Raw genomic sequence first — 52520 nt, 5'->3', positions numbered from 1 at the left:
TCGGGTGACGCCGAAAGCCTCGCGCAATGCGATCGAACAAACGCCTGAAGGGTTGAGGATTTACGTCACGACCGCGCCCGAAGGCGGCAAGGCCAATGCGGATGTGCGCAAGCTGCTGGCCAAGGCGCTCGGCGTGGCGCCCTCCAGCCTGTCCCTGATCCGCGGGCAGGCCGCCCGCGAAAAGGTCTTTCGCCTCGAAGAGTGATGGGTGCGTCAGGCGCTGCGCGGCCCGATCCGGTTGGCATGGCCCATCTTGCGGCCCGGGCGGGTCTCGGTCTTGCCATATAGATGCAGCGCGACCGCGTTGTCCGCCGCGAGTGCGGGGACGCGGTCCATGTCGTCACCGATAAGGTTCTCCATAACCACATCCGCATGGCGGCTCCCATCGCCCAGCGGCCAGCCGGTGACGGCGCGGATATGCTGCTCGAACTGGTCCACGGCGCAGCCATTCTGCGTCCAGTGACCGGAGTTATGAACACGTGGGGCGATCTCGTTGACCACGAGGCCAGCGCTGGTGACGAACAGCTCGACGCCCAGCACGCCGAGGTAATCCAGCTCGTTCAGGATCCGGCCAGCCATCAGCACGGCGTCGGTGCGCAGGCGGGCAGGGATCGGCGCCGGCACGGTGGTGCGGCGCAGGATGCCGCCCTCGTGCAGGTTCTGGCCCGGATCGAAACAGGACACTTCGCCCGAGAGCCCGCGCGCGGCGATGACCGATATCTCCGTCGAGAAATCGACAAAACCTTCAAGCACGGCCGGGGCGCCCTTCATCGCGTCGAAAGCCTCTTCCGCCTGCTCGGGGACGGTGATGCGCACCTGACCCTTGCCGTCATAGCCGAGCCGGCGGGTTTTCAGGATCGCGGGGCAACCGATGGTTTTAAGTGCCTCGGTCAGGTCCTCAAGGCTTTCGACATTGGCATAGGGCGCGGTTTGCAGGCCCAGGCCGGAGAGGAAGTCCTTCTCGGTTAGCCGGTCCTGGCTGACCGAGAGCGCCTTGCGGTTGGGGCGCAACGGCTTGATCGCCTCGATCCGGTCGAGCGCCTCGGCGGGGACATTCTCGAATTCAAAGGTCACGACGTCGACGCTACGGGCAAAGGCCTCCAACGCCTCCGTGTCCTCGTAGGCGGCATGGGTGCAGGCAGCCGCGACATCGGCGGCAGGGGCCGCGCCGGGCTCGAAGATATGGGTCTTGTAGCCGAGCCGGGCGGCGGCAACCGAGAGCATGCGGCCAAGCTGACCGCCGCCAAGAATGCCGATGGTGGCGCCGGCGGGCAGGTGCTCAATCATCGACCGGTTCCTCCGGGATCGAGGCCGAGAGCGCGGCGCGCCAGGCGTCCAGCCGCTCGGCCAGTTCCGGATCCTCGTTGGACAGGATCGCTGCAGCCATCAGCCCGCCATTGGCCGCCCCCGCCGCGCCGATGGCCATGGTGGCAACCGGGAAGCCTTTTGGCATCTGAACGATGGAATAGAGCGAGTCGACGCCCGACAGCGCGCGGGTCTGCACCGGCACGCCGATCACGGGTACGCGCGTCTTGGACGCGACCATACCTGGCAGGTGGGCCGCCCCGCCGGCACCCGCGATAATCGCTTTCAGCCCGCGCTCCGCCGCGCTCTTGCCGTAGGCCCAGAGACGGTCGGGTGTTCGGTGGGCCGAGACGATGCGGGCCTCGTAGGGCACGTTCAATTCATCGAGAATTTTCGCGGCTTCCTTCATGGTCGGCCAGTCGGACTGGCTGCCCATGATGATTCCCACCTTCGGCTCCGGCATCATACTCTCCTGCTGAACGGAGCGCGCACCATATCAGCCGCTAGGGCCGTTGCAATCGCCTGTGTTGCCTCAGGCGATGATGTCGGGGGTTATCTGGTCTTCCAGCACCGCGATCCGGTCTTTCAGGGACAGTTTCTGCTTCTTGAGCCGACGAATGGTAAGGGGATCGGCAGTGCCGGTCCCTTCCAGTGCCGTGATCGCATCGTCAAGGTCGCGATGCTCCCGGATCAGAACCCGGAGCTTCACGTGTTTGACCTCAAGTGGATCCATTTCGGTGGGTGCGTTCATGCCGGCCTTGCGTCAACTTTGCGCGATAACAGAACGAACATAGTGCCTTGGGGGGCGTTCCGCCAAGCGCAACCTTGCGCCCCGAGGCACCTGATCCCATATTCTTCCTCGGGTGCCCGGTTTCGGGGCTCGAAAACCGCATGGTCGCTTCATGAAAGGACGTGCCCCATGACAAAGACCTCTTTGGGTTCCCATCCCTTCCTTTTGGGATTCGAACAGCTGGAACGGCTCGTCGAACGGACGGCCAAGGCCGGAAATGACGGCTATCCCCCCTATAATATCGAACAATCCGGGCAGCGGTCCTATCGGATCACGCTTGCCGTGGCCGGCTTTGCCGAAGAAGACCTGTCGATCACTGTCGAGGACCGCCAGCTCGTGGTCCGCGGGCGGCAGGCCGAGGAGGCCGGGGAACGCGTCTTTCTCTATCGCGGAATCGCCGCGCGGCAATTCCAGCGTAGCTTCGTTCTAGCCGACGGGGTGGAAGTGGCCGGCGCGACGATGGAAAACGGGCTGCTGCATGTGGATCTCAAGCAGGTGCAGCCAGATACGGTCGTGCAGACGATCGAAATCAACCGAACGTAAGGAGGGGCAAATGGACTACAAGCTTCCTTTCGACAGCGAAGAACATGGCGGGCAGCCAATTGTCTATGTGCGTCCGGTCGAGGTTGCGGATCTTCCCGAGGAAGTCCGCGAACAGGTTGGCGACGAAGATGTTCTTTACTCGGTGCATGACACCAACGGACAGCGGCTTGCGCTGGTGAAGGGCCGGCGGCTCGCCTTTGAGCTTGCGCGCCAGAACGACATGATGCCGGTCAACGTCCACTGAACGCGCGCGGGTGGTCCGGTCAGCCTTGCGGCTCTTCCGACAGCGGGCGCGAGTGCGGCCGCGGAGAAGTCGTGACGGCAAGCTGCGCCTCGGGCCTGGTCAGGAGAAAGACGACCGTGTCTTCGACCGGCTCCGGCAAATCGTTCAGTCTCACCCGGCCGGGGCCTTCCAGCTCCGGCAGGTCCCTGAGGTTGACGACGGGTACTGTGGCGGCGATCGGCAATTGATCCAGTTTCACAACTGAAGCGTCCGCGAGATCGGGGTCGCGGACATGCACCCGTTCCTTGAGAAGGTCCGAGCGTCCGGTCATTTCGAGATATGTTTCGTGCAACGGCTGGACGAAAGCGTAGAGCCGGTAGTTGATCCGTGAGCGTTGCTGCGGCCCGCCGAAGGTATAGACGGCGGTTGCTATCAGGATCGGCAGGGCCAGGTAACGCAGAAGCACCCAGATGCCGGTTGTCCAGAAACTCGAATAATCGCTTTTGGTCATGTCTACCCACGCAGAAAAGAACTCGTAACGCTTCCACTTGCGGTCCCAAGCGGGCGCAAGTGGAGGCAGAAATCGGGTATTTTGTTGAAAACTTCATTGATCCCGGCCAGCGCCCGCGAATGCCATGTTCCGGCTGGTTCCGGCCGGCTAGCGCGGTTCCAAAAGCGAACGCCCGCCACGGAGGGTGGCGGGCGTTGTTTCTTGTCTTGATCGAGGCCGTGGGCAGGATCAGCTACCGGCGATGAGGCCCATGCTCTCGAGCTTCAGCAGAACCTGCTGGGCGCAGTAATCGACATCGACCGTCTCGGTGTCGAGGCTCAGCTCGGGGTTCGTGGGCACGTCATAGGGATCCGAAATGCCGGTGAATTCCTTGATCTTGCCCTCACGCGCGAGCTTGTAGAGGCCCTTGCGGTCCCGCTTCTCGCATTCCTCGATGGAGGTTGCGACATGGACCTCGACGAAGGCACCGTATTCCTCGATGTCCTCGCGCACGGCGCGGCGCGTCGTGGCGTAGGGTGCGATCGGGGCACAGATGGCGATGCCGCCATTCTTGGTGATCTCGGAGGCGACATAGCCGATGCGGCGGATGTTGAGGTCGCGGTGCTCCTTGGAGAAGCCCAGCTCGCTCGACAGGTTCTTCCGCACGATGTCACCATCCAGAAGCGTCGTCGGGCGGCCGCCCATCTCCATCAGCTTGACCATCAGCGCGTTGGCAATCGTGGATTTGCCGGAGCCGGAGAAACCGGTGAAGAACACGGTGAAGCCTTGCTTGGAGCGCGGCGGCTTGGTGCGGCGCAGTTCCTTGACCACGTCCTTGAAGGAGAACCAGTCCGGGATCTCCAGTCCCTCGGCCAGGCGGCGGCGCAGTTCGGTGCCGGAGATGTTGAGGATGGTGACCTTGTCCTTGTCGGCGATCTCGTCAATCGGCTCGTACTGGGCACGCTCCTGCACAAAGACCATATGCTTGAACGGCACCATCTCGATGCCCATCTCGGCCTCGTGCTCGCGGAACAGGTCCTGCGCGTCGTAAGGACCATAGAAATCCTCGCCGGCGGAGTTCTTGCCCGGACCGGCATGGTCGCGGCCAACGATGAAATGCGTCACGCCGTGGTTCTTGCGGATCAGGCCGTGCCAGACCGCCTCGCGCGGGCCGGCCATGCGCATGGCCAGCGGCAGCAGGCTCATGGTCGTGGTGGCGGCCGGGTACTTGTCCAGAACGGCCTCGTAGCAGCGCACACGGGTGAAGTGGTCCACGTCGCCCGGCTTGGTCATGCCGACGACGGGGTGGATCAGCAGGTTGGCCTGGCATTCCTTGGCGGCGCGGAAGGTCAGCTCCTGGTGGGCGCGGTGCAGCGGGTTGCGCGTCTGGAAGGCGACGATCTTGCGCCAGCCGAGCTTGCGGAAATAGGCGCGCAATTCGTTGGGCGTGTCGCGGCGGGCGCGGAAGTCGTAATGCACGGGCTGCTGGATGCCGGTGATCGGGCCACCGAGATAGACGGGGCCGGCGACATTGTGCAGGTAGTTGACGGCGGGGTGCGCCTGGTCATCGGCACCGAAGACCTTCTCGGCCTCTCGCGCCTTGTTCGGCACGTATTTGTCGGAGATCGACAGGATGGCAAGGATCACGCCTTCCTGGTCGCGCAGCGCGATATCCTGGCCCGGCTCGATCTTGTCGGCAAAGCTCTGGGAGACGTCGAGCGTGATCGGCATCGGCCAGAGCGAGCCATCGGCGAGGCGCATGTTCTCGACGACGCCGTTATAATCCTCTTCGGAGAGAAAGCCCTTGAGCGGGCTGAAACCGCCATTCATCAGCAGTTCGAGGTCGCAGATCTGACGCGGGGTCAGATCCCAGGAGACGAGATCCGCCGCCTCGACCTTGAGCTTCTGGGCGCTCTCGTAGGAAACGTAAAGCTCGGATATGGGAGCCAGGTTGTTCTGCATAGGGTTTGTCCTGTGTTGGAAGGGGTTGAGACCGCTGGACGTACCGGTCAGTTCTGCGTGCAGAGCGTCGTACTCTGCGAATTTGCGGGAGAGGAATTTGTCGCGCAGGCGTAATTGCTCGGCGGCCCCGCGCGAGGTGATGGAATAGGAAAAACGCTGTCGCTTGTCGGGCCCTGCGCGTTCGCCGATCGTGACCAGTCCGGCCTCCACCGCAGCGCGTAGAAGCGCATTCAGGCGCCCGAGAGAAATCCCGAGTGCCGTGGCGGTACTGCGCTGCGAAGCCTCCGGCGCCAGGTCAAGCTGGCGCAACATCCGAAAGAGCAGGTCCTCTTCTTCCGGCGAAATGGATTTTTCTTCAGCGAAATGCATTTGCGACTCAATATGTGTTCACGCGTGAACACATTGCATGTTTCACGTTCTCGGAAAAGGAAAAAAGTTCCGGTATCTGTGAAAGTGGTTAATCGCACCCATACGATCACGGCACGAAAAAAACGACCGGCAACCCAGGGCGGCCGGTCGTGCTATCCAGTCTTTTTCTATGCTTGAGAAAAGCGTCGCGCGTGATCAGTCCTGTTCGGACAGGAACCGTTCTGCTTCCAGCGCCGCCATGCAGCCCATCCCGGCCGAGGTTACGGCCTGGCGATACAGGTGGTCCGTAAGATCGCCCGCGGCAAAGACCCCCGGAATCGACGTCGCCGTGGAATCCGGTTTCGTCACCACGTAGCCGCCCATATGCGTCTCCAGCTGGTCCTTGACCAGTTCCGAGGCCGGGGCATGACCAATGGCAACAAAGACGCCAGCGGCCGGAATGGTGCTCTCTTCGCCGGTCTTGACGTTCTTGACCCGCAACCCCTCGACGCTGAGCGGGTTCTCGGAGCCGACAATCTCCTCGGGGGTGGTGTCCCAGGCCAGTTCGACCTTTGGGTTCTTGAACAGACGATCCTGCAGGATTTTCTCCGCACGGAGGGAATCGCGGCGATGCACCAGCGTCACCTTGGAGGCGAAATTGGTCAGGAACAGCGCTTCTTCCACGGCCGTATTGCCGCCGCCGATCACGATGACCTCCTTGCCGCGATAGAAGAAACCGTCGCAGGTAGCGCAGGCCGAGACGCCGAAACCCTGGAATTTCTGCTCGCCCGGCATGCCGATCCATTTCGCCTGCGCCCCTGTCGCAAGGATCAAAGCGTCGGCGGAATACGTCGTGCCGCTGTCGCCAATCGCGGTAAAGGGACGCTGCGACAGGTCGATGGAATTGATGTGATCGCCAATGATCTCGGTGCCGACAGCGCGGGCATGCTCTTCCATTTGCACCATGAGATCAGGCCCCTGGACCTCGACCAGGCCGGGCCAGTTCTCCACTTCGGTCGTGATGGTCAACTGCCCGCCCGGTTGAATGCCCTGAACAAGAATGGGGTCCAGCATGGCGCGGCTGGCATAGACCGCGGCCGTGTATCCGGCCGGGCCGGAGCCGATGATAAGAACTTTGGTATGGCGAGTGCTGGACATTCTGGTCTCCAATGAGCAAAAAGCGGTGCCGAAACGGCGTCCCGCTGGATATAAGCAGGCTTTGCCGATACCGGAAGCCCCGGCTTTTCTGCACCTTCCGTAGAGCTATGCACCCAGAACAAACCGGACAAATGTTGCGCAGTTGCGAAACATTGTTGCGCTTTTGGGGTGGTCTGGCTACAGTTCGCGAAATTCAGGAGGGCTGCATGCCGGGTTCCAAACTTGATCCGATCGACCGCCACATCCTCGCCGAGCTGCAGGCTGACGGTCGAATGACCAATGTCGAGCTGGCCCGGCGAGTGGGAATTTCGGCGCCGCCCTGCCTGCGACGGGTCCGCACGCTCGAGGAATCCGGTTTCATTCGCGGCTATCACGCCGACGTCGACCCGCGCGAACTGGGTTTCGAGGTCCAGGTCTTTGCCATGGTCGGCCTGAGCAGCCAGGCAGAGGCGGACCTTTCGGCCTTTGAGCAGAAATGCCGGGAATGGCCGCTTGTGCGCGAATGCCACATGCTCAATGGCGAAATCGACTTCATCCTGAAATGCGTCTCGCCAGACCTGTCGACCTTCCAGAGCTTCCTGACCGAGGAGCTGACAGCGGCCGCCAATGTCGCGAGTGTCAAGACATCGCTGGTCATCCGCGGCGCCAAGAACGAACCGGCCGTTCCATTTGAGGTCCTGGAAGAGCGGCTTAGCCAGATCCCCTGATCGTCCATGGTGAATGACAACCGAAACGCGCGCGCCCCACGCTCTGGGCGTGTGCAAGTGACGTCCCCATCTTCTACGCTCTGGTCGCGGGCTGTTTCCTTGAGGACGCGGCTCTGCGCGTGATCGGGCGTTCCGGCCTGCCGCCGTTGCAGGTGGCGGGTATCGCCCTTGAACCGGTGCCGCAGGGATCCGCGTGCTGAGCGGGTCCGCGGCCTTAACCTATTTGTCCGACCTGCCGGCATGCTGCCACAAACGGGCCTCGTTTTCTCGCTAACGTTGAGTGAGATAGGCAGGGAGACGCCCCGTGACTTCTGATGTAGCGCAAGCCAATATCGGCCGCAGATTGGCCGTTCCGATGATCGGCCTTGGAGCTGCCTGCTGCAGTTCGGTCGAGTTCGTGAAGCTCAACTGGCCGGATCTGGTGGCATTGCCTGGTGCGGTTGGATCCATCTGTGCGATGTTGGGGGTTCTGTTGCTTTTTCGCAGTCAGCTTCGCGCGGCGAAGGCTGTGCGGGCAAACCGTGCTGGCTGCATTCGGATCTCGCCCTATGTGCCGGAAATGGCGGATGGCACCAACGGAGCCGAGACGCTCAAGATCGTCCTGACACCGTCTCCCAAACTCGTCGTTTCCACAGCTGTTCCAGACGACGGATCGCAATCCGCAGAGACCCGTGAACAGGAAACGGCAGAAAACGCTCCCTGCAAGCTCCCCTTCGCTAAGGGGAGGCGGGTCGTCTCGCGCCCGCTGGCGGCGGCACAGCGCTTTGGCTCCGAATGGGCGCAGGACGTGAAGCTGTCCGGTCGCGCACAGGAACGCCTGGAAGCGGATCCCTTCGTTCGGCGGCTGGCCCGGTTGGGCTAGAACTTCACCTTCACGCCCGGCAGGTTCAACGTCTTGACCAGGTCCCGCACCTCTTGGCGGGCGGCGATATTGGACAGGTTCAGCCGATCCGTGCCGATGTCTCGCAGGTCCAGCAAGGTCAGGCCGCGCGGGAAGAGTTCCCGGAAGATCACCCTTTCGCTGAAGCCCGGCGCGACACGAAAGCCGATCCGTTTCGAGAGCTTTCCGAGCGCTTCGCCGACCTTGCGCTTGTTGTGCATCTGCTGCGAGCCCAGCCGGTTGCGGGTCACGATCCAGTCGATCGGGGGCAGGCCCGCCTGCGCACGTGTCTGGCGCGCCGACCAGACCATTTCCGAATAGACCGACGGCCCGAGAATGGCGCCATCTTCCGGTCGGGTCCGTGCCAGGAGGTCAAAATCGACAAAGGAATCGTTGAGCGGCGTGATCAGCGTATCGGCCATGGCATGGGCCATCTGGCTAAGACGCGTATGGGAACCGGGGCAGTCGATCAGGATGAAATCGGATTCCGGCTCCAGCGATTGCACGGCAAGCGCCAGCCGGTGGTCGTTGATATTCGTCCCTTGGGGCACGTCTTCCGGCGCGATCTCGGGCAGGTTGACATAGTCGGGGATCGCCAGCGCGTGGCCTTTTCTTGCACAGAAGGCGCGGCGATTCTCGATATAGCGTCCCAGGCTCTGCTGGCGCAGGTCGAGATCCATCGTGCCGACGCGATGCCCCATCCGCGCGAGGGCGGTGGCCACGTGCATGGAGGTCGTGGACTTGCCCGACCCGCCCTTTTCATTTCCCACGACGATGATATGCGCCACGTTGCCTCCTGCGGTCTCCGCTCTGCTTTGCAGACCTGCATTGCCACGTATGAGCCAACATTCCCGCGACAGGCCGGTCAGAAGCCGGAGCCTGTGGCTCTAATGCCGGATCGGGGGAAGGAAAAGAGCAAAAACCGCCTGGTTCAGAATGCCCAGCGAACGAGGTAATCCAGCAGCGAAAGCAGCAGGTAGGTGGGAATTGACAGCACGCAGGCGAGCCACAGGGCGCTGCGAAAAGTCGGGCGGGGCGGCGGCGCTTCGATGCCGCGAACGGGGGCAGGCTTCTGTCTCATGCGGGCATTAACCATACGTTAGGTTTGCATATGGTTAATGCTGATCATGGAGCCTCGATGGATCGAAATATCCTGCCCGTGTCTGCCCGAGGGCGTGCCCGTTCCGATGCAGCAGCATCCGACCTACGGGGCCGCATGCGCAACTCTTGGCTCCAGCTTGCGGTACTTCGAAATGCGCAATCATACCGGACAGTTGCTTGGCGCCGCGCAGGTTCTCGAACGCCCAGTTCCCCTGCTTGGACGGGCGGCGCTGCTCTCGCGTGGGCCGGTCTGGGCCGAACTCGTACCGCCATCGGTCCGACGCGGCGGTGTCCTGTCCTTGCTGGAGCGTCTCAAGCAGGACCATCGCATCGTCGCGGCCACGCCGGAACCTTGCGATGGTGCAGACCCGCTGGATGGCAGCGGTTGGTTGAAGGCCGTGACGCCCTGCCATCTGGCGCGGCTGGAATTGAGTGGCGACGCAGCCGAGATGCGCGCCCGGCAGCACGGCAAATGGCGCAACCGGCTGGTCAGGGCAGAGGGGGCGGGCCTGGAGGTTCGCCAGGCACCGATGCCGGAGAATCCGGGCCACTGGTTGCTGATGAGGGAGGCCGAACAGGCCTGTGCTCGCCGCTATCGTCGGTTGCCGCCGACCTTCACCGCGGCCTGGGTGCAGCAAGGCGGAAAGAAATCCGCACGTCTCTTCACAGCGGAAAGGGATGGCGAGACCGTGGCAGCCATGCTTTTCCTTCTGCATGGTCAAAGCGCGACCTATCATGTCGGCTGGTCCGGTCCCGAAGGGCGGCGGGTCGGGGCGCATAACCTTCTGTTGTGGAATGCACAAAACTGGCTGGCAGCGCGTGGCATGCGCCAGTTGGACCTCGACCTTATCGACACTCGGAACACGCCCGGTATTGCCCGGTTCAAGCTTGGTAGCGGGGCCGATGTCGTCGCCCTTGGCGCGACCCGGCTATCCGCGCCAGGGAGCCGTTTCTTTGCGGTGCGCTCCCGGAAAGCCGGGAACGGCGCTCTCTCATTTGGTCAGGAAGCGCGCCCTTGACCTAGGTGCGTTGCAGCCCGGCGGCCTTCCTTTTTCAGCCGGCCTGGCGGAGATAGGCGACCAGTATATCCCGGGCCGCCTGCAGGTCGCGGCTATCGACCATCTCGGTAACCGTGTGGATATAGCGTGTGCCAACCACGATCCCCACCGCCCGGGCGCCGGCTGCAGCCTGCTGGGCGGCGGCGCCGTCCTGACCGCCGGCCCGCAGCATCGTGCGTTGGAACGGGATATTCTCCGCGCGGGCAAGCGCGTCAAACTCCGCCACAAGCGCCTTGTCGGCAATGAAGGACGTGTCGCGGACATGCAGGCCGAAGCCCTTGCCTTGCTCCGTTGTACGATCCTGCTCGGGAACGCCGGGCGTGTCGCAGGCCAGCGTCGTGTCGATGCCCAGGCCGATATCGGGCTGGATGCGGAAAGCGGCCGTGCGCGCTCCGCGCAGGCCAACCTCTTCCTGGCAGGTGAAGGCGACGTGGATCTCGGCTTCGTTGGCTGTCTCGGCCAGCCCCCGGATCGCTTCGATCCCGAGCCAGCAGGCGACGCGGTTGTCGAGCGCCTTGGAGACGAATTTATTGCCCATCTCCAGAAACGGCTCGTCCATCACCACCATGTCGCCGACCTTGACCTTCTCGGCAGCAGCCTCGCCCAGCCCGGTATCGACGATGAATTCATGCACTTCCGGCACTTTCTTGCGGTCTTCGAGCTTGGTGATGTGCACGCCCGGCCCGGCCGGGTTCATCACGCCCTTCAGGTCGCCGTCGTCGGTGCAGACGAGCACGCGGCGGGCAAAGAGCGTGCGCGGGTCGAAGCCGCCGACAGGCTGGAGATAGAGGAAGCCCTCCTTGGAGATGTGGCTGACAAGAAAGCCGATTTCGTCCATGTGGCAGAGCAACATGATCTTCAGCGGCGTCTTCGCGCCTCCGCGCGCATCGCGACGGCAGAGAAGGGAGCCCATCGGGTCCGTTTCGACATGATCGAAAAGCCCTTCGATCTCCTTGAGGATCAGGTCGCGGACACGCTCTTCATGGCCGGGCACGCCGGGGGTTTCGCAGAGGCGCTTGAGAAGATCTGTATTCATGTCGGCTCCAGAGGAAATGTCGGTTTGTCGATACCGGAATAGGTGGCAGGGCGGCGTTCTGCAACACGGGCAGGGGGCGGAAGGCCGAGCCGGGCGCTTGCCGCCGGCCGGTGGCCGAGCGGCGGTGGCGCCGCTTGCGCGGCGTGGGCCTGCGGCGGGGGCAAGGCGGGAAGGACGAGAACGAAAAACGCCGCCCCCGAGGGAGCGGCGTTCTGCACTGTCCGTGATCTGTGGCTTTTAGAAGCCCAGACCTTCGTATTTCTTCTTGAACTTGGAAACCCGGCCGCCGGCATCCATCAGCTTGGCCGAGCCGCCGGTCCATGCAGGGTGCACGGAGGGGTCGATGTCCAGCGCCAGTTGGTCGCCTTCCTTGCCCCAGGTCGATTTCATCTGAACCACGGTGCCATCGGTCATCTTGACGTCGATGAGGTGGTACTCGGGATGAATATCTTTTTTCATCATCCGTCTCCTTACGACTTGGGCTTGTAGTTGGAAACTTCCGCGATACGGGCCGACTTGCCCCGGCGCGAACGCAGGTAGTAGAGCTTGGCGCGGCGCACGCGACCACGGCGCACGACGGTGATGCTCTCGATATTCGTCGAATGCAGCGGGAACACACGCTCCACGCCTTCGCCGAAGGAAATCTTGCGAACGGTGAACGAACCGGCAACGCCGCTGCCGTTCTTGCGCGAAATGCAGACGCCTTCGTAGTTCTGCACCCGGCTCCGCGAGCCTTCGGTCACCTTGTAGCCGACGCGAATGGTGTCGCCAGCCTTGAAGTCGGGAATTTCGTTCCCGAGGGAGGCGATCTGTTCCGCCTCCAGTTCTGCGATCAGATCCATCTGAAACGCTCCTCTACTGCTTGCGGTTGGCCCGCAAAGTGTTTGCCGCGCCCCGGAGCTCCTGGTCTTCATCGGGTCCGCTGTCGCGCCCGCCGGAGGTCAGGTCATCAATTCCTTGGTCGGTTTTACCGTGCTGCCGGCGGGATGGGGCCGAAGAAGGCCCGCCCGTTCGATCCGGCCGCAATGGCGAAACCATCCGAGTCGGTTTCCCGATCAGATGGCGCTGTTTAGGCAAGGGCGTGCCTTATTGCAAGCCCGTTGCGATGGTCGTCACTCCATGAGTTGCCGCAGCACGGTTTCGCCGATCAGCATCTGCGGAGTCGTGTTGGTGAATTTGGGAATGTCGTCCAGTACCGGCCCCGCCTTGGCCATGGCCGCATCGAGATCAGAGGGCTCGTTGAAGGTCATCGTGGCGATTGCGTAGAAAGGCGGCGGCACGTCCTGACCGCCGGCCAGTCCCCTGCTCACGGAGACAGCGGTCATGTGTTCGCCGAAGTACTTCTTCACAAGGGGCATATGGGTGCCGAGGTAATAGTCGAAATCGAAATTCGTTTCGTCCGTGATCGGATAGATCACCTGAAGCGTCAATGGCATGTTTGCCTCCCTTTTATTCGGGAAGCATAGCACGAAAATCGTTGGCCCGTCGCCTCAATCCTTCCGGTGCCGGGCCTGCCAGGCCTCCCAGAGATCGGGCCGCCGCTCCCGCGTCAGCGCCTTGGCCTGTTCGCGCCGCCATTCCTCGATCCGCGCATGATGGCCGGAGAGCAAAACCTCCGGCACTGCGCGCCCATTCCAATCGTTCGGGCGGGTGAATTGTGGATGTTCCAGCAAGCCGTCCGAAAAGCTCTCCTCCTCGGTCGAGGCCTGGTTGCCCAGAACGCCGGGAAGCAGCCGCACGGTGGCGTCGATCATCGCTTGCGCGGCAATCTCGCCGCCGGTCAGGACGAAATCTCCGAGCGAAACCTCCTCGACCTCGTAGGCATCCAGAACCCGCTGATCCACCCCTTCGAAACGACCGCAGAGCATCGTGATGCCCTCGGCCCCGGCCCAGCGGCGGGCGGTGGCCTGATCGAAACGGCGTCCGCGCGGGCTCAGGTAGACAATCGGCCAGCGGGCGCGATCGCGCGGTGTGTCGCGGGCGGCCTCGTCCAGCGCCTTGGCCACGACATCGGGGCGCAATACCATACCTGCGCCGCCGCCCGTGGGCGTGTCGTCCACGTTGCGGTGCCGGCCTTGGCCAAAGGGGCGCAGGTCGATCTTTTCCAGCGCCCAGAGGCCGTCCTGCAATGCCTTTCCGGTCAGACTCTCGCCCAGAACGCCGGGAAAGGCGCCGGGAAACAGCGTGATGATCTTGGCGCACCACGCACCTTGCAGGCGCGGGTTGGGGTCCATCAGGTCGCGCGGCACAAGGCTCGCGCGGATCGACAGGCGTCCGTGGGATTTGGGCCCGTCAGTCATGGCTCTCACTCATATCCATTCATCATCCGTTCGAGATCTTCTTGCCGCTGTGCCAGCGACACCAGCGCCTCCGACAAGTCGGGTTCGGCCGCCGCTATCTGCTCCGAGATCTCCAGCATCCGCGACACCTCGGGCAAGTCCCCGAGCAGATGGGGGGCTTCATCCAGCACGGCCTCGGCCCGCGCAAGGAAATGTGCCAGGGTCACGACATCGGCCGCCTCGACGATCAGGTCGAATACCTGCGCCATGCAGTGTTGCCCGCGCACCGCCTCGGCGAATTCCGTGTCGAAGACGAGCACAAGCGCCGCGTGCCGGTCCCGTCGGGCGCGGGTTCGCTGCGTACGTTGAAGCAGGTCCGCGAACAGGAGCGAGGGGCTCACGGTTTCCGGCAGCGGCAGGATTATCCGGGCCAGATCGGCTTGCGCGGCACCCTCGGCGGGCAGGGCATCGAGTCGTCCGAACATTGCCGCGATTTCTTCGACCGCTTCGGGCAGCGGGATCTGTTCGCGTTCGTCCAGAAGCACCTCCGCGTCGTCGGCAAACTCGTTCAGCTTCTTGAGCGCCTGTTCGACGATGGCCTCTGCCTCGGCTTCCGCACGGGGGCGCCAGAGGATGCGGCCAAGCGCGATACCGCCCAGCCCCAGCACGATCCAGCCCATGAGCGGCGCGGTTGCCTCGATGCCGAGCAAGGCGCGCAGGAGATGGCCGAACCCGAGACAGGCCGAAGAAAGGGCGAAATGCACCATCAGGGTGGGCAGGACCATCGCCGGTCCGTCGCGGAACGGCTCGAACTTCATCACGGCGACCCAGAGGAAGAACAGAGCGGTAAAGGCCAGCACCGCGATATAGGGCGCGCCGGTCATCCCGGCGCCGATGGGGGCGGCATGGAAGAGCGCGCCGGCGATCCCCAGCCCCCAGTATTTCATTCGAAGAGGCCCTCGGGCGGATCGGCAACGATCCGGCCTGACGCGATATCGACCGTGGGCACGGCCTCGCGGGTAAAGGGCAGCAGAACGGTTGTCTTCAGCCCCGGACCGTGGATCTCCAGCATGTCGCCAGCGCCGAATTCCTGCACCGCGCGCACCGTTCCCAGCAGGTTGCCGCCGGTATCGCGCACTTCCAACCCGATCAGGTCGGCATGGTAAAATTCGTCCTCGGGCAATTCCGGCATCCGGTTCCGGTCGGCCATCAGGCGGACACCCTTGAGCGCGTCCGCCTGTTCCTTCGTCGCGATCCCGTTCAGGCGAACGGCAAGTCCGTTCTTGACCGGGCGGGCGATCTGCACCGTGAAGGCGCGCGCGCCGTCCTCGGTGAAAAGCTCCCCATAGGAAGCGATATCCTCGGGAATGGCGCAGAAGCTCTTGAGCCGTACCTCTCCCTTGACGCCGAATGCGCCCGCGATGGCGCCGACACAAACACGATCAGCCATCTCGCATCACTCCCTCGCACAGACCGCGCGCACCGATCCGGCCACCGGCATCGAGGCAACGGTCGTCCATGACGATCCGATGCGCCTCGATCCCGCACCAAAGGCCAACGCCGAAAAGCGTGCCCCAGATGGCCAGCCGGATCATGCTCGCAGAGCCTTGACGTGCCGATTACTCGGCAGTGGCTTCCTCGGCGGGAGCCGCGGTTTCGGCAGCAGCGGCCTCGGCAGCTTCGGCGGCCTTGGCGGCTTTCTCTTCAGCGCGCTCGACGGCCTTCTTGCCCGGCTTCGCCTTGTTGGGGTTGTCGCGCTCGGCCTTCTCGCGCACGCCGGCGGCTTCGAGGAATCGCACGATGCGGTCGGTCGGCTGGGCGCCCTGGTCGAGCCAGTACTGAACGCGCTCCATGTCCATCTTCACGCGATCCTCGGAATCCTTCGGCAGGAGCGGGTTGTAGGTGCCCAGCTTCTCGATGAAGCGGCCATCGCGCGCCATGCGCGAGTCGGCGGCGACGATGGAGTAATAGGGGCGCTTCTTGGAGCCGCCACGGGCGAGACGGATTTTCATGGCCATTGTTGTTTTCTCCTTTGAATGGCGTTGATTTGGTCGGTTAACCGACCGTCATTCCTGGTGTTTCTTGTGATGACGGATGACTTCCTGAATAATGAAGTTCAGGAAAGCCTTGGCAAAATCGGGGTCCAGGTCGGCCTCTTTCGCCAGATCTTCGAGCCGTTCGATCTGCGCGGCCTCGCGCGAAGGATCGGACGGGGGAAGGTCGTGTTCGGCCTTGAGCCTGCCCACGGCCTGGGTGTGGGCGAAGCGCTCGGCCAGCGTGTAGACGAGGATCGCATCGAGACGGTCGATGCTGTTGCGGTGCTCCTTGAGCAGCTCCGCGGCCTTTGCAACGGCATCAGTCAATGGCGTATCCTTTCGGCTTGAAGAGCGGGTCGTAATAGGAGCGGATTTCCATCTCGATCCCGTCGAGCAACTGGCCGTTCTTCAGGCGTTGCGGCGATGGATGGCGATAGACGACGTCATTGCCATCGACCGAAGTCGCCTCGTTGTCCTTCACGGCGCCGAGTCGCTCGGCCAGCCGGATGGAGTCGAGATCCTTTGGGTCGAGATAAGAAACGGCGGTTTCCCAGCCAGCCTTCTCGTAGAAATACTTCCGCGCCAGATGCGCGGCTTCTAGGGCGTAGCCATGCCCGCCCACTTCCGGCCAGTTGAACCAGGCGATCTCGCGCTCGGGCCATTTCGGCGGGAACCATCCACCGGCCATTCCGAGCGTCTCGTCGGTCTCGCGCAGGTGGATCATCCACATGCCGAAGCCGCGGATCTCCCAATGGCCGATCTCGGCGGCATACAGCATCCAGATCTCGTAGGCATTGAGCGGGCCGCCCATGAAGCGCGAGCGATAGGAGGAAAAGGTCGAACGGAAGTTCGGGTAATCCCCTGGTTCCGGCGCGCGCAGGATGAGGCGTTCGGATTCAAGAACAGGAATGTCGCGATGTCCCATCAGGCACCTCCCTTCACGTGACGGTAGACATGGAGTTCGGCCGGGGCCTCGCCCGGCGGCAAGGCGGCGTTCTCGTCGCGGACGGCGCCAAGACGGCGGGCGACAGCGGCGGAGCGATGGTTACCCGCGTCGATATAAGAGACGCAGCTTTGCCATCCGAGGGTTGCGAAGGCCCAGTCGCGGATGACGTCCAGCGCTTCGGTGACGTAGCCCATGCCCTCGTCCGCGTCGCGCCAGATGCACCAGCCGAGCTCCGGTTCGGGCCAGGGCATCGGCTGCCACGGCCCGCCATGGCCGATAGCGGTGCCGTCGCTCTTGCGCTCGAAGATGAAGGTGCCGAAGCCGCGCAGCATCCACATGCCGGCGGCGTGCCCGAAGACACGCGACAGCGCCATCGGATCGGTGATCGGACCGCCGATGAACGCCGCGCGGGGCGATGCCAGGAAATCGGCGAAGGCGTCGTAATCCGCGATCTGCGGGCCGCGCAGACGAAGCCGTTCCGTTTCGATCAAGGGCACGGAGAACGCGGTCATGCATAGGCCTCCACGTTGCCGTCGGAATCCGGGGCGGGGTGGCGGAAGGCGACGAAATTGTCTCCCATGGCCGGCGGGTGCGCCTGCGGGTCGCGCACCGCGCCAAGGCGAATGGAGACGGCAATGGAGCGGGCATTCTCCGGCGCGCTGTAGCTGACGAGCGTTTCCAGCCCGGCGCTTTCATAGGCGAAGTTGCGCAGGGCAAACGCGGCCTCGGTTGCGAATCCTTTGCCTTCATTTCCGTCGAAAAGGAACCAGCCAAGAACGGGCTCGGGGAAGCGGTACCCGGAGGTGATCGCCACCTGCCCGATCAGCCGCCGCTTGTGCTCGATCATCAGGCCGCCGTAGCCGAAAAGCGACCAATGGGCGATGTCATTGGTGAACCACTGCCATGCGGTCTCGATGGAATGCGGGCCGTGGATGTGCCGGGCACGGTCCGACGCAAGAAAGGCCGCATAGGGTTCGAAATCCTCGATCCGGTAGGGACGAAGGGTCAGCCGCCGTGTCTTCAGCGTCGGCGCGGCCGGCTTGCGGGGTTTAGCAATCTTGCGGCGTGCGGGCGAAGGTACGACGGTGCCCGAAAGCTCTTCGGGGGAGGGGTGGCGCCAGGCGTCATGCCCGTCCAGGGACGCGGGCGCGTGGACGGTCGGATCGATCCGGGCGCCGAGCTTGCGGGCCATGCGCACGGCATGGGAGTTTTCGGCATGGATATAGGTCACAGCCGAGGTCCAGCCGAGCGCGGAATAGGCATGCGCGCGGGCCGCGGCCACGGATTCCAGCCCATAGCCGTTGCCGACCGCGTCGCGGGTCCAGAGCTGGCCGGTCAGTTCCGGCTCGGGATAGGAATCCGGCCAATGCGGGCCGACCAGCCCAATCGCGCCGGGCTGTCCCTTCAGCTCGACCACGAAACGGCCATAGCCGTTCTTTTCCCAATGTCCGAGGATACGCTGATACCGCCTCCGCGCGCCATCGGCCTGCATCACCGGGCCATGGGTGGCACGCCAGTTGGACGCGTAATAGGCGATATAGGCCGCGGCGTCTTCGGGTGTGGGGCGGCGCAGGATGAGCCGGTCCGTCTCGAGCCGCTCGATCATGCCGCCCGCCTCCAGTTGCCCCGGCGAACGGGGTGGCGGAAGGTCAGCGCCTCGGTCGGGCCGTCGGCGAACGGGTCCGCAATCGCGCCCGTGGTCCGGGCGAGCGCGACGGCGCGGCGGTCCTCCGGCCGGATATGGCTGACGATCTCGGACCAGCCGATCACCCGCTCGGCGAAGTGATGCGCCCGGCGCAGCGCCTCGGGGGCAAGGCTGTCGGCATCGGCGGTGTCGAGGAACAGAAAGCCCAACTCCGGCTGCTCCCAACCGGTCGCCTTCCAGGGCCCTGCCAGGCCGATCGGTTCGTCGCATCCCTTGGGCACTGCCGCGAAAAGGCCAAGCCCGCACAGGTCCCAATGGCAGACGATGGCCACGACCTGTTCCAGCGCGCGTTCGCCTGCCAGCGGCGCGGTTGCCACATGCGTCTGCCCGGCCTTCAGGCGCGCAAAGACCGTGCCGATATCCGAACGGGTCGGACGGCGAAGGAACAGGCGCTCTGTTTCGAGGACGGGCGTGCGCATGGGATTACTTCTTCTTTCCGAAGCCGGTGAGACCGGCGGGCAGGCTGCCGCCGCCAAGCCCCGGCAGACCGCCGCCGAAGCCACCGGTGTTCATCCCGCCAAGCGCCTTGGCGGCCTTGTCCATGTCGGCCTGGGAGACATTGCCGAGCTGCTTGGCGAGGTCTTCCTCGCTCGCGCCCTTGCCGAACATCGAGCCCATGGCCTGTTTGAGCAGGCCCTTCTTGCCCATCTTCTTCATCATGTCTGCCATCTGGCGGTGCTGCTTCAGCAGCTTGTTCAGCTCGCTGACCTCCAGCCCGGCGCCCTTGGCGATCCGCTTCTTGCGGCTGGCCTGCAGGATCTGCGGCGCGGCGCGCTCCTTCTTGGTCATCGACTGGATGAGCGCGATCTGCCGGCGCAGGATAGAGTCGTCGAATCCCGCCTCGGCCACCTGGTTCTTCATCTTGGCCATGCCGGGCATCATGCCCATGACGCCCTCGACGCCGCCCATCTTGAGCATCTGTTCGAGCTGGCTGCGCAGGTCGTTCATGTTGAACTGACCCTTCTGGAAGCGCCGCATCATGCGCTCGGCCTGCTCGATCTCGAGCGTCTCCTGCGCCTTCTCCACCAGCGAAACGATATCGCCCATGCCGAGGATCCGGCCCGCGATCCGCTCCGGGTGGAACTCCTCCAGCGCGTCCATCTTCTCGCCGAGACCGACGAACTTGATCGGCTGGCCGGTCACAAAACGCATGGAGAGCGCCGCACCGCCGCGCCCGTCACCATCCATTCGGGTAAGGACCACGCCGGAAATGCCGATCCGCTGGTCGAAATTTTCCGCCGTGTGCACGGCGTCCTGACCGGTCAGGCCGTCGACCACCAGCAGCGTCTCGCGCGGGGAGGTCACGTCACGGACCGACTCGACCTCTGCCATCAGCGTATCGTCGATCGACAACCGGCCAGCGGTGTCGAGCATGTAGACGTCATAGCCGCCGAACGTCGCTTGCTGCTTGGCGCGCTTGGCGATCTCGACCGGGCTCTGCCCCTTGACGATGGGCAGCGTGTCAACGCCGACCTGACGGCCGAGGATCTCCAGCTGCTCCATGGCGGCCGGGCGGTTCACGTCGAGCGAGGCCATCAGAACCCGCTTGCCGTTCTTCTCGGTCAGCCGCTTGGCGAGCTTGGCGGTGGTCGTGGTCTTGCCCGAACCCTGCAGGCCGACCATCAGGATCGGCGCGGGCGGGTTGTCGACCTTCAGATCGCCGGGCGTCTCATCGTTGCCGGCCAGGAAATGGACCAGCTCGTCATGGACGATCTTGACGACCTGCTGGCCCGGCGTGACCGATTTCGTCACCGACTGGCCTGTGGCCTTCTTCTGCACCGCCTTGATGAACTCGCGCGCAACCGGCAGCGAGACGTCCGCCTCGAGCAGGGCCACGCGCACTTCGCGCAGTGCGGTCTTGACGTCGTCCTCCGACAGGGCACCCTGTTTGGTCAGCCGGTCGAAGACACCTGAGAGGCGCTCTGAAAGATTCTCGAACATGCCTCGGCCCTCCTACGGCCATTCCAGTCAACATACCGTCCCCATATGGGAAACCGGTGCCCAAACGACAATCGCACCAGTGGGCGCAACGCGCTGACTGGTGGCGATCCTCCATAAAAGGAGGACCGGAAGCTTGCACTTCCGGGTGTTGCGCCGGTCCTTACGGCAGACAGGCCTCCGGAGTCAAGGCGATGAAACGAAGAACGCCTCGCCGGAAACCCGGACGAGGCGCCTTCACCTTTCGCGGTCATCGGCTGATCAGCCTGAACCGCAGATCCCTTCTAGAGACCCAATAGTTTCAACTTTCCTAAAATACCTCTGCCGGAGGCACCGCGCGGTCACTGGCCGGGGATTTCCGTCAGCCTCAGGCGGCCAGGGTGGCGACCTGCTCCTTCGCGGCCTTGATCGTGCCCTCGACATCAAAGGCAAGCCTGTCGGCGCGCACCAACTCGACATCGGTCATGCCCATGAAGCCGAGCACATGGCGAAGATAGGGAGTTGCAAAGTCGATAGCAGAGTTCGCTTCGGTACCACCGGAGGCCATCGCGATAATCACACGCTTGCCGGTGAGCAGGCCCTCGGGCCCAGCCTCGGAGTATTTGAACGTTTCTCCGGCGCGGGCGACCAGGTCGATCCAGGCCTTGAGCGATGCCGGCAGGCCAAAATTGTAGACCGGCAGGCCGATCACGATCACGTCCGCTTGCCGAAGTTCGTCGATCAGCGTGTTGGACAGCGCCAGCATCTCGCGCTGCGCCTCCGAGACCTCGTCTTCGGTGGCGCCCTTGGTGACGGTCACGAAACCCTCGTCGATTTGCGGCAGCGGCGCAGTGGCGAGGTCACGGGCGATAATCCTGGCGCCGTCGAATTTTTCGGTGATCTGGGTCGTCAGGTCGCGGCTGACAGAGGCCGTCAGGCGGGCGGAGCTATCGATCTTGAGGATGGTCGGGGCAGTCATTTCGAGTTCCTTGGATAAGTGGAATGGCTTGCCCCTGAAGATGCGGATGTTCGGTTGTGTGGTCAATTTTGGTAATTTTAAGGCATGATGTGCACACATGCACATTGAAAATGGAAGTTTCCGTCAGTGCGCCGGAAGCCCCTTGCGTTGGCAGCTTCCGGGTGGCTCCGGTCAGGCGGGGCCGCTGTCCGGAATAAATATTTGACATGGGACAGGGCGGGGAGTACCCGGCGATCATCCCGCACGAGCGTTCCCGAACGCCCCTTTGACCTTGTTTCGCTCTTCGAACAATTTCCGAGTTGCTGTCGAAGCATCGCCATTGGCGGGAAGGGGTTTGGGTTTCGACCAATGCCCCGCCGGGAGGAGATAGGGCCGACCCAAGATTTTCGGGGCCGGTGAAACGAGACATTGCTCTATCGCGACGGCGACCGCCGACATCTTGCCGACGATCCCGCCGCTTCCTGCAAACAGGTGCGGCTGAAATGAAAGCAAAGACAGATCGTTCGGACGAAACCCCCGGGTTCGCCGAATTGTTCACCCCCAAACTCGTGACCGTGCTGCGCGAAGGCTACGGGCTGGCGCATCTGCGCGCCGATGCGATTGCAGGCCTGACCGTGGCCATCGTCGCGCTTCCGCTCTCCATGGCCATCGCCATCGCCTCCGGGGCGAGCCCGGCGCAAGGGCTCTATACGGCGATTGTCGGCGGTTTCCTTGTCTCTCTCTTCGGCGGCTCCCGCTTCCAGATCGGTGGCCCCGCCGGCGCGTTTATCGTGCTCGTGGCCGCCACGGTCGTGCAGCACGGGATGGACGGGCTGATACTGGCGACCTTCCTGTCCGGGCTGTTCCTTGCGCTGGCCGGCCTGCTCCGCTTCGGCACATTCATCAAGTTCATCCCCTTCCCGGTGACGGTCGGCTTCACCGCGGGGATCGCGGTGATCATCTTCGCCAGCCAGATCAGCGGCCTGTTCGGCCTGTCGCTCGAACACGAGCCGGGCGAGTTGTTGGAGAAACTTCCCGCCCTCTGGTCGGTCCGTGCCAGCATCACCCCCGCGGCGGTCCTGATCTCGACAGTCACGATCGCTATCATTGTCGGGGTCGGACGCTATCGCCCGCATTGGCCGGGCATGCTGATCGCCGTTGCCATCGCTTCGTTGATCACAACGGTCCTCGCGCTGCCGGTCGAGACGATCGGCTCCAGGTTCGGCGGCATCCCGTCCACCCTGCCGAGGCCGCAGATGCCGGACATCTCGGTCGAAAAACTCATCGCAGTCCTGCCCTCGGCGATTTCCTTCACCCTGCTCGGCTCCATCGAGTCCCTTCTATCGGCGGTGGTTGCCGACGGGATGACGGGACGACGGCACCGCTCCAATTGCGAGTTGCTGGCGCAAGGCGCGGCGAATGTCGGCTCGGCGCTGTTTGGCGGCATCTGCGTCACCGGCACCATCGCGCGGACGGCGACCAATGTGCGCTCCGGGGCACATGGCCCGGTCTCCGGCATTCTGCATTCGGTTTTCCTGCTGCTCTTCATGCTGCTGGCGGCACCTCTCGCGGCCTACATCCCGCTTGCGGCATTGGCCGGGGTTCTCGCCGTGGTGTCGTGGAAGATGATCGAGAAACCCGCCATCGCCATCCTGCTCCGCTCCGGTTGGGGCGAGGCCGCGGTGCTCGGCGCGACCTTCTTCCTCACGATCTTCCGCGACCTGACCGAAGCCATCGTTGTTGGCTTCGCCCTCGGCTCCGTTCTGTTCATCCAGCGGATGAGCCAGAAGACGGAGATTGCCACCCACCATCCGCTGGTCGGTGGCGACCTTCCTGATTCCGTGCGTCCCCGCGGCGCCTATGACGAAAATCTCGCCGCGGACCCCGATGTTGTCATCTATCGCATCCGCGGCGCGCTGTTTTTCGGAGCCACCGCCTCGATCGGCATGGTCCTCGACCGGATCAACGACCATCACAAGGCGTTGGTCATCGACTTCTCGGATGTGCCCATGCTCGATTCCACCGGCGCGAACATGATCGTGGAACTGGCGCACAAGGCGAACAAGCGTGGCGTGACCCTGTGGCTGACCGGAACGGATCGCGCCATGCTGCGGATCTTCCTGACTCACGGGCTGGACCGGTCCAGCGTCCGCTACGCGCGGCGTGTGGAGGATGCGATGCGGATAATCGGGGCGCGTGGTTCCGAGGGCGACACCCCGGAAGTTGGTTCCAGCGCGTCTTCACCGGCCCATTAGGCCTGCATCGGCTTGGCATTCCTGCAGGGGCGATGTGCGCCAACGAAGCGCCCCAGAGGTGTTTTTGTGCGACGGACTCCGCTGGCCTTTGCCAGGCAAACAGGAAGGACAGGATGCGAAAAGCTCAGATGCAGGGCGTTCATCATATCACGCTGACGGGTGCAGACCGGCAGAGCTCGATCTATTTCCGGGACCCGATGGGGCTTCTGGTCGAACTGGCCTGCTATCGGTCGAGCCGCCCGTGGGCTGCACCCATGCCGATGTGATGATCGAGGCGCACCGCATCCGGGTGGCGCGGGGCGATTACACCATCCTGGAAGTTCAACTTGCAGATGCAATCGAACTTCTGGTGGGGCGGCGTCTGCAAACGTTGTCGGAAAGCCGCGCTGCGGGCGATCCGTATCGCCGCGGATGAGAGCGGGCTGGCAAAGCGGGCGGAGGCCGCTCTAGGCTACGCCCAACATGATGGAAAAGCTGAAACAACGGGTTGAGAAACTCTATACCGGCACCTCGCCGGCCTCGGTGCGGCTTCGCTATGGTCTGATACTGTTCGACCTTGCCACGGTGATCTACTTCATCGTCGTGACGCCCTTGCCGCACACGGCTCTGATCCATTTCATCAACGAGATCCTCGCACTGTTCATTTTCGTCGATTTTGTGTGCCGGTTCTGGATCGCCCCTGGCAAGTGGGCACATCTGGGCCGGATTTACGTGATCGCGGATATTCTGGTGCTGGGCTCACTGGTGCTGAACAGGTTTACCGGGGTCGATCTCTCTTTCCTGAGAATTCTCCGGGGTGTTCGGCTCGGCCATTCCAACTACCTTTTACAGGATTTGAGGCGCGATTCCCGGCTATTTAGAGAGCATGAAGATGCGATCGTTGCGGCGCTCAACCTCGTGATCTTTGTCTTTGTGACCACCTCGGCGGTCCATGTCTACGTCGTGCAGAGCGGCGGGGGCCCGAAAGACTTCGAAGGTTACGTCAATGCTCTCTATTATACGGTGACCACGCTGACGACGACAGGATATGGCGATTTCACGCCAACATCCGTTGGGGGAAAGCTCTTTGCTGTAGGGATCATGGTTATTGGCGTGTCGCTCTTCCTGCGTCTCGCCAGCGTGATCTTCACCCCGAACAAGGTGCATTATCCCTGCCCGAGTTGCGGGCTTACCCGACACGATCCCGATGCCGTTCACTGCAAGCACTGCGGCGGCCGGTTGAAGATCGAAACCCGCGGCGTGAGCTGAGGGCGGGCGGGGCTTTGCCCCCGCGCTCTTGCGAGCGCTCCCCCAGGATATTTCGCGTCATAAGAAGGATTGGCGCTCGCACCTTACTTCCCGCAAGAAATACTCCCACCGCAAGCGGCCAGGCAATCGCAACTCTGGCCCCGGACCCGGCAAGCAAGATGCCCGATGCTGCTTTCTATGCTCAACGGAACGCCGGTTTCGCGTTTCCAGCCTCATAGCGGAGCCGGGATGCCCGGAAAGGCCTTCAACCCCTCGATCCGGGGCGATGGGTTCCTATCTTGGGGTGGCGGCGGGTCGAAAGGCGCGCTAGGACAGCTTCAGCGGGTAAAAAGGACGCCGGAATGGCTTTCGATTTTGATTTGTTTGTTATTGGCGGCGGCTCCGGTGGGGTGCGCGCGGCGCGTGTGGCCGCTGGCGAGACAGGCGCCAAGGTCGGACTGGCCGAGGAGAGCCGCATGGGCGGCACCTGCGTGATTCGTGGCTGCGTGCCAAAGAAGCTGATGGTTTTTGCCTCCGAGTATGCCGAAGGCATGCAGGAGGCCGTGGATTACGGCTGGGATGTGAAGATCGGCGGCTTCGACTGGCCCAAGTTCCGCACCCGGCTGGAGGGCGAGCTGGACCGGCTGGAAGGCGTCTATAATCGTCTGCTGGAAGGCTCCGGCGTGCAGGTCTTTGCCCAACGCGCCACCGTGGTCGATCCGCATACCGTGCGCCTCGCCGACGGGACGGAATACACCGCCAAGCATATCCTGATTGCCACGGGTGGCTGGCCCTCGCTGCCGGGCGTGGAGAACGAGGAACTGGGCATCACCTCCAACGAGGTGTTCCATCTCGACGAGCTCCCCAAACGCCTGCTGGTCGTCGGCGGCGGTTACATTGCGTGCGAGATGGCTTGCATCTTCAACGGGCTCGGCACGGAAGTGACGCAATCCTACCGTGGCCCGCAGATTCTGCGCGGCTTCGATGGCGAGGCGCGCGGCCATATCGCCGAGCACATGGAACGTCACGGCATCGAGATCCATTGCGGCACCAATATCGCCGCGATGCGCAAGGTTGAGGTTGGGATCGAGGTTACGGCGACGACCGGCGGCACGCATGTCTTCGACCAGGTGCTTTTTGCCACCGGCCGGACGCCGAACAGCAAGGGGCTGGGCCTGCAAGAGGCAGGCGTGGAGATCGGACGGCGTGGCGAGGTGGTCGTGGACCAATACAGCCAGACCTCGGTTCCCTCGATCTATGCCATCGGCGATGTCACAAACCGCGTGCAGCTCACGCCGGTTGCGATCCGCGAGGGCATGGCCTTTGTCGAGACCGTCTTCAAGGGCAACCCGACTGCGCCGGATCACGAGCTGATCCCCTCGGCCGTTTTTACCCAGCCGGAATATGGTACGGTGGGCCTGTCGGAGGAAGACGCGCGCGAGGCGGGGCCGATCGAGGTCTATTCGACGGCGTTCAAACCGATGCACAAGAGTTTCATCGGCCGCGAGGACCGCGTATTGATGAAGCTCATCGTCTGCGCCGACACCCGTAGGGTTCTGGGCGTTCATATCGTGGCCGACCATGCCGGCGAGATGATCCAGCTTGCCGGGGTGGCTGTGAAGATGGGCGCGACGAAGGAAGATTTTGACCGAACGGTTGCCGTTCACCCGACCATGTCGGAGGAGTTGGTAACGCTGAAAACGCCGGTGCGCAGGGCCTGAGCAGGTAGCCCGGCGCTTGAAAACGCCGCCGGGACAACCATCTGGCAATGATACGCACCCGTTGAGACATGAGAGGGAAGAGAGATTAATGGCAGGACATAGCGGCGGACCCTGGGGCGGTGGCTCCGGCGGTGGCGGCCAGAACGGTGGCGGCAATCGCGGCAATAATGGCGGGGGCAAACGTCCCGGCGAGGAAAGCAAGCAGATTCCCGAGATCGACGAGATCATGAAAAAGGGGCAGGAACAGCTTCGCGTTCTGATGGGTGGCCGCGGAGGCGGTGGACCGCGCGAGCCGAGGCAGGGCGGCGAGGGGCCGAAATTCTCCCGCGGCACATTCCTGCTGGGCGGCGCGGCGCTGGTCGTGCTCTGGGGGCTTGCCTCCTTCTATACCGTCAAGCCGGAAGAGCAGTCTGTCGAGCTGTTCCTGGGCGAATTCTCGGCCATCGGAAGCCCGGGTCTGAACTTTGCGCCCTGGCCGCTGGTGACCGCCGAAGTCGTCAACGTGACCTCGGAGCGGACGGAGGATATCGGCGACGATTTCAATTCGCGCACGGATAGCGGGCTGATGCTGACGACGGATGCCAACATCGTCGATATCGATTTCCAGGTGGTCTGGAATATCGTCGATCCGGCCAAATTCCTGTTCAACCTTGCACAAGGGCGCGAAACCGTCCGCGCCGTGTCGGAATCGGCCATGCGCGAGATCATCGCGGCCTCCGAGCTGGCGCCGATCCTCAACCGGGACCGGGGCCTGATTGCCGATACCGCCAAGACTTCGATCCAGGGAACTCTGGATACCTATGACAGCGGCATCAACATCGTCCGGGTGAACCTCGACAAGGCCGACCCGCCGAAGGAAGTGATCGACTCCTTCCGCGAGGTGCAGGCCGCCGAGCAGGAGCGTGACCGTCTCGAACGCCGCGCCGATGCCTATGCCAACACGGTTCTCGCCGGCGCGCGCGGTGAAGCCGCGCAGCTTCTGGAAGAGGCCGAAGGTTATCGGGCGCAGGTCGTGAACGAAGCCGAAGGTGAGGCGAGCCGCTTTACCGCCGTTCTTCAGGAATATCAGAAGGCGCCGGAAGTGACCCGCAAGCGTCTCTACCTGGAGACGATGGAAAAGGTGCTCGGCGATGTCGACAAGGTGATCCTTGGCGAAACCGGCGGCGAGGGGGCTGGACAGGGCGTCGTGCCTTACCTGCCGCTGAACGAGCTGCGCAAACCGACCGTGGAGGGCAACTGATATGAAGCGTCTGACCTATCTTCTGCCCATTGGCATCGTGGCCGTCGCCATAATCATGGCCTCCGTCTTCATCGTGGACGAGCGTGAGAAAGCGCTGGTGCTTCAATTCGGCCAGATCAAGCGCGTGAAGGAAGATCCCGGCATCGCGCTGAAGATCCCGCTCATCCAGGAAGTCGTCTATTATGACGACCGGATCCTGGCGCTGGACACGGACACGATCGAGGTCACGCCTTCGGATGACCGCCGCCTCGTGGTGGATGCCTTTGCGCGCTACCGGATCGAGGACTTGGTGAAGTTCCGGCAGGCCGTCGGCGTTGGCGGGTTGCCCGCTGCCGAGACCCGGTTGAGCTCGATCCTCAACGCCCAGATCCGGGAAGTGCTCGGTGCGGACCAGGTGACCTCGGACACCATCCTGTCTGAAGACCGCCGGGTGCTTATGAACCGTATTCGCGATCAGGCACAGGTTCAGGCGCGTGCGCTTGGCCTCAACGTGGTCGACGTGCGGCTCAAGCAGACCAACCTGCCCGAGCAGAACCTGAACGCAACTTTCGAGCGGATGCGCGCCGAACGGGAACGGGAAGCCGCGGACGAGATCGCGCGCGGTAACGAGGCCGCGCAGCGGGTTCGTGCCCAGGCCGACCGGACCGTGGTGGAACTTGTTTCCGAGTCCCAGAAAGAGGCCGAGATCGTTCGCGGTGAAGCCGATGCCCAACGGAACGGGATCTTCGCTGCCGCCTATGGCGCGGATCGGGAATTCTTCGAGTTCTACCGGTCCCTGTCGGCTTACGAGGGAGCGATCAAGGGCGAAAACTCGTCCTTGGTCATCGCGCCGGACAGCGAGTTCTTCGACTACTTCAACGGCGCCAATGGGGTCGCCAAGTAAATGGACACGATCCTGCTCGCAATCGGGCTGGTATTCGTTCTGGAGGGGCTGGTGCTTGCACTGGCCCCTTCGCGTATTGACGAGATCCTCGAATTGATCCGCCAGATGCCGGTCGAAACCCGCCGGCTGGTCGGTTTGCTGGCAATCACGACCGGGGGAATCCTTTTGTGGCTGGCGACCTGGCTGGCTAGGGCGTCTCGTGCCCGGTTGGGCATGGCCTGCACGCAGCTTTGTCTTGCGTGCGGCCCTTCGGCCTGAGACACTTCCTTCAATAACCGATAACAGAGCCGTTCCCAAAGGTCGTCCGGCTGTCACGCGCTCGTGACGCTTTGCGACGGTACTTTGAATTGCGACTCTCCGGTTTATGAAAAAGTATGTGCGCACAAAAGTTGTGCGGTCACGCGCAGCTCGCAATCGAATGGATCGCCGCAAAGGGCGGGCCACAAGAAACAGAAGGATAATCGAGTGAAATCTCAAGCTCTCTCCCTTCCCGGAAGGGAAACCGCGGCGCGGTTTTTCCCGGCGGTGCTGCTTGGCTTGGCGCTGCTCATCGCGCAATCGCTTGGTGCCCATGCAAGGGGTGCCCCCGAAAGCTTTGCCGATCTGGCCGACAAGGTCAGCCCGGCGGTGGTGAACATCACCACATCGACGATGGTGGCCACCGCGTCCAGTCCGCATGGCGATGGCGGCCCGATCATCCCCGAAGGCTCGCCCTTCGAAGATTTCTTTCGCGATTTCATGGAGCGCAACGGCCCCAACGGGGCGCCGCAGCGGCCGCGCCGTTCCTCGGCGCTCGGCTCTGGCTTCGTGATTTCCGAAGACGGGTTCATCGTTACCAACAACCACGTCATTGCCGAGGCGGACGAGATCAGCATCGAGTTCTTTTCCGGTGAGGAACTGCCCGCCAAGGTGATCGGCACCGATCCGAAAACGGACCTCGCCCTGCTCAAGGTCGAAACCGAGAAACCGCTGTCCTTCGTGCCCTGGGGCAACTCGGACAATGCCCGCGTGGGCGACTGGGTCATGGCCATGGGCAACCCGCTGGGGCAGGGTTTTTCTGTCTCCGCCGGCATTGTTTCGGCCCGCGGCCGTGCGCTCTCGGGCAGCTATGACGACTTCATCCAGACCGACGCCGCCATCAACCGCGGCAACTCCGGTGGTCCGCTTTTCAACATGGATGGCGAGGTGATCGGTATCAACACCGCTATCCTCAGCCCCAATGGCGGCTCGATCGGTATCGGCTTTGCCATGTCCTCCCGGGTTGCGACCAACGTGATCGAGCAACTCAAGGAGTTCGGCGAAACCCGTCGTGGCTGGCTGGGCGTCCGGATCCAGGACGTGACGGACGATGTAGCCGAGGCCATCGGCCTTGAGAAAGCCAAGGGCGCGCTGATCACCGACGTGCTCGAAGGCCCCTCGCTGGATGCCGGTATCAAGACCGGTGACGTGATCCTGTCCTTCGACGGCACCGACGTGGACGATACCCGCGGCCTCGTCCAACTGGTGGGCAATACCGAGGTCGGCAAGAGCGTCCGCGTGGTTGTCTTCCGCGAGGGCAAGACCGAGACGGTAATGGTCACGCTTGGACGTCGTGAAACCGCCGAAAACACCGAGATGGCCGACGGCTCCCCGGACATGGATATGCAGGAACCGCAGGATGCAGAGATCCTCGGCATGACCGTGACCGCCGTGACGCCGCAAATCGCCGAAGAGATGGAACTTGGCGAAGATTCTAGTGGTCTGGTTGTCAAGGAAGTCGACGAGGCAAGCGATGCCTTCGAGAAGGGCATGCGCCCGGGCGATGTCATCACCCAGGCCGGCCAGGTGGAAGTTTCAACGATCGAGGAACTGGAAGCCCGGATCGCGGACGCAACGGATGCCGGTCGCAAGTCGATCCTGCTGCTGATCCGCCGCGCTGGTGGCCCGAGCTTCGTGGCGCTTAGCCTGGAGTAAGGCTCTGTTGCCAATGACAAGGGAAATGGCGTCGGTCACCCGGCGCCCTTTCTTTGTGAGCCTGTGTGCGTCCGTTGATGCCGTCTGGGGTGGGGCAGAGGTGCGCGGCGCGCGTGTGAACGATCCTGCGGACCGTGCCTCCGGCGGGGATATTTCTGGAAAGAAGAAGATCTCATTCGTTTTCGGCGCTCCTCTTTCCTCACATTTCTTGGGGGAGCGCTCGCAGGGGCGCGGGCGCGAAGCCCCCTCCGGTAGTCCTATTTCTTGAGGAGCGCGCAAATTGGTGAGGAAGGGTGGTTCGATCCTTTCGCGCTTTTCTGGCGTCTGTCGCCCGTTTGAACCGAACAAAAAAAGGCCCGCCTTGATGAAGGCGGACCCTGTTTTGAACTGTCTGGCCAGCTTAGTCGCCACGGCCATTGTCAGAGGATTGGTCGGCTTTCAGCTTGACCAGTTCCGAAAGGGAGTAGTCGGACGCATCGACACCAAGGGATGCGGCAAGCTGTGCCTGGCCCGCAGAAATTCCGCTCTTGGTGGAGGCGACGAAGCCCTCATCCTCGCCCGCGCTGTTGCGGATGAACCGAGCCGTCTGTTGCTCGCTGTCTTCGAGTGCCGAGCGCAAGGCAATGACGTCTGCGGTGGAGTAGTTGCTGTCCGCACCGACCGAGGCCGCGAATTGCGCAGAGCTGTCGGTGCGGCCCTTGGTGATGCTGCCCGACAGGATGTCGTTGACCTTGGCATGTTCGCCATTTTCGAGCGCGGTGCGCAGGGCGATGAGTTCGCCGGTGGAATAGGCCCCCGCTTCGACGCCGAGAGAGCGGGCGAGTTGGTCGGAAGCGAGAGCCGGGCCGGCCAGGGTCAGGGCGAGAGCGGTGAAAAGCACGGTACGTTTCATGATTTGGTCCTTTAATCGTGTCTTGTTTCGTTTCTGTCTGTCGGCGCCTCGTTGCGCCGTTGGTGATGATCAGATGGTGCGTTCTGAAAGATGCAAAACCTTCCAAAATTCTGAGGAAGCTGCGCATTTGCGCACATCACGGATGCTCGAGTGGGGTTGTCGGATGCGCTCGGATTCCATGTCCTCTTTTTGTTGGGCTGCGTGCGGACTGGGGGCCGATCCGCGGCCTTCTGGAGGAAGCTGACAGGCGTCGGGCGCACATGAGCTTACGGACGCGTGAAGGAAATTCAGTGGTTTTGGGCCTTCTTGGGCTGGAAGGTCCATGCGTCGATGTCGGGCGAACCGGTCAGAAGGGGCCTGACGGGCCCGGTCACGCAAGGCGCTGCGGCGGCCAGAGCTACGCGGGGTCTTCCGGCACTGCGATGGCGACGAGCCCGAGTTGTCGCGCGGCAGTCAACGAAAGGACCGAAGAGTTCAGTCCCTGCGGCTTCTGGTAGTTGCGAATTGCGCTGCGTGTCGCGCTGTCGAGCGCACCATTGATATCGCCCGCGTAATAACCGCGGGCCTGGAGCGCGCGTTGCAGCGAGGCGACGACATCGGGTGTAAAACTGTTCGGGCAGGGCGTTTCGAACCAGAGTTCGCGGCGCTCTTCGACGATTTCCTGCCGGGACTCGGTTTGTGTCACAGCAGGGGTTGTCACGTTGCCATCGGCATCGAGAACTGCCGGTGTGACGATGATCTCTTCGGTGATGGTCTGTAGCCGTGCCGGGGTTTCATCACGACCCCAGCAGGTACCGGGTGCGGCGTCAGGCGGCCCGGAGGCATCGCGCGAGTCAATCTGGTCGGCTTGCTGCAGATGCGCAACCTCCGGAAGGCCCGGGCTGCAGGCTGGCAGGGCAAGCAATGCGAGGAGCAGGGCCGGGCGGATCATCATTTTGTTCGGACGGGTTGAGAAGCGGATTCGCGGCAGACTATCCGGTCGACCGTTTCGGGCAAGCCCGTCCGCGCCGTCGCCAGATTTCCGGGCGCCTGCTGTGGCCGATGCGACTCATGCGGGGCTATCCGGGTCGAAATCGGGGCGGGCCAACTCGTCGAGCATGGCGGAGATATCCTCGACCTGTTCCGCGATCACATGCATCACTTCCTGCTCGCGCTGAATGCGGCCGGTCACGCGCAGCAGGCGCCCGGCGATCACCGCCCGGCGATAGCGTTCATAGACCTTGGCCCAGACAACGATATTGCAGGTGCCGGTCTCGTCTTCCAGCGTGATGAAGATCACCCCCTTGGCGGTGCCGGGCCGTTGCCTGACCAGCACCAGCCCGGCCACGCAGATCCGCGCGCCGGCCGGCGGCAGCGCGAGTTGGCTGGCCGTGAGGCAGGACGGTGGGCGCGGCCAACTGCCGGGGGGAGGTGAGGGACAAAGAAAAGGCATTGGAACAAAAATAGAACAAATGCGCGTGGAGGCCAAGCCCTGTCGGCACTGGCAATGCCGGGGCGATTGACTTATGTCAGCCAATGGAGAAGCCAAGCGGCAAAGGCAGCAAGAAGGACAAGACGCGTGCCAAAAATCACCTATGTCGAGCATTCCGGAAAAGAACATGTCGTGGACGTCGCCACTGGGCTGACGGTAATGGAAGGTGCGCGCGATAACGGTGTGCCCGGGATCGATGCCGATTGCGGCGGGGCCTGCGCCTGTTCGACCTGCCACGCCTATATCGACCCGGCCTGGGCCGAGAAGCTTCCGGCCGTGGAGTCGATGGAAGAGGACATGCTGGACTTCGCCTACGAGACGAAGCCGGGCCTGTCGCGCCTGACCTGCCAGATCAAGGTGACCGACGATCTCGACGGGCTCGTGGTCCAGCTTCCCGAAAAGCAGATCTGATCGGTGCTACGGGTCGCGCTTGCCACGTTCGCCGTTCTCGCTGTTCACCTGGCTGGGGCGGCGGGCGCGCAGATATGTGACCGCCCGATTGATGGCGCCAGCTACCTGGAGCCGACAGATCGCTATCCGCATGGCGTTCTGGGGGATGACCTCGAATGGGGAACGCTGCGGCTGTCTTGCGGCGCGCGTGCGGTCGATGTCATGCTTCCCGAAGAGATGGTCTTTGAAGATGTCGCTCCGCGACTTGCGGACCTGGACGGCGACGGCGCCCCGGAAGTGGTGGTGGTCGAAAGCCATCGAGATAACGGCGCGCGATTGGCAGTGTGGGGGCTGGCGGACAACACGCCTGTTCGTCTGACCGCAACGCCCTTTATCGGAACCCGCTTCCGTTGGCTGGCGCCCGTTGGTGTGGCCGATCTGAACGGAGACGGAACGGTTGAGCTTGCCTATGTCGACCGGCCGCACCTTGCAAAGATCTTGCGGGTCTGGCGCTATTCCGATGGCAAGCTGACGGAAGTGACTTCGGCGGCGGGCTTTACCAATCACAAGATCGGTGAACGTGATATTGCCGGAGGGATACGCCATTGCAGTGCCGGGCCGGAAATGCTGCTGGCCTCGGCGGATTGGCAGCGGCTCCTTGCCGTCCGGTTGGACGGAAAAACCCTGCTGACCCGCGATATCGGTCGGCATGAAGGGCGTGCTTCGTTTTCGGCTGCGATGGAATGTCGATAACGGGGGCTCCTGCTCTTCGGCACATCGAAGATGCACTCCCCCGTTCGGCGAGGGTGCTCGGCGCAATCCAAGAAACCATAAGAATTCAACACGTGGAGACTGCCCCGGTTTGGTTCGGGCAGTTTTGCAGGCGTTAAAGGCGGGGGGCGCGCGCTTAGCGCGCGACCGAACGACAATCCAGCCCGAAAAGCGGCTCAGAACTGGGGACGAGCGCAGAGTTAAGCCTTCGCCATCTTTAGCGGCGCTTACGTTGCGGACGGCGCTTTGGTTCCGAAATCGGTTCGAATTCCTTGTCCAGACCGAGTTGGTCCCGCAGAACACGCCCTTTCACTTCCTCGACCTCGCCCGGCTTGAGGTCGCCCAGGCGGAACGGGCCATAGCTTATGCGGATCAGCCGGTTCACGGGCAGGCCCACGGTTTCCATGGCGCGGCGGATCTCGCGGTTGCGGCCCTCGCGAATGCCGACCGTGATCCAGGCATTGGAGGCCTGCTGGCGGTCGAGCGTGACGCTCATTGGCTGGAAACGCTCGCCTTCGATCACGATGCCCTTGCGGAGTGGCTCGAAGGTCTTGTCTTCCGGGCGACCATTGACGCGGACGCGGTATTTCCGCACCCAACCCGTCGAGGGCAGCTCCAGCCGCCGCTTGATTGCGCCGTCATTGGTCAGCAGCAGAAGCCCTTCGGAGGTAAGATCCAACCGGCCGACAGAAAGCACGCGTGGCATGTCTTCGGGCAGAGAATCGAAGACGGTAGGCCGGCCCTTTTCGTCTCGCGCCGTGGTCACGAGCCCCGCGGGCTTGTGATAGAGCCAGAGGCGCGGCGGCTCGGTTTCGGCGAGCGTTTGTCCGTCGATGGTGATGCTGTCCGCGGCAGTCACGTTGAGGGCCGGGCTGTCGATCTTCTTGCCGTTCACGGTCACGCGGCCGGCTTCGATCATGCGCTCGGCTTCGCGGCGCGAGGCATGGCCGGCACGGGCGATCACCTTGGCGATACGGTCGCCATCCTTGGGGGCTTCTGAATTCTGGGTCATGCTCTCCGATACGCTGCCACCGTGGCCTTGCCAAGAGCGCCGTGGCAGGGCAGGGGAGGAGAATGAGCCCATTCACCAGCCATATGGACATTGCTCTGGAGGAAGCCCGCGCTGCCGCTGCGCGCGGGGAGGTGCCCGTGGGCGCGGTGCTGGTGGACCCAATGGGCCGCGTCGTGGCGCGGGATGGCAACCGGACCCGCGAACTCAGTGACCCGACGGCGCATGCCGAGGTGCTGGTGATCCGCGCAGCCTGTGCGGCGACGGGGTCCGAGCGGCTGCCGGGGCATGATCTCTACGTGACGCTGGAGCCTTGCCCAGCCTGTGCGATGGTCATCTCGGCGGCGCGGATCGCGCGGCTCTATTACGGCGCGGCAGACCCCAAATCCGGCGGCGTGGCGCAGGGACCGCGCATTTTCTCGCATCCGCAGGCCCATCATGTACCGGAGGTCTATGACGGCATCCGGGCGGAGGAGGCGGAGCGCCTGTTGAAGGATTTCTTTGCCGCCCGGCGGTAAACCGAGCGGCGCATTTCGGTCAGATCCCGACGGGTTCCATGACTTCGGGCGTCTTTACCTCCACGCCGGGCAGCGCTTCGATCAGCGCTTCGGCGGACTGTTCCAGCAGCGGGAAGGTCCGGTAATGGCAGGGGATCACGACCTTGAAGTCGAAGAACTTGCGGGCAGCGAAGGCGGCGCGCTTCATGTCCATGGTGAAATGGCCACCCGCGCAGAGGATGCCGATATCGGGCTGATGCAGCTCTGCCCAGACGCCCATATCGGCAGTCACATCGGTATCTCCGGAGACATAGATCGTGTGCCCTTCGCCGCTGATCATGAAGCCGGCCTCGCCTCCGGCATAGATCGGCCCCGCCTCGGATCCGAGCGAGGAGGAATGAACCGCGTTCACCATTGTCACCGCGATCCCGCCAAGGGCCACCGTGCCGCCCTTGTTGAAGCCGATGACATTGGCGCCTTCGGTGGCTTCCCAATGGCTCATCAGGTCATAGATGCCGACAATCGGCGCGCCGAGTTCCTTCGACAGCGCCAGCGCGTCGGCGGAATGGTCGCCATGGCCGTGGGTGAGCAGGATGTGGGTGGCGCCGGCAACCGCCTCGGCGCGGCGGGTTTCGGGGAAGGACGGGTTGCCCGTGAGCCAGGGATCGATCAGCAGAACCTGATCCGCGATCTCGATACGGAAGCCGGAATGGCCAAGCCAGGTGATCTTCATTTGTCTCCTCCTCCCAAAGAGCTAAGCATTGCAGGGGCGAGCCTATCGCGGAGGGATCGGAATGGAAGGCCTATTGCGGCAGGTCGATGGATATTGTGAACGGACCGATTTTACCTATTGGTCGGAGCCGGTGAATGCGCTCACCAATGCGGCCTTCCTGATCGCGGCCTTCCTGCTCTGGCGGCGGGTGCGCGGACAGGGATTGCCGTTCGCTGTCGGTATGTGCGTGGTCCTCGCGGCGATCGGTATCGGCTCCTACCTGTTTCACACCCACGCGACGATTTGGGGAGCGATCGCGGACACCACGCCAATCGCCCTCTTCATCCTGCTCTACATTTTCGCGGCCAACCGTGATTTCTGGAACCTCTCGTGGCCGTGGGCCTTGCTGGCGACGACCGGGTTCTTCCCCTTCGCCGCGCTCACGCTGCCGCTGTTTCAAAAGCTTCCCTTCTTTGAGGTCTCGGCGGGGTACTGGCCGGTGCCGCTGCTGATCGCGCTCTACGCCATCGGCTTGCGCAGGCGTGCGCCCCGGACAGCGGGGGGATTGGCCTTCGGGGCGGGGATCCTCTGCGCCTCGCTGGGGTTCCGTTCGGTGGACGAGGCGCTCTGCGCCAGCTTCCCGCTGGGCACGCATTTCCTGTGGCATATCCTGAACGGGATCATGCTGGGCTGGATGATCGAGGTCTATCGCCGTCACATGGTTGAGCGGCGCGCCTGACGGGCTCAGTTCGTCTTGCGGCGCGGAGCGAAGGGCAGCGGGGCGACCGGCACGCCGTCTTCGATCAGGCTTCTGGCTTCCTGCATGTTGGCCTCGCCATGGATCGAGCGTTTCGGCGCCTCGCCCTCGTGAATGGCGCGGGCTTCGCGGGCGAAATCGCGGCCGACATAGTCGCTTTCGGCTTCGACCCGCTTGCGCAGCTCGGCGATTGCCTTTTCGGCGGTCGTGGCGGGCGCGGAAAGCGGGTGTTCGGTGTCCGGGCAGGCGGGTTCTGCCTTCCGCTCGCTGGATTTCACATTCGGCGCCATCATCGCTTTTTCGACCTTTTCGGAGCCACAGACAGCACAACTCACCATCCCCGAAGCGACAAGCTTTTCGAAGGCATTGGCCGACGCAAACCAGCTTTCGAAGCGGTGCCCGTCGGCGCATATGAGGCTGTACTTGATCATGCTCTTCAGATGTAACGCCTGACTGCGAGAATTTCAAAGGGCGTGCGCGTCGGGGTCTCTAACGAGCCTTGCCCGGGTCGAAATTCCGCAGGATCTCCCGCAATTCCGGCTCGGCTACTTTCTTGCTGGCCTGCTTTGGCGAGAACCACTTGCGACGGCGTTGGTTGCACTCTGGAAAATCCTTGGCGAGCGACTTCACCTTGACCGGGAAGACGCAGACAACACAGGGCAGGTCCTTCTCGCCCTTGGCCTCGGCTACCTTGATATAGCTGAAATAGCCGATGCAGTCCTGCTCGGCCTTGCCGCGAACACCGGCTTCTTCCCAGGCTTCGATCTTTGCTGCGCCATCCGGGGTCACGTTGCGCATCGGCCAGCCCTTCGGGATGATCCAGCGGCGGCTTGTGCGAGACGTTATCAACAGAACCTGAGGCTTGCCGTTAACGACACGATAGCAAAGCGCTCCATATTGGGTCCGGACATCCTTGTCCGCTGTCAGTCCCTTGGGAAGTTTGAAATTCTCTTGCACGGGTTACCTATTACCGCATCGCCCTCGTGGCGGATGGTTCCTTGTGATTTCTGGCGGCGCCTATTCAGTCTTGGTTATACCCTAGGTATCACCTGCGACGGTTCTGTTCCAGCTTTGCGACGAAATTGATTCGATCTAGATAGTAAAAATCGGCCCGAATGCAACGATTTTTGCGAGAGAAAACAGGCCGACGGGCGGTCGATGCGCCAGAGTGAAAAACCGCCAGTTGGAGGAACGGTACGACTTGGAAAACGGGCAGGGTTCAGAGACGGGGGACGCTATCGATACGCGGCATATGAAGGGCGGTTTCACCGGTTTCATCGGCTCGGAGATCTATCGCGGATCTAGCTACGGGGCCTGGCACCCCCTACGGGTGCCGAGGGTCTCGACGGTGATGGACCTGACCCGCACGCTGGGCTGGCTCGGTAGCGAGAGCTACATCACGTCACCGCGTGCCAAACCCGCCGCGCTCAGCCATTGGCATGACCCGTCCTATCTCGCGGCCCTGGTCAAGGCCGAGGCCGAGCAGCAGGTTTCGACGGAAACGCGCGACCGTTTCGGGCTCGGCACCCATTCGAACCCGGTCTACGCGGAGATCTTCCGGCGACCCGCCACCGGGGCGGGGGGCTCGATCCTTGCCGGCGAGCTTCTGGCGCAGGGCGGGGTGATCCACCACCCGGCCGGCGGGACGCATCACGGCATGCCGGCGCGGGCCAACGGGTTCTGCTACCTGAACGATCCGGTGCTCGGCATCCTGTCGCTGCGGCGGAACGGGATTCGCCGGATCGTCTATATCGACATCGACGCGCATCATCCCGACGGGGTCGAGATGGGCCTTGCCGGCGATCCCGAAACCTTGATGATCTCGGTTCACGAGGAGCGGCGCTGGCCGTTTACCGGCGATCTTGGGGAGGATGCGGGCGGGTCCGCGGTCAACCTGCCGGTGCCGCGCGGGTTGAACGACACGGAGATGGCCCTGATCCGCGAGACGCTGATCCTGCCACTGGTCGACCGCTTCGCGCCGGAGGCAATCGTGCTGCAATGCGGGGCGGATGCCGTCGAGGAGGACCCGCTCTCGCAGCTTTCACTGTCCAACAATGCCCATTGGGAGATCGTCGCGGCGCTGCGGCCGCTCGCGCCGCGCTATCTCGTGCTCGGTGGCGGTGGCTATAACCCGTGGTCTGTCGGGCGGCTCTGGACGGGCGTCTGGGCGGTGCTGAACGGGATCGAGATCCCGGACCGGCTGCCGCCCGAGGGCGAGGCCGTCCTGCGGGCCATCGCGTGGGATGGCCACCGGCTTGGCCGCAATCCTCCGACGCATTGGTTCACCACGCTGCGGGACGCCCCGCGCGACGGCGCGATTCGCTCCGAGTTGCGCGACAGGCTGTCCTTCCTGCGGCAGCGCGAGGGGCTGGGCTAGGTTCGGCGATCGAACTTGCTGGACAGGTGGATGAGCGATTCCGTGTCGCGCACGCCGGGAATGGCGCCGATCCGGTCCAGCGCCTCGTCCAGCTCGCCGGTTGTCTCGGCCACGAGCTGCAGGATCAGATCTACGCGGCCGGTGGTGCTGTGGCAGGCTTCGACTTCCGGCATCGCCTTGAGCCGCTGGACAAGCGCGGCCGCGCTGCGCGGCTCGACATGCAGCAGAACGGTCGCTCGAATCCGGCGGCGTTCGGCAGGTTCTCCCAACCGGATCGTGTAGCCGGCGATTACACCGGAATGCTGAAGCCGCTCGATCCGGGCCTGGACGGTCGAACGTGCCACGCCGGCCTGCCTTGCAAGCTGGGAGATCGGGGTGGAGCTGTCTGCGGCCAGGGCTGACAGCAATGTCTTGTCGAGATCGTCCATCAATCTGCCTGATCTTTTCGTCATGTTGCCGAAATTATTCGGCAAATTAAACGGAATTCTTGGGTAAATCGTCCGAAATGCATGCGATTCTGTATAGGAAACGCGCATGGCAGGAGCGGTCGGAACAGGCCGCCACTCTGTGCCTTGGTTGGTGGAGCAGGCCAATGGGGCTGAACAAGACGATCTGGAAGAACCCGGGTGACTATATCGCGGCCCACCCGAGCGGTGGGCCGGTGCTGTTTTTTGCGCCCGCGATCCTGCAGCGGACGGCCGCGCGGTTTCGCGCGGGCTTTCCCGGGCTGGTAAGCTACGCGGTGAAGGCGAACCCGGAAACCGCGGTGCTCCAGAACCTTAGCGCGGCGGGGATCGCGGCCTTCGACGTGGCCTCTGTCGAGGAAATCGAGCTGTTGCGCCGCGTGGTTCCGGAGGCGGTGCTGCATTTCAACAACCCGGTGCGCGGGCAGGCAGAGATCGCGCACGCCGTTGCGCTGGGCGTGCGTTCCTTCAGCGTGGACAGCCAGTCGGAGCTGGCAAAGCTCGCAGCCTGTTTGCCCGTCGGCAGCGAAGTTTCGGTTCGTTTCAAGCTCCCGGTTCCCGGTGCCGCCTATGATTTCGGCAGCAAGTTCGGCGCCACGGCGGAACAGGCCGCAGAGTTGCTCCGCGCCGTTGCCTCCGCCGGTCTCGTGCCCTCCATGACCTTCCACCCAGGCACACAATGTATCCAGGCGGCCGCATGGGAGAGCTATATCCGCGAGGCGGCGGTGATCTCGAAAACCGCCGATGTGCGGATCGCTCGGCTCAATGTGGGCGGTGGCTTTCCGGCGCATCGTCTGACGCAGGCGCCGCCGGATCTCGAAGGGATCTTCGAGCGGATCGGACAGGCGGCTCGTACCGCTTTCGGGCCGAACCGGCCGGATCTGCTTTGCGAGCCCGGACGCGGCATGGTCGCCGAGAGCCAGTCGCTCGCCGCCCGCGTGCGCGCGGTGCGCGATGCTTCCGACGTCTTTCTCGACGACGGCGTTTATGGCGGGCTGATGGAGTTCCCGCAGATCGGCACAACCGATCGCTACGAGCTTTATGACAGTCATGGAAACAAGCGGCGCGCCCCCATGCGCGCGCGGACCGTCTTCGGCCCGACCTGTGACAGCCTCGACCGGCTGCCGGGGCAATTGAACCTGCCCGAGACCGTATCGGAGGGCGATGTGCTGCTTTTCCACGGCATGGGCGCCTATTCGACGGCGACGGTCACACGGTTCAATGGTTTCGGTCACCTCGAATTGGCAACGGTTCAGTCACTTGGGAATGATGTCTCACGATAATGCACGGGTTCGCGTTCCGGGGCGGCTGCATCTGGCGAAGACGTTCGGCAGTCCCCACATCTGGTATCTGAACCCTTCAAAAACGGGGGAGCGAGCACTCATGCGGATTTTGCGAAAGTCGGCAGGTTTGGGAGCCACGGCACCATGCGGCTGAACCGTCAGTTTGCCGCGTGGAAGCGCCTGCGCCGCCGGAATCGTCACCGCCATTCGGGGATGACGTCGCACCGGCGCGGGCCGGTGGTCCATGTGGTGATCCTGGACGGAACCATGTCCTCGCTGGAGCCGGGATGCGAGACGAATGCCGGGCTGACCTATCGGTTGCTGGCCGAACGCCGCCCCAACCCGCAACTGTCGCTCTTCTACGAAGCCGGCATCCAGTGGCGCGACTGGGCAAGCACAGGCGATGTCGTGGTGGGCCGTGGGATGAACCGGAAAATCCGCCGCGCCTACGGGTTCATCGCTGCGCGCTACCGGCCCGGCGACAAGATCTACCTGTTCGGCTATTCGCGCGGGGCTTTCGCCGTGCGCTCGCTGGCCGGCGTGATCGACCGGATCGGCCTGCTCAAGGCGGAGTTTGTAACCGAACGGAATGTCCGTCTGGCCTATCGCCACTACCAATGCGCGCCGACGAGCGAGGCCGCGACGAGGTTTGGCCGCAACCTGTGCCACGCGAATACGCTCATCGAGATGGTCGGCGTCTGGGACACGGTCAAGGCGCTTGGGCTGCGCCTGCCGCTCCTGTGGCGGCTGACCGAGCCGGCCCATGCCTTTCACAACCACGCCATCGGACCCCATATCCGCCATGGCTACCACGCGCTGGCCCATGACGAGACCCGCCTCGCCTTCACCCCGGAGTTGTGGGAGACCCCGCCGGGATCCGTCGGGACGGTGGAGCAGCGTTGGTTCCCAGGTTGTCACGGCGATATCGGCGGGCAACTGGGCGGTTTCGAGGCCGCGCGCCCGCTGGCGAACCTGTCGTTGGTCTGGATGCTGGAAATGGCAGAAACCGCGGGTCTGTCCTTGCCTAACGGGTGGCGGCTACGCTTCCCGTGCGATGCCGAGGCGCCGTCGGTCGGAACGTTTCGCGGGTTGGGAAAGCTGTTCCTGTTGCGGGCAAGGCGCCGTATCGGCAGTGACCCGTCCGAGACGTTCCACCCGGCGATCGACCGTCAGGAGGATCTTGTGCGGGCTGCAACGGCGGGCTGAAAGCTACGGTCGCGGCATGTCGTGATCAGCTGCGCAGACGCCGCGCGTTGTCGCGCGCTTCCTTTCGCAGGGGCGCAACGGCAGCACGGGTAATGGCGCCGGGATCATTGCCGTTGATCGCGGAGACGCCGGCATCCTGCGCCGCCTGAACGAAGGCGACCGGCTTTTCCAGCACCATCTTGGTGGCCTCTTCGGTGGACATCGTCCCGGTCATCATCTGCCAGCTCCGCAGCCAGATCACTTCGGACGCGGCGAACCACATTTCCTGTTCTTCGACTGCTGCCTTCTGCCAGTTGTGGCCAGATTGCAGAAGGTATTGGTAACCAATCATACTTGCCTCTGAACTGCTCTTTCGGAACTGTTACAGTTCTCGATTAGGATTTCCTTAATGACGTTGGGTAATGCCCGATGCGGTCATAAACTGAAGTCTTGAAACGACAAAAAAGGCACGGCAGCCAAATCGAGGATGCCATGCCCGTGGAATTCTTGTCGTTTACGGCAGTCGCCGGAGTGCGATCAGGCTACATCCTGCAAGCTCGCATGCTGCACAACGCCTAGCGCATGGCAGATGTCATGCGTCAGGTGCGGCTTGTTGAGCGTGTAGAAATGCAGGTGACCCGCGCCGCCCTCGACCAGTTCGGAGCACAGCTCCGTGGCGACGGCAATGGCTAGCAGCTCCTCGCGTCCGTCGCGCTCGGCAAGCGCAAATGCCTCGTCGAGCCAGTCCGGAACCTTGGCTCCGCAACGCTGGGCAAAACGCTTGGTGTTGCCCCAGTGCTCGATCGGCAGGATGCCCGGCAGGATGGGCGCGTCGATACCGGCCTTCTCGCAGGCATCGCGGAAGCGGAAGAAGGTCTCCGCTTCGAAGAAGAACTGGGTGATCGCTTCATGCGCACCGGCGTCGATCTTGCGCTTGAGCCACTCGACATCGGCCAGATCGCTGGTCGCTTCAGGGTGGCGGTCCGGGTACGCGCCGACGCGAATGGTGAAATCTCCGCTGTCGCGCAGCGCCGAGATCAGCTCGCACGTATCGGTAAAGCCCTCCGGATGCGGCTCGAAACGGCTCGCCCCCTTCGGCGGGTCGCCACGAAGCGCAACGATGTCGGTTACGCCTTCGGCGGCATAGGTCCTGGCGATTTCCAGCGTCTCGTCCCGGGTTGCATCGACACAGGTCAGGTGCGCGGCCACCCGAAGATCGGTCGTACGATGGATCGCGGAGACCGCTTCATGGGTCAGCCGGCGCGTGGTGCCGCCGGCGCCATAGGTCACCGAGACGAATTCCGGCTTGAGCGGGGCAAGCGCTTTCACGGTCTCGTGCAGCCGGAAGGAAGCTTCGACCGAGCGGGGCGGAAAGAATTCGAAAGAGACGTGCGGGGCGGGCATGGCGGTTTTTCATCCTCTTGTGTCGGTATCCGACCTCGCATATTCCGCGTCGTGAGGCAATTTCATAATTTTCACTAAGATCATGAGTCAGACATGCATGTAGAACTCCGCCACCTGCGCACGATCAAGGCCATCCACGAGGCAGGCGGGCTGGCGCGGGCGGCCGATATGCTCAACATCACGCAGTCGGCGCTCAGTCATCAGGTAAAAGGGCTGGAAGATCAAGCAGGTATGGAGCTGTTCGTGCGCCGCTCCAAGCCGCTCAAGCTCTCGGCGGCGGGGCTGCGCATGTTGCGGACCGCCGAAAGGGTCCTGCCCGAGATGGCGGCGCTGGAGGAGGAGTTCGACGGGTTACGGACGGGTAAATCCGGTCGGCTTCATATTGCCATCGAGTGTCATGCATGTTTCGAGTGGCTCTTCCCGGTGCTGGAGGAGTTCCGCAAGGCCTGGCCGGATGTCGATGTCGATATTCGCCCGGGCCTCGCCTTCGACGCGTTGCCCGCGCTTTGGAAGGAAGAGGTGGATGTGGTCATCTCGTCGGATCCCGAGAAACTGGAAGGCGTCACCTTCAACCCGCTCTTCGACTACTCGCCGGTTTTCGTGGCCTCCTCCCGGCATCCCCTGGCCGATCGCCCTTTCATTGACGCCGAGGATTTCCGCAGCGAAACGCTTATCACCTACCCGGTGGAGCGCTCAAAGCTCGACGTGTTCAGCCAGTTGCTGATGCCGGCCCGGGTCGAGCCGCGCGGGGTGCGGCAGGTGGAGTTGACGGCCGTTATCCTCCTTCTGGTCGCGTCCAACCGTGGTGTCGCGGTGTTGCCCGACTGGGTCGTGCGCGAGGTGCGCTACAATTCCGACTATGTTACCCGTCCGCTGACCGAAACGGGCCTGTCGCGCCGGCTTTATGCTGCCAGCCGATCGGAGGATATCGAGAAGCCGTTCATGGCGCATTTCCTGCGTCTGGCGCGCACGATTCCGACGCGGCTGCAACGGGCACAGGATCAGCCGTCCGGCTGAGCGGGAAAGCGGTCGGGGGCGACATCCGGCCGGCCGGTTTTCCGGCGGGTGCGACGTGGCTTCCCTTCTGCGTTTCGGGCCAGTATACGACCGGCTTGAATCATCAGGAGCCGGACCGATGCAGGGCAGCGCAAATCTTAACGTCATGATCAAGGCAGCCCGCATGGCGGGGCGCTCGCTGGTCAAGGATTTCCGCGAAGTGGAGAATCTCCAGGTCGGCACCAAGGGGCCGGGAGATTTCGTCACCAAGGCCGACCTGCGTGCCGAGGAGATCATCCACGAGGAGCTGATGGCCGCGCGCCCCAGCTATGGCTGGTTCGGCGAGGAAACCGGAGAAGTGGCGGGCAAGGATCCGACACGCCGCTGGATCGTGGACCCGCTGGACGGCACGACCAACTTCCTGCACGGCTTGCCGCACTGGGCGGTCTCCATTGCGCTGGAGCACAAGGGCGAGGTTGTGGCCGGCGTCGTCTTCGACGCGGCCAAGGACGAGATGTTCTATGCCGAGAAGGGCGCGGGCGCCTGGCTCAATAACGATCAACGGATCCGCGTTTCCGGCCGTACCCGGATGATCGAGTCGGTTTTCGCGACCGGTATCCCCTGGGGCAGTATGCGTACCCTGCCGGCCATGATGCAGGATCTTGCCCGCCTGATGCCGCAATGCGCCGGCGTCCGCCGCTGGGGATCTGCCGCGCTCGACCTCGCCTATGTCGCCGCCGGCCGCTATGACGGTTACTGGGAGCGGGAAGCCAAAACGCATGACGTCGCAGCGGGTCTGGTCATCGTTCGCGAGGCCGGCGGGTTCGTCGAGCCGCTCTATGAAGGGCGCGAGATTTTCGCCGACCAGATGCTGATCGCTGGCAATGGCGGCGTGTTCAACAAGTTCGCACAGACAATTCGAAGCCGCTGAACCGTCGATTTTGCGCCACATTTGCTCGATACTGTGGTGACATGAAACCGAAAGCTCTCCTCCGGCGGCTATTTGCCCGTTTCCAATCCGAAGACCGCGGAGCGGTCACGGTGGATTGGGTCGTACTCACTGCAGCTGTCGTCAGCATGGCGCTCGGTTCGATTCACTTGTGGCGTGCCAATGTCGTGATCGTCGCGACCGACATTGCGGATACGACCACGGATTACGAAATCAAGACATCTTTCGAATGATGCGCCAATCGGCGGATCACCTGCGCCGGCGCACCGGCGGGATATCGCTGCGGTTCTGTCGGACCCGAGGGATCCCGCTGCGACCGTAACGGGCTGCCGGATGCGGCGGTAGACCCTGCGTTTTCTTCCAGAAAACCTGTCCGCCGCGCCGTATCCAGACTGGCAGCGCGAGAATGGCCCCGACCACGAAGCCGCCCGTATGGGCCCAGTAGGCGACCCCGCCCGTATCGGGGTCGGAGCCGGCAGCGCCCAGCAACTGCAAGCCGAACCACAGCAGCAGCATCACCCAGGCCGGAACCGAGATCACGCGGATCAGGATGATGATGATCAGCAGCACGTCGACTCGGGCGCGGGGAAACAGCAGCAGGTAGCCGCCCATGACGCCCGCAATCGCGCCGGAGGCACCCACGGTGGGCACCATGGAACCGGGGGATAGCATGACGTGCACGAGCCCGGCCGCGATGCCGCTGGCCAGGTAGAAGAGCGCGAATCCGCCGTGCCCCATCTCGTCTTCCAGATTGTCGCCAAAGATCCACAGGAAGAGCATGTTGCCCAACAGGTGCCAGATCCCGCCATGCAGGAACATCGAGGTGAGATAGCTGCCCAGGCTCGGTCGTGCCGGAATCAATGCGTAGTGATCGTAGAAGATCATGAGATCCCGCGGATAGTTCATGAGATCCCAATAAGACAGGAAGATCAGAATATTGGCCGCGATCAGCAGGTAAGTGACAAAGGGCGTCCGCCCCGAGGGGTTATGATCGCGGATCGGGAACATGGGCGAAGGCTAGCGGGCCGCCCTGCGCGGTCAAGCAAAACACTCTGACGCAGCCGTGATTTGACCGAAGCGGAAGATCGCGCATCGTTACAGTATGAGACGTGCAACACTCACGGGGCTTTCGACCCTCTGGATCGCTTTCGGTGCAACGGCAGGCCTCGCCTGTCCCGAGATATCTGAAAGCGATCCTCGCCACGCCGAGTTGATGGCGCAGGTGCGGGAGGCGCCCGATGCCCGCTCCGCGCAGCTGCTGACCAACCAGCTTTGGGAGATCTGGGCCGAAGCGCCGGATGCTTACTCGCAAGACTTGCTCGATGTCGGGATCGAGCGGCGGTCTGTCTTCGACCTCGAAGCCGCGATGGCGGCGTTCGATGCGCTCGTCGATTATTGCCCGACCTATGCAGAAGGTTACAACCAGCGCGCCTTCGTGGCTTTCATCCGGCAGGATTACGAACCCGCATTGGAGGATCTGGAACGCGCCCTTGCCCGCGCGCCCGAGCATCTGGGAGCGTTGACCGGTCGGGCCATGGCGCTGATGGCGCTCGGCAGGGATGTCGAGGCATTGCGGGATCTGAAGGCGGCGCTCTCGCTAAACCCGTGGCTCAAGGAACGCGACCTTGTTCCGGTCCTCGAAGGCCGGATTTCAGACTCCGAGCTCTGAGAGCCGGCTTCAGGGCGGTCCCCCTCTTGCCGCCCGCGCGCGCAGGGCCTATTCCGGGCATGTTGCGGGCGTGGTGGAATGGTAGACACAAGCGACTTAAAATCGCTCGGGCGTGGCCCGTGCGGGTTCGACTCCCGCCGCCCGCACCACCTTTCGCCGGTGGCGAAACGATGCTGACATTTGGCTCTGACTGTTTCCCATTTCTCCCCTTGATACGCACCGGGGCGGACACTTACCTCTAGCCCAGAGCATAGAAACAGGCGCTTCGGGCGTTGAGGGGTGATTGGATGCGTAACGCAGCGCTGACGCTTGGATTGATTGGCGGGCTTATCGCCCTTGTGATCGGGTTCTTTGGTTTCGGCTATACCGAGGTCATTCGGAATTACGAGGAAGTCGGAGAGGTCTTCGGCCGGCCTCAGAATGCCGAACTGATCCGTGTTGCGAGCTTTCTTGCCCCGCTGCTGGCAATTGCAGGGGGCGCGATGGCAAAGAGCCGTGCGCTTTGGGGAGGTCTGATGATGCTGATTGCGGGCGGGTTGATGTATTACACCTTCGGCTTCGGCGTATTCACCATGTTCCCGATCGGCTTCTGCCTCACGGGCGGCTTGCTGGCCGTGGCCGCCGGCAAGCCAGATGAACCCAAACAGCATTTCTGAACTTTGCGCGGCGGAAGCCGATTGCCCGGAAAGCCCTAATCGCGACCGCGATGAATCGCCTTGGAATCATGAGCGCCGAGGGTGCGCGGGCGGTTCGGAAATGAAGGCGCCATTGCGGCGGGTTGGCCTGCTGCTGGGGAGGTTTTCGTGGACTCACAGCACCCCCCGAGTCAGCATGACCCGGGGGTAGCTTTGCTGATTCTGAAACTGCCATTTGTTTTCAGCGGGTTACGAAATGTCTGCCAGGAGCCGGGTTGCGGCCCGTTTCGAATCCAGGCCGCAGAAAGCGACGCAAAAGGTGCTTATTTCGCCTGAATGTCGCCGCAGCGGTCGGGTCTTTTGGCTCCAAAGACGATCGGAGGCCGAATGCGCGCTGCCAGAACACTATTACTCGCCCTGACCCTGCTGCCGGTCATGGGTGGGGGGATTTCCGCGAAAAGCACGCGGCTGTACAATTCCTTTCCGGGCGAGACTGCCGTTGGCCGGCTGGTCGTTTCCGGCAACGCGATGTGCACGGGGGCGCTGGTTTCGCCAGATACCGTGCTGACAGCGGCCCATTGCCTCTATGATCCCAGGACAGGACGGCGGGTCGATCCACACAAGATAGAGTTCCAGGCCGGTCTCAAGCAGGGCCGGGCCAGCGCGGTCCGGCAGGTGGCCAGCGCCAAGGAACACCCCAGTTACCGCCATCGCCGCAAGGGGAACGCCCAGCTTGGCAACGACCTTGCGCTGCTGCGGCTGCAAAGCCCGATTTCCAGCCAGAACGTCCTGCCGCTCGATTTCAATCCCGGCCTTGAGCGCGGCGACACGCTGGCGGTGATGTCCTACACGATCGGGAACAAGACCAATCCGATCATGGAATATCCCTGTACCGTGCTGGCGCGGGAAATGCAGACGTTGGTCATGTCCTGCGAGGTGGATTACGGCGCCTCCGGTGCGCCGGTGATCGCGCTGAACAAGGGCAACCGGCCCACTTTGGTCTCCGTCGTTTCGGCCAAGGCGGCGATGAACGGCAAGAAGGTGTCGGTTGGAACGACGCTGAACGCCAACACTTTGCGGCTCTTGTCGGGCGGCTAGGCGCTAAGGCTCCCGGAATGCCTCTTTCGACTTGTAGAGCGGCTTCATCAGGTAATGCAGGATCGTCTTCGATCCGGTATGCAACTCGACCAGCGCGCGCATGCCGGGACGGATCTCGATCGCCTTCTGCCGCTCGGTCAGCGCATTCACATCCACCGTCACGGTGACCCGATAGAAGGGCGGGGCGGAGGGATCGCGCTCGTCCTCGAACGTGTCGGCGGAGATGAAATCCACCTTGCCCTTGAGCGTTCCATAGATCGTGTAGTCGTAAGCCGTGAGCTTGATCGAGGCATCCTGCCCGGTCACCACGTCGGCGATGTTCTCCGGGCGCACGCGGGCTTCCACGAACAATTCCTCGCCCAACGGGATGATTTCAAAAATCTCTTCGCCCGGCCGGATAACGCCGCCGATGGTCGTCACGCCCAGGTTGTTGACGATGCCCCGCATCGGCGCGGTGATCACGGTGCGGCTCAGTTGGTCCTGCGCCAGCCGGATTTCCTGCCGCAGCGAGGTGATTTCCTTGAGCGTTTCGGAATAGTCCTCTGCCAGTTCCAGTTCGGCCTGGGTCAGGATGTCCTTGTAGCGAATATCGGCCTCGGTGGCCTTGTCGCGGGCCTTGTTGACCTCCAGCAGGGCGACGAATTCCTTCTTGTAGAGCTTCTCCATGTTGGTCAGCTCGGACTTTGCCTGTTCGAGCTGCGCCAACGCGCCCTCGCTCCGGCTTTCGAGATCCGTCTGGCGGGCGCGCAGCAGCGACCTTTCCGAGGCGAGCATGCGCGGCGAGCGCTCCGCGAGATCCTCGGGCACCGTGAACTCCGCCGCGCCGTCGATCTCGGCTTCCAGCCGGATCCGGCGGATCAGCAGCGCGTCGATCTGGTCCTGAAGATCGTCGAAGGCGGTGCGGAAGCGGGTATCTTGCAGGGTCGCCAGAACCTGCCCTGCCTCGACAAGGTCGCCCTGCTTGACCGCGAGTTCGGCCAGGATGCCGCCTTCGAGGTTCTGCACGCTTTGCGAGCGCGAGGACGAGACGACTTCGCCATCGGCGCGCACGATCTCGTCCACCCAGGCAAAGGCGGACCAGAGCACGAACAGACCCACGGCCAGCGCGATCAGCCGGATCGTCAGGCGCGAGGCGCGGATCTGCTGTTCAAGCCCGGTTTCGGTCTCATGGGTCAGAACGCTCATCGGCGGTCTCCCGAGGCCAGATGCGCCAGGACCTGTTCACGCGGCCCGTCCACGGCGAGGCGGCCGGCCTGCAGGATCAGCGTGCGGTCGGTCAGCGCGAGGATCGGCGTGCGGTGGGTGGCGATCAGCGCCGTGCGCCCGTCGAGCCACTTGCCCAGCCGGCTGACCAGCGTGCGTTCCAGCGTCTGGTCCAGCGCCGCGGTCGGTTCGTCCAGCAGTGCGATCTGCGGGTTCTGCAACCAGAGCCGCGCCCAACCAATGGACTGGCGCTGCCCGACGGAGAGCCCCTCGCCGCCGTCGCGGATCTGAAGGTCCAGCCCCTGCGGGTGGCTGCGCAGGAAGGCGCCGAGCCCGGCGAAATCCAGAGCCTTCATCAGCCGGTCATCATTGCGTTCGAGCTGGGTGAGGTTCAGGTTGTCCCGCAGGCTGCCGGCAAACAGGCGCACGTCCTGTCCCAGATAGCCGATACCCCGGCGCAAATCGCGCGGGTCGATCTGGGACATGTCCGTGCCGTCGAGCAGGATCCGGCCGCGGCTGGGCCCGTAGAGGCCTGCCAGCAGTTTCAGCAGCGTTGATTTGCCCGACCCGTTCGCGCCGAGGATGGTAACATGCTGGCCCGGCTTGATGACAACGCCCGAGACATCCAGCGTCGGCGCGGCATCCTCGTCGTAGTGGAAGGTCAGCTCGCTCAGCTCGAATTGCCCGCGCAGCTTTTCGCGGCGCAGATAGCTCCGTTCGCTGTCCTTTTCCTGCTCGGCCGTTGCGATCTGTTCGAGATTTTCCAGCGCCCCGCGCACATTGCTCCAGCGTGCCAGAACGCCCGCGAACTGGGTCAGCGGCGCCAGTGTACGGCTGGTCAGGATGCCGGTGGCAATGATCGTGCCGACGGTGAACTGGCCGGCAAAGACGAGATAGGTGCCGATCACGACGGTCGCGATATAGGTGCATTGCTGCACGCCCTGCGACCAGAAGGTCAGCGCGCTCGACAGGCGCCGTTGTTCGGCGGAGCTGTAGGAGGAGGACTCGTTCAGCTCGTTCCAGAGCCGCAGCACGCGTTCCTCGCCGCGTTGCGTCTTGACCGTGTCGGCCTCGGTGATCACTTCCTGCAGCAGGCGGCCGAGCTTGGCCGAGGTGCCTTGGTTCTCGCGCGAAAGCGCCATCATCCTGCGTTGCAGGAAATAAGCCGGCAGCACCATCAGGGCCCCGCCCAGCATCAGCACCCAGACGACATTGCCCGCAATCGAGGCGACGAGGGCGAGGAAGAGGAGGATGAAGGGGATATCGGCCAGCACGGAGATGGTGGAGGAGGTAAAGAAATCCCGCACCATGCTGAAATCGCGCATCGCGGCGAACAGGCCCGACGGGGGCAGCGGGCGCTTGTCCGAGCGCATGCCCAGCAGGCGGCGCATCAGTTTTTCCTGGATGGACAGCTCCATCCGCCGCCCGGTCGCGTCGCTCATCCGGGCGCGGGCGATCTTGAGCATGCCCTCGAGCATGATCGCCGCAAGCGCGCCGATGGCCAGCACCCAAAGCGTCGATTGCGACTGGTGGGGAATGACCCGGTCATAGACCTGCAGCGAGAACAGGGCCACTGCGACGGCCAGCATGTTGGCCACGAACGAGCCCAGCATGATCTCTGCCACGTGCCGGCGGTAATGCTGGAACTCGCCCCAGAACCAATGCCGGCGCATGGCCTGCCCGACATGGCGGTCGGCCAGTTGGCGCAGCGTGACCCGCGCTTTCAGCAACGTACCCGAGAAGAAGGGTGCGAATTCCGCCACCGGCACCTCGGTGCGGTTATCAGGGCAGCTCTCGTCAAAGATCGTGAGGCTTTGGTCCTGCTGCTCCAGCACCAGCACGGATTGCCCGTTCGTCATGAAGGCAATCGCGGGCCAGCAGGCGGGGGCAACCTTCTGGTTGCGCGCCACGCGGGCATCGAGACCGGTCGATGAGAGCGCCTGTGCCTGTGCCTCGACGGAGACTTTGCCGGGGGCGTGTTTCCACATGAATTCCGACAGGTCGCGCGCGGGGGTCTCAACCCCATGCAGGCCGGCC

General features: G+C 63.3%; 65 protein-coding genes and 1 tRNA gene (2 of these 66 running past the window's edge). 29 read left to right on the top strand and 37 right to left on the bottom strand.

Annotated features, from left to right (window positions below; all coding sequences use genetic code 11):
* Positions 1 to 205: the 3' portion of a DUF167 domain-containing protein gene (locus tag AX756_RS12285; RefSeq protein ID WP_068311563.1), read on the top strand. It extends 53 nt beyond the left edge of the window; 205 of the gene's 258 nt are visible here — the last part of the coding sequence; its start codon lies off the left edge, out of view; its stop codon occupies positions 203 to 205.
* A gap of 8 nt (positions 206 to 213) precedes the next feature.
* Here the strand turns inward: AX756_RS12285 and AX756_RS12280 are convergent, their stop codons facing one another.
* The 3 genes from AX756_RS12280 to AX756_RS12270 form a co-directional block, all read right to left on the bottom strand.
* Positions 214 to 1287: a 5-(carboxyamino)imidazole ribonucleotide synthase gene (locus AX756_RS12280; RefSeq protein ID WP_068311561.1), complete on the bottom strand. Its 1074-nt coding sequence runs from the start codon at positions 1285 to 1287 to the stop codon at positions 214 to 216.
* Positions 1280 to 1768, bottom strand: coding sequence for a 5-(carboxyamino)imidazole ribonucleotide mutase (purE, locus tag AX756_RS12275; RefSeq protein WP_068311559.1), 489 nt, complete (start codon positions 1766 to 1768; stop codon positions 1280 to 1282). The genes AX756_RS12280 and purE overlap by 8 nt, the downstream gene beginning before the upstream one ends.
* 69 nt (positions 1769 to 1837) lie before the next feature.
* A complete protein-coding gene (locus AX756_RS12270; protein WP_068311557.1) occupies positions 1838 to 2056 on the bottom strand; it encodes a YdcH family protein in 219 nt (72 codons plus the stop codon).
* Between the two features lie 168 nt (positions 2057 to 2224).
* Between AX756_RS12270 and AX756_RS12265 the strand changes: the two genes are divergently transcribed.
* Both AX756_RS12265 and AX756_RS12260 read left to right on the top strand, forming a co-directional pair.
* Positions 2225 to 2638 carry an Hsp20 family protein gene (locus AX756_RS12265; protein ID WP_068311555.1) on the top strand — a complete coding sequence of 138 codons (414 nt, stop codon included), beginning with the start codon at positions 2225 to 2227 and terminating at the stop codon, positions 2636 to 2638.
* A gap of 10 nt (positions 2639 to 2648) precedes the next feature.
* Complete coding sequence (locus tag AX756_RS12260; protein WP_068311553.1) at positions 2649 to 2882, top strand: DUF1150 family protein; 234 nt, start codon at positions 2649 to 2651, stop codon at positions 2880 to 2882.
* A gap of 19 nt (positions 2883 to 2901) precedes the next feature.
* Here the strand turns inward: AX756_RS12260 and AX756_RS12255 are convergent, their stop codons facing one another.
* The 3 genes from AX756_RS12255 to trxB all read right to left on the bottom strand — a co-directional run bounded on the left by AX756_RS12255 (position 2902) and on the right by trxB (position 6819).
* Positions 2902 to 3372, bottom strand: coding sequence for a hypothetical protein (locus AX756_RS12255; protein ID WP_068311552.1), 471 nt, complete (start codon positions 3370 to 3372; stop codon positions 2902 to 2904).
* A 228-nt stretch (positions 3373 to 3600) separates the two neighbouring features.
* The gene (locus tag AX756_RS12250; RefSeq protein WP_068311550.1) at positions 3601 to 5682 is read right to left on the bottom strand and encodes a bifunctional sulfate adenylyltransferase/adenylylsulfate kinase; all 2082 of its coding nucleotides are present in this window, start codon (positions 5680 to 5682) and stop codon (positions 3601 to 3603) included.
* A 195-nt stretch (positions 5683 to 5877) separates the two neighbouring features.
* A complete protein-coding gene (trxB, locus tag AX756_RS12245) occupies positions 5878 to 6819 on the bottom strand; it encodes a thioredoxin-disulfide reductase (protein WP_068311548.1) in 942 nt (313 codons plus the stop codon).
* A 206-nt stretch (positions 6820 to 7025) separates the two neighbouring features.
* On the opposite strand from trxB, the gene AX756_RS12240 reads away from it, so the two are divergent.
* Both AX756_RS12240 and AX756_RS12235 read left to right on the top strand, forming a co-directional pair.
* Entirely contained in the window at positions 7026 to 7526 is a 501-nt protein-coding gene (locus AX756_RS12240) for an Lrp/AsnC family transcriptional regulator (protein WP_068311546.1), read from the top strand.
* Positions 7527 to 7830: 304 nt separating this feature from the next.
* A complete protein-coding gene (locus AX756_RS12235) occupies positions 7831 to 8388 on the top strand; it encodes a hypothetical protein (protein WP_156461479.1) in 558 nt (185 codons plus the stop codon).
* On the opposite strand, the gene AX756_RS12230 is transcribed toward AX756_RS12235, so the two are convergent.
* A complete protein-coding gene (locus tag AX756_RS12230) occupies positions 8385 to 9194 on the bottom strand; it encodes a division plane positioning ATPase MipZ (protein WP_068311542.1) in 810 nt (269 codons plus the stop codon). The two genes, AX756_RS12235 and AX756_RS12230, sit on opposite strands and share 4 nt — an antisense overlap.
* Positions 9195 to 9337: 143 nt before the next feature.
* Complete coding sequence (locus tag AX756_RS26065; RefSeq protein ID WP_163887265.1) at positions 9338 to 9487, bottom strand: hypothetical protein; 150 nt, start codon at positions 9485 to 9487, stop codon at positions 9338 to 9340.
* Positions 9488 to 9659: 172 nt separating this feature from the next.
* On the opposite strand from AX756_RS26065, the gene AX756_RS12225 reads away from it, so the two are divergent.
* The gene (locus AX756_RS12225) at positions 9660 to 10526 is read left to right on the top strand and encodes a GNAT family N-acetyltransferase (RefSeq protein WP_163887301.1); all 867 of its coding nucleotides are present in this window, start codon (positions 9660 to 9662) and stop codon (positions 10524 to 10526) included.
* A 34-nt stretch (positions 10527 to 10560) separates the two neighbouring features.
* On the opposite strand, the gene AX756_RS12220 is transcribed toward AX756_RS12225, so the two are convergent.
* From AX756_RS12220 to AX756_RS12150, 16 genes are all read right to left on the bottom strand, one after another.
* A complete protein-coding gene (locus tag AX756_RS12220) occupies positions 10561 to 11601 on the bottom strand; it encodes a M42 family metallopeptidase (RefSeq protein WP_068311538.1) in 1041 nt (346 codons plus the stop codon).
* Between the two features lie 237 nt (positions 11602 to 11838).
* Positions 11839 to 12060, bottom strand: a complete 222-nt coding sequence (gene rpmE / locus AX756_RS12215; protein ID WP_068311650.1) for a 50S ribosomal protein L31 — start codon at positions 12058 to 12060, stop codon at positions 11839 to 11841.
* Positions 12061 to 12071: 11 nt separating this feature from the next.
* Positions 12072 to 12443 (bottom strand): 50S ribosomal protein L19, encoded by a 372-nt coding sequence (rplS, locus tag AX756_RS12210; protein ID WP_068311536.1) that lies wholly within the window; start codon positions 12441 to 12443, stop codon positions 12072 to 12074.
* A 270-nt stretch (positions 12444 to 12713) separates the two neighbouring features.
* Positions 12714 to 13037, bottom strand: a complete 324-nt coding sequence (locus tag AX756_RS12205; RefSeq protein ID WP_068311534.1) for an EthD family reductase — start codon at positions 13035 to 13037, stop codon at positions 12714 to 12716.
* Positions 13038 to 13091: 54 nt separating this feature from the next.
* Complete coding sequence (gene trmD, locus AX756_RS12200; protein ID WP_068311533.1) at positions 13092 to 13901, bottom strand: tRNA (guanosine(37)-N1)-methyltransferase TrmD; 810 nt, start codon at positions 13899 to 13901, stop codon at positions 13092 to 13094.
* Between the two features lie 5 nt (positions 13902 to 13906).
* Positions 13907 to 14827, bottom strand: a complete 921-nt coding sequence (locus AX756_RS12195; RefSeq protein WP_068311531.1) for a hypothetical protein — start codon at positions 14825 to 14827, stop codon at positions 13907 to 13909.
* Positions 14824 to 15330: a ribosome maturation factor RimM gene (gene rimM / locus AX756_RS12190; RefSeq protein ID WP_068311529.1), complete on the bottom strand. Its 507-nt coding sequence runs from the start codon at positions 15328 to 15330 to the stop codon at positions 14824 to 14826. Before rimM ends, AX756_RS12195 begins: the two co-directional genes overlap by 4 nt.
* Complete coding sequence (locus tag AX756_RS25630; protein WP_156461478.1) at positions 15323 to 15475, bottom strand: hypothetical protein; 153 nt, start codon at positions 15473 to 15475, stop codon at positions 15323 to 15325. Before AX756_RS25630 ends, rimM begins: the two co-directional genes overlap by 8 nt.
* A 24-nt stretch (positions 15476 to 15499) precedes the next feature.
* Positions 15500 to 15898, bottom strand: a complete 399-nt coding sequence (rpsP, locus tag AX756_RS12185) for a 30S ribosomal protein S16 (RefSeq protein WP_068311527.1) — start codon at positions 15896 to 15898, stop codon at positions 15500 to 15502.
* Between the two features lie 48 nt (positions 15899 to 15946).
* On the bottom strand, positions 15947 to 16243 hold the full coding sequence (locus AX756_RS12180; RefSeq protein WP_068311525.1) for a chorismate mutase: 297 nt from the start codon (positions 16241 to 16243) through the stop codon (positions 15947 to 15949).
* Positions 16236 to 16841 carry a GNAT family N-acetyltransferase gene (locus tag AX756_RS12175; protein WP_068311523.1) on the bottom strand — a complete coding sequence of 202 codons (606 nt, stop codon included), beginning with the start codon at positions 16839 to 16841 and terminating at the stop codon, positions 16236 to 16238. The genes AX756_RS12180 and AX756_RS12175 overlap by 8 nt, the downstream gene beginning before the upstream one ends.
* Positions 16841 to 17374 (bottom strand): GNAT family N-acetyltransferase, encoded by a 534-nt coding sequence (locus tag AX756_RS12170; protein ID WP_068311521.1) that lies wholly within the window; start codon positions 17372 to 17374, stop codon positions 16841 to 16843. Before AX756_RS12170 ends, AX756_RS12175 begins: the two co-directional genes overlap by 1 nt.
* On the bottom strand, positions 17371 to 18468 hold the full coding sequence (locus tag AX756_RS25115; protein ID WP_082739077.1) for a GNAT family N-acetyltransferase: 1098 nt from the start codon (positions 18466 to 18468) through the stop codon (positions 17371 to 17373). Before AX756_RS25115 ends, AX756_RS12170 begins: the two co-directional genes overlap by 4 nt.
* The gene (locus AX756_RS12160) at positions 18465 to 18986 is read right to left on the bottom strand and encodes a GNAT family N-acetyltransferase (RefSeq protein ID WP_068311519.1); all 522 of its coding nucleotides are present in this window, start codon (positions 18984 to 18986) and stop codon (positions 18465 to 18467) included. The genes AX756_RS25115 and AX756_RS12160 overlap by 4 nt, the downstream gene beginning before the upstream one ends.
* Positions 18987 to 18990: 4 nt before the next feature.
* On the bottom strand, positions 18991 to 20508 hold the full coding sequence (gene ffh, locus AX756_RS12155; protein WP_068311517.1) for a signal recognition particle protein: 1518 nt from the start codon (positions 20506 to 20508) through the stop codon (positions 18991 to 18993).
* A gap of 364 nt (positions 20509 to 20872) precedes the next feature.
* A complete protein-coding gene (locus AX756_RS12150) occupies positions 20873 to 21463 on the bottom strand; it encodes an FMN-dependent NADH-azoreductase (protein ID WP_068311515.1) in 591 nt (196 codons plus the stop codon).
* Positions 21464 to 21945: 482 nt separating this feature from the next.
* Between AX756_RS12150 and AX756_RS12145 the strand changes: the two genes are divergently transcribed.
* The 9 genes from AX756_RS12145 to AX756_RS12110 all read left to right on the top strand — a co-directional run bounded on the left by AX756_RS12145 (position 21946) and on the right by AX756_RS12110 (position 30721).
* The gene (locus tag AX756_RS12145; protein ID WP_068311513.1) at positions 21946 to 23697 is read left to right on the top strand and encodes a SulP family inorganic anion transporter; all 1752 of its coding nucleotides are present in this window, start codon (positions 21946 to 21948) and stop codon (positions 23695 to 23697) included.
* Positions 23698 to 23810: 113 nt separating this feature from the next.
* On the top strand, positions 23811 to 23963 hold the full coding sequence (locus AX756_RS26370; protein WP_231701046.1) for a VOC family protein: 153 nt from the start codon (positions 23811 to 23813) through the stop codon (positions 23961 to 23963).
* Entirely contained in the window at positions 23939 to 24112 is a 174-nt protein-coding gene (locus tag AX756_RS26365) for a hypothetical protein (protein ID WP_231701045.1), read from the top strand. The genes AX756_RS26370 and AX756_RS26365 overlap by 25 nt, the downstream gene beginning before the upstream one ends.
* A gap of 47 nt (positions 24113 to 24159) precedes the next feature.
* Positions 24160 to 24945, top strand: a complete 786-nt coding sequence (locus tag AX756_RS12135; RefSeq protein ID WP_321186428.1) for a zinc ribbon domain-containing protein — start codon at positions 24160 to 24162, stop codon at positions 24943 to 24945.
* 341 nt (positions 24946 to 25286) lie between these two features.
* The gene (gor, locus tag AX756_RS12130; protein WP_068311511.1) at positions 25287 to 26645 is read left to right on the top strand and encodes a glutathione-disulfide reductase; all 1359 of its coding nucleotides are present in this window, start codon (positions 25287 to 25289) and stop codon (positions 26643 to 26645) included.
* Positions 26646 to 26733: 88 nt separating this feature from the next.
* Entirely contained in the window at positions 26734 to 27885 is a 1152-nt protein-coding gene (hflK, locus tag AX756_RS12125; protein WP_068311509.1) for an FtsH protease activity modulator HflK, read from the top strand.
* Between the two features lies 1 nt (position 27886).
* The gene (gene hflC / locus AX756_RS12120) at positions 27887 to 28768 is read left to right on the top strand and encodes a protease modulator HflC (RefSeq protein WP_068311507.1); all 882 of its coding nucleotides are present in this window, start codon (positions 27887 to 27889) and stop codon (positions 28766 to 28768) included.
* The gene (locus AX756_RS12115) at positions 28769 to 29026 is read left to right on the top strand and encodes a DUF2065 domain-containing protein (RefSeq protein WP_068311505.1); all 258 of its coding nucleotides are present in this window, start codon (positions 28769 to 28771) and stop codon (positions 29024 to 29026) included.
* A gap of 207 nt (positions 29027 to 29233) precedes the next feature.
* Positions 29234 to 30721 carry a DegQ family serine endoprotease gene (locus tag AX756_RS12110; protein ID WP_068311502.1) on the top strand — a complete coding sequence of 496 codons (1488 nt, stop codon included), beginning with the start codon at positions 29234 to 29236 and terminating at the stop codon, positions 30719 to 30721.
* Between the two features lie 400 nt (positions 30722 to 31121).
* Here AX756_RS12110 and AX756_RS12105 read toward each other — a convergent pair whose 3' ends face one another.
* From AX756_RS12105 to AX756_RS12095, 3 genes are all read right to left on the bottom strand, one after another.
* Positions 31122 to 31613 (bottom strand): hypothetical protein, encoded by a 492-nt coding sequence (locus AX756_RS12105; protein ID WP_068311500.1) that lies wholly within the window; start codon positions 31611 to 31613, stop codon positions 31122 to 31124.
* Between the two features lie 397 nt (positions 31614 to 32010).
* Positions 32011 to 32544, bottom strand: a complete 534-nt coding sequence (locus AX756_RS12100) for a peptidoglycan-binding domain-containing protein (RefSeq protein ID WP_068311644.1) — start codon at positions 32542 to 32544, stop codon at positions 32011 to 32013.
* A 117-nt stretch (positions 32545 to 32661) separates the two neighbouring features.
* Positions 32662 to 33045 (bottom strand): OB-fold nucleic acid binding domain-containing protein, encoded by a 384-nt coding sequence (locus AX756_RS12095; protein WP_068311498.1) that lies wholly within the window; start codon positions 33043 to 33045, stop codon positions 32662 to 32664.
* A gap of 126 nt (positions 33046 to 33171) precedes the next feature.
* On the opposite strand from AX756_RS12095, the gene AX756_RS12090 reads away from it, so the two are divergent.
* Both AX756_RS12090 and AX756_RS12085 read left to right on the top strand, forming a co-directional pair.
* Positions 33172 to 33495, top strand: a complete 324-nt coding sequence (locus AX756_RS12090; RefSeq protein WP_068311496.1) for a 2Fe-2S iron-sulfur cluster-binding protein — start codon at positions 33172 to 33174, stop codon at positions 33493 to 33495.
* 3 nt (positions 33496 to 33498) lie between these two features.
* On the top strand, positions 33499 to 34227 hold the full coding sequence (locus AX756_RS12085; RefSeq protein ID WP_082739075.1) for an FG-GAP repeat domain-containing protein: 729 nt from the start codon (positions 33499 to 33501) through the stop codon (positions 34225 to 34227).
* 235 nt (positions 34228 to 34462) lie between these two features.
* On the opposite strand, the gene AX756_RS12080 is transcribed toward AX756_RS12085, so the two are convergent.
* Positions 34463 to 35257, bottom strand: coding sequence for a pseudouridine synthase (locus AX756_RS12080; protein ID WP_068311494.1), 795 nt, complete (start codon positions 35255 to 35257; stop codon positions 34463 to 34465).
* Between the two features lie 62 nt (positions 35258 to 35319).
* On the opposite strand from AX756_RS12080, the gene AX756_RS12075 reads away from it, so the two are divergent.
* The gene (locus AX756_RS12075) at positions 35320 to 35772 is read left to right on the top strand and encodes a nucleoside deaminase (protein WP_068311492.1); all 453 of its coding nucleotides are present in this window, start codon (positions 35320 to 35322) and stop codon (positions 35770 to 35772) included.
* A 19-nt stretch (positions 35773 to 35791) separates the two neighbouring features.
* Here AX756_RS12075 and AX756_RS12070 read toward each other — a convergent pair whose 3' ends face one another.
* Positions 35792 to 36484, bottom strand: a complete 693-nt coding sequence (locus AX756_RS12070) for a metal-dependent hydrolase (protein ID WP_068311490.1) — start codon at positions 36482 to 36484, stop codon at positions 35792 to 35794.
* Positions 36485 to 36545: 61 nt separating this feature from the next.
* Here AX756_RS12070 and AX756_RS12065 point away from each other — a divergent pair, with 61 nt between their 5' ends.
* A complete protein-coding gene (locus tag AX756_RS12065; RefSeq protein ID WP_068311489.1) occupies positions 36546 to 37202 on the top strand; it encodes a ceramidase domain-containing protein in 657 nt (218 codons plus the stop codon).
* A gap of 5 nt (positions 37203 to 37207) precedes the next feature.
* Here AX756_RS12065 and AX756_RS12060 read toward each other — a convergent pair whose 3' ends face one another.
* Positions 37208 to 37651, bottom strand: coding sequence for a DUF1178 family protein (locus AX756_RS12060; RefSeq protein WP_068311487.1), 444 nt, complete (start codon positions 37649 to 37651; stop codon positions 37208 to 37210).
* Between the two features lie 58 nt (positions 37652 to 37709).
* Positions 37710 to 38177 carry an NUDIX hydrolase gene (locus AX756_RS12055; RefSeq protein ID WP_068311482.1) on the bottom strand — a complete coding sequence of 156 codons (468 nt, stop codon included), beginning with the start codon at positions 38175 to 38177 and terminating at the stop codon, positions 37710 to 37712.
* A 295-nt stretch (positions 38178 to 38472) separates the two neighbouring features.
* On the opposite strand from AX756_RS12055, the gene AX756_RS12050 reads away from it, so the two are divergent.
* Positions 38473 to 39597 carry an acetoin utilization protein AcuC gene (locus AX756_RS12050; protein ID WP_068311640.1) on the top strand — a complete coding sequence of 375 codons (1125 nt, stop codon included), beginning with the start codon at positions 38473 to 38475 and terminating at the stop codon, positions 39595 to 39597.
* On the opposite strand, the gene AX756_RS12045 is transcribed toward AX756_RS12050, so the two are convergent.
* Positions 39594 to 40025, bottom strand: a complete 432-nt coding sequence (locus AX756_RS12045; RefSeq protein ID WP_068311481.1) for an Lrp/AsnC family transcriptional regulator — start codon at positions 40023 to 40025, stop codon at positions 39594 to 39596. The genes AX756_RS12050 and AX756_RS12045 overlap by 4 nt on opposite strands.
* Positions 40026 to 40189: 164 nt before the next feature.
* Between AX756_RS12045 and AX756_RS12040 the strand changes: the two genes are divergently transcribed.
* Positions 40190 to 41344 carry a type III PLP-dependent enzyme gene (locus AX756_RS12040; protein WP_068311480.1) on the top strand — a complete coding sequence of 385 codons (1155 nt, stop codon included), beginning with the start codon at positions 40190 to 40192 and terminating at the stop codon, positions 41342 to 41344.
* A gap of 144 nt (positions 41345 to 41488) precedes the next feature.
* The gene (locus tag AX756_RS12035; RefSeq protein ID WP_068311479.1) at positions 41489 to 42550 is read left to right on the top strand and encodes a T6SS phospholipase effector Tle1-like catalytic domain-containing protein; all 1062 of its coding nucleotides are present in this window, start codon (positions 41489 to 41491) and stop codon (positions 42548 to 42550) included.
* A gap of 25 nt (positions 42551 to 42575) precedes the next feature.
* Here the strand turns inward: AX756_RS12035 and AX756_RS12030 are convergent, their stop codons facing one another.
* Together AX756_RS12030 and metF are read right to left on the bottom strand one after the other, a co-directional pair.
* Positions 42576 to 42881 carry a hypothetical protein gene (locus tag AX756_RS12030; protein WP_068311478.1) on the bottom strand — a complete coding sequence of 102 codons (306 nt, stop codon included), beginning with the start codon at positions 42879 to 42881 and terminating at the stop codon, positions 42576 to 42578.
* A gap of 185 nt (positions 42882 to 43066) precedes the next feature.
* Positions 43067 to 43933 (bottom strand): methylenetetrahydrofolate reductase [NAD(P)H], encoded by an 867-nt coding sequence (gene metF, locus AX756_RS12025; protein ID WP_068311476.1) that lies wholly within the window; start codon positions 43931 to 43933, stop codon positions 43067 to 43069.
* Between the two features lie 93 nt (positions 43934 to 44026).
* Between metF and AX756_RS12020 the strand changes: the two genes are divergently transcribed.
* From AX756_RS12020 to AX756_RS25625, 3 genes are all read left to right on the top strand, one after another.
* Positions 44027 to 44950, top strand: coding sequence for a LysR family transcriptional regulator (locus AX756_RS12020; protein WP_068311474.1), 924 nt, complete (start codon positions 44027 to 44029; stop codon positions 44948 to 44950).
* A 118-nt stretch (positions 44951 to 45068) separates the two neighbouring features.
* The gene (locus tag AX756_RS12015; protein WP_068311472.1) at positions 45069 to 45860 is read left to right on the top strand and encodes an inositol monophosphatase family protein; all 792 of its coding nucleotides are present in this window, start codon (positions 45069 to 45071) and stop codon (positions 45858 to 45860) included.
* 110 nt (positions 45861 to 45970) lie between these two features.
* The gene (locus AX756_RS25625; protein ID WP_156461477.1) at positions 45971 to 46111 is read left to right on the top strand and encodes a hypothetical protein; all 141 of its coding nucleotides are present in this window, start codon (positions 45971 to 45973) and stop codon (positions 46109 to 46111) included.
* A gap of 16 nt (positions 46112 to 46127) precedes the next feature.
* Here the strand turns inward: AX756_RS25625 and AX756_RS12010 are convergent, their stop codons facing one another.
* Entirely contained in the window at positions 46128 to 46886 is a 759-nt protein-coding gene (locus AX756_RS12010) for a rhomboid family intramembrane serine protease (protein WP_068311470.1), read from the bottom strand.
* 94 nt (positions 46887 to 46980) lie between these two features.
* On the opposite strand from AX756_RS12010, the gene AX756_RS12005 reads away from it, so the two are divergent.
* From AX756_RS12005 to AX756_RS11990, 4 genes are all read left to right on the top strand, one after another.
* Positions 46981 to 47547 (top strand): tetratricopeptide repeat protein, encoded by a 567-nt coding sequence (locus AX756_RS12005; RefSeq protein ID WP_156461476.1) that lies wholly within the window; start codon positions 46981 to 46983, stop codon positions 47545 to 47547.
* 64 nt (positions 47548 to 47611) lie between these two features.
* A tRNA-Leu gene (locus AX756_RS12000) sits at positions 47612 to 47696 on the top strand.
* A 138-nt stretch (positions 47697 to 47834) separates the two neighbouring features.
* Positions 47835 to 48203, top strand: coding sequence for a hypothetical protein (locus AX756_RS11995; protein ID WP_068311468.1), 369 nt, complete (start codon positions 47835 to 47837; stop codon positions 48201 to 48203).
* Between the two features lie 366 nt (positions 48204 to 48569).
* Positions 48570 to 49280 (top strand): trypsin-like serine peptidase, encoded by a 711-nt coding sequence (locus AX756_RS11990; RefSeq protein WP_231701044.1) that lies wholly within the window; start codon positions 48570 to 48572, stop codon positions 49278 to 49280.
* Positions 49281 to 49283: 3 nt separating this feature from the next.
* Here AX756_RS11990 and AX756_RS11985 read toward each other — a convergent pair whose 3' ends face one another.
* On the bottom strand, positions 49284 to 50465 hold the full coding sequence (locus AX756_RS11985) for a beta-barrel domain-containing protein (RefSeq protein WP_068311466.1): 1182 nt from the start codon (positions 50463 to 50465) through the stop codon (positions 49284 to 49286).
* Positions 50462 to 52520, bottom strand: the 3' portion of a protein-coding gene (locus AX756_RS11980; RefSeq protein ID WP_068311634.1) for a type I secretion system permease/ATPase. Its footprint extends 149 nt past the window's final position; only the last 2059 of its 2208 coding nucleotides appear in the window; the start codon falls outside the window, past its right edge; its stop codon occupies positions 50462 to 50464. Before AX756_RS11980 ends, AX756_RS11985 begins: the two co-directional genes overlap by 4 nt.

This window comes from Aliiruegeria sabulilitoris (assembly GCF_001558155.1).
In the GTDB taxonomy this organism is placed as follows: domain Bacteria; phylum Pseudomonadota; class Alphaproteobacteria; order Rhodobacterales; family Rhodobacteraceae; genus Tropicimonas; species Tropicimonas sabulilitoris.
The sequence above is the reverse complement of the archived record's forward strand: the minus strand, read 5'-3'. Positions and strand labels throughout refer to the sequence as shown.

What these genes read in the sequence shown, in the direction of transcription:
- AX756_RS12170 (WP_068311521.1), bottom strand. Translation starts at nt 17,374, where the DNA reads ATGACCGCGTTCTCCGTGCCCTTGATCGAAACGGAACGGCTTCGTCTG.
- AX756_RS12225 (WP_163887301.1), top strand. Translation starts at nt 9,660, where the DNA reads ATGCGCAATCATACCGGACAGTTGCTTGGCGCCGCGCAGGTTCTCGAA.
- AX756_RS26370 (WP_231701046.1), top strand. Translation starts at nt 23,811, where the DNA reads ATGCGAAAAGCTCAGATGCAGGGCGTTCATCATATCACGCTGACGGGT.
- AX756_RS12270 (WP_068311557.1), bottom strand. Translation starts at nt 2,056, where the DNA reads ATGAACGCACCCACCGAAATGGATCCACTTGAGGTCAAACACGTGAAG.
- AX756_RS25630 (WP_156461478.1), bottom strand. Translation starts at nt 15,475, where the DNA reads ATGATCCGGCTGGCCATCTGGGGCACGCTTTTCGGCGTTGGCCTTTGG.
- AX756_RS12020 (WP_068311474.1), top strand. Translation starts at nt 44,027, where the DNA reads ATGCATGTAGAACTCCGCCACCTGCGCACGATCAAGGCCATCCACGAG.
- gor (WP_068311511.1), top strand. Translation starts at nt 25,287, where the DNA reads ATGGCTTTCGATTTTGATTTGTTTGTTATTGGCGGCGGCTCCGGTGGG.
- AX756_RS12005 (WP_156461476.1), top strand. Translation starts at nt 46,981, where the DNA reads ATGAGACGTGCAACACTCACGGGGCTTTCGACCCTCTGGATCGCTTTC.
- ffh (WP_068311517.1), bottom strand. Translation starts at nt 20,508, where the DNA reads ATGTTCGAGAATCTTTCAGAGCGCCTCTCAGGTGTCTTCGACCGGCTG.
- purE (WP_068311559.1), bottom strand. Translation starts at nt 1,768, where the DNA reads ATGCCGGAGCCGAAGGTGGGAATCATCATGGGCAGCCAGTCCGACTGG.
- hflC (WP_068311507.1), top strand. Translation starts at nt 27,887, where the DNA reads ATGAAGCGTCTGACCTATCTTCTGCCCATTGGCATCGTGGCCGTCGCC.
- AX756_RS12070 (WP_068311490.1), bottom strand. Translation starts at nt 36,484, where the DNA reads ATGAAGATCACCTGGCTTGGCCATTCCGGCTTCCGTATCGAGATCGCG.
- AX756_RS11995 (WP_068311468.1), top strand. Translation starts at nt 47,835, where the DNA reads ATGCGTAACGCAGCGCTGACGCTTGGATTGATTGGCGGGCTTATCGCC.
- AX756_RS12260 (WP_068311553.1), top strand. Translation starts at nt 2,649, where the DNA reads ATGGACTACAAGCTTCCTTTCGACAGCGAAGAACATGGCGGGCAGCCA.
- AX756_RS12075 (WP_068311492.1), top strand. Translation starts at nt 35,320, where the DNA reads ATGAGCCCATTCACCAGCCATATGGACATTGCTCTGGAGGAAGCCCGC.
- AX756_RS12010 (WP_068311470.1), bottom strand. Translation starts at nt 46,886, where the DNA reads ATGTTCCCGATCCGCGATCATAACCCCTCGGGGCGGACGCCCTTTGTC.
- AX756_RS12135 (WP_321186428.1), top strand. Translation starts at nt 24,160, where the DNA reads ATGATGGAAAAGCTGAAACAACGGGTTGAGAAACTCTATACCGGCACC.
- AX756_RS12250 (WP_068311550.1), bottom strand. Translation starts at nt 5,682, where the DNA reads ATGCATTTCGCTGAAGAAAAATCCATTTCGCCGGAAGAAGAGGACCTG.
- AX756_RS12150 (WP_068311515.1), bottom strand. Translation starts at nt 21,463, where the DNA reads ATGACTGCCCCGACCATCCTCAAGATCGATAGCTCCGCCCGCCTGACG.
- AX756_RS12175 (WP_068311523.1), bottom strand. Translation starts at nt 16,841, where the DNA reads ATGGGACATCGCGACATTCCTGTTCTTGAATCCGAACGCCTCATCCTG.
- AX756_RS12255 (WP_068311552.1), bottom strand. Translation starts at nt 3,372, where the DNA reads ATGACCAAAAGCGATTATTCGAGTTTCTGGACAACCGGCATCTGGGTG.
- AX756_RS12100 (WP_068311644.1), bottom strand. Translation starts at nt 32,544, where the DNA reads ATGATCCGCCCGGCCCTGCTCCTCGCATTGCTTGCCCTGCCAGCCTGC.
- rimM (WP_068311529.1), bottom strand. Translation starts at nt 15,330, where the DNA reads ATGGCTGATCGTGTTTGTGTCGGCGCCATCGCGGGCGCATTCGGCGTC.
- AX756_RS12195 (WP_068311531.1), bottom strand. Translation starts at nt 14,827, where the DNA reads ATGAAATACTGGGGGCTGGGGATCGCCGGCGCGCTCTTCCATGCCGCC.
- rpsP (WP_068311527.1), bottom strand. Translation starts at nt 15,898, where the DNA reads ATGGCCATGAAAATCCGTCTCGCCCGTGGCGGCTCCAAGAAGCGCCCC.
- metF (WP_068311476.1), bottom strand. Translation starts at nt 43,933, where the DNA reads ATGCCCGCCCCGCACGTCTCTTTCGAATTCTTTCCGCCCCGCTCGGTC.
- AX756_RS12115 (WP_068311505.1), top strand. Translation starts at nt 28,769, where the DNA reads ATGGACACGATCCTGCTCGCAATCGGGCTGGTATTCGTTCTGGAGGGG.
- AX756_RS12045 (WP_068311481.1), bottom strand. Translation starts at nt 40,025, where the DNA reads ATGGACGATCTCGACAAGACATTGCTGTCAGCCCTGGCCGCAGACAGC.
- AX756_RS12105 (WP_068311500.1), bottom strand. Translation starts at nt 31,613, where the DNA reads ATGAAACGTACCGTGCTTTTCACCGCTCTCGCCCTGACCCTGGCCGGC.
- AX756_RS25115 (WP_082739077.1), bottom strand. Translation starts at nt 18,468, where the DNA reads ATGATCGAGCGGCTCGAGACGGACCGGCTCATCCTGCGCCGCCCCACA.
- AX756_RS12145 (WP_068311513.1), top strand. Translation starts at nt 21,946, where the DNA reads ATGAAAGCAAAGACAGATCGTTCGGACGAAACCCCCGGGTTCGCCGAA.
- AX756_RS12205 (WP_068311534.1), bottom strand. Translation starts at nt 13,037, where the DNA reads ATGCCATTGACGCTTCAGGTGATCTATCCGATCACGGACGAAACGAAT.
- hflK (WP_068311509.1), top strand. Translation starts at nt 26,734, where the DNA reads ATGGCAGGACATAGCGGCGGACCCTGGGGCGGTGGCTCCGGCGGTGGC.
- AX756_RS12035 (WP_068311479.1), top strand. Translation starts at nt 41,489, where the DNA reads ATGCGGCTGAACCGTCAGTTTGCCGCGTGGAAGCGCCTGCGCCGCCGG.
- trxB (WP_068311548.1), bottom strand. Translation starts at nt 6,819, where the DNA reads ATGTCCAGCACTCGCCATACCAAAGTTCTTATCATCGGCTCCGGCCCG.
- AX756_RS12040 (WP_068311480.1), top strand. Translation starts at nt 40,190, where the DNA reads ATGGGGCTGAACAAGACGATCTGGAAGAACCCGGGTGACTATATCGCG.
- AX756_RS12065 (WP_068311489.1), top strand. Translation starts at nt 36,546, where the DNA reads ATGGAAGGCCTATTGCGGCAGGTCGATGGATATTGTGAACGGACCGAT.
- rplS (WP_068311536.1), bottom strand. Translation starts at nt 12,443, where the DNA reads ATGGATCTGATCGCAGAACTGGAGGCGGAACAGATCGCCTCCCTCGGG.
- AX756_RS12265 (WP_068311555.1), top strand. Translation starts at nt 2,225, where the DNA reads ATGACAAAGACCTCTTTGGGTTCCCATCCCTTCCTTTTGGGATTCGAA.
- trmD (WP_068311533.1), bottom strand. Translation starts at nt 13,901, where the DNA reads ATGACTGACGGGCCCAAATCCCACGGACGCCTGTCGATCCGCGCGAGC.
- AX756_RS12095 (WP_068311498.1), bottom strand. Translation starts at nt 33,045, where the DNA reads ATGCCTTTTCTTTGTCCCTCACCTCCCCCCGGCAGTTGGCCGCGCCCA.
- AX756_RS12060 (WP_068311487.1), bottom strand. Translation starts at nt 37,651, where the DNA reads ATGATCAAGTACAGCCTCATATGCGCCGACGGGCACCGCTTCGAAAGC.
- AX756_RS12030 (WP_068311478.1), bottom strand. Translation starts at nt 42,881, where the DNA reads ATGATTGGTTACCAATACCTTCTGCAATCTGGCCACAACTGGCAGAAG.
- AX756_RS12050 (WP_068311640.1), top strand. Translation starts at nt 38,473, where the DNA reads ATGAAGGGCGGTTTCACCGGTTTCATCGGCTCGGAGATCTATCGCGGA.
- AX756_RS12240 (WP_068311546.1), top strand. Translation starts at nt 7,026, where the DNA reads ATGCCGGGTTCCAAACTTGATCCGATCGACCGCCACATCCTCGCCGAG.
- AX756_RS12080 (WP_068311494.1), bottom strand. Translation starts at nt 35,257, where the DNA reads ATGACCCAGAATTCAGAAGCCCCCAAGGATGGCGACCGTATCGCCAAG.
- AX756_RS12015 (WP_068311472.1), top strand. Translation starts at nt 45,069, where the DNA reads ATGCAGGGCAGCGCAAATCTTAACGTCATGATCAAGGCAGCCCGCATG.
- AX756_RS26065 (WP_163887265.1), bottom strand. Translation starts at nt 9,487, where the DNA reads ATGAGACAGAAGCCTGCCCCCGTTCGCGGCATCGAAGCGCCGCCGCCC.
- AX756_RS12280 (WP_068311561.1), bottom strand. Translation starts at nt 1,287, where the DNA reads ATGATTGAGCACCTGCCCGCCGGCGCCACCATCGGCATTCTTGGCGGC.
- rpmE (WP_068311650.1), bottom strand. Translation starts at nt 12,060, where the DNA reads ATGAAAAAAGATATTCATCCCGAGTACCACCTCATCGACGTCAAGATG.
- AX756_RS12160 (WP_068311519.1), bottom strand. Translation starts at nt 18,986, where the DNA reads ATGCGCACGCCCGTCCTCGAAACAGAGCGCCTGTTCCTTCGCCGTCCG.
- AX756_RS11990 (WP_231701044.1), top strand. Translation starts at nt 48,570, where the DNA reads ATGCGCGCTGCCAGAACACTATTACTCGCCCTGACCCTGCTGCCGGTC.
- AX756_RS11985 (WP_068311466.1), bottom strand. Translation starts at nt 50,465, where the DNA reads ATGAGCGTTCTGACCCATGAGACCGAAACCGGGCTTGAACAGCAGATC.
- AX756_RS12220 (WP_068311538.1), bottom strand. Translation starts at nt 11,601, where the DNA reads ATGAATACAGATCTTCTCAAGCGCCTCTGCGAAACCCCCGGCGTGCCC.